Genomic DNA, 54727 nt, shown 5'->3' with positions numbered 1-54727 from the left:
AGATAGCTTCCAAAAGGTAGTGAACTAGGTTGCGCTGAATTGCCCGAGAATAGCGAGGGGTTATTGTTACGAATTCTCAGCCTGGCTCTGCTTTTTATATGGGCGTTGTGGGCACCCAAGCTATCGGTGTCCTTTCCAAACTATATCGACTCGGCTAATCTATAACCTTTCTATTTTGGGGTAAAATTTGATGTCGACTAAAGAGTTACTGTTTTCTTTTCAAGGACGTATAAACCGTAAAACTTACTGGATTTGGAACGTCATTTACTATGTCTCTATTCTAGGTTTTGGTGCTGGAATCAGTAAGCTATTTCCTACTTTCTCCTATTTACTTCTCCCTATTTTCTTGGTGATTTTGTTGATCCCTGATTTGGCGAACACCACCAAGCGTTGGCACGACCGCAACAAATCGATCTATTGGCTAGCACTGAATATTCCGCTGATTATCGGACGAATTGCCACGCCAATGACCAGCCCTGCCGCGCAAGAGCCGTCGACCCCACAGATGTTCGTCGCTTCCATTTCTCTGATTTGTGGTTTATGGATTCTAATTGAATGTGGTTTCTTAAAGGGAACATCAGGACCAAACCAATATGGCCCTGAGCCGGAGTAATTGCTTCAAGTATCGTGCGTGCTGAAAGTAGATTCTTAGTCTCGCTGAGGCACGCTAGAATGACGAACTCTTTTGATTTAGAGGCTGTTAAACTCACCGTCATTCTGAACTGCGAGGGACGAGCGTGATTCAGAATCTATCGTCCGCTTGAGCAGTGTTTAAGCTGAGCGGGAAAGAATAGGAGCTTGATGTTACTAGATTCTTAGTCTCGCTAAGGCTCGCTAGAATGACGATCCTTTTTGGTTTAGAGGCTGATAAAGTCATCGTCATTCTGAACAACGAAGAACGAGGTGATTCAGAGTCTATCATCCGGTTGAGCAGTGGCTAAGCTGAGTGTGAAAGAGTAGGAGCTTGCTGATACCAGATTCTTAGTCTCGCTGAGGCTCGCTAGAATGACGAACTCTTTTGATATAGAGCTTGCTATTGTACCCGTCATTCTGAACAGCGAGGGACGAGCGTGATTCAGAATCTACGCACAGAGCGCTCCGAGTTTGAACTGAGCGAGTGAATTACAATGGAAAAGTAACAGCGAATCATGAAGGAGAATGAATCATCGATAGGACACCTTGCGTTTATATCCTAACGTCAAACAACAACGCCGTTCTTTACATTGGTGTTACCAGTCAGCTGCCTCAAAGAATATGGCAGCATAAAAACGGAGTAGTTGAGGGATTTACCAAGAAATACAACGTTCATAAGCTCGTTTACTTTGAGTTATTCGAAGATATGGCAACTGCCATAAACCGAGAAAAGCAGCTCAAGCAGTGGAAGCGTGAGTGGAAGTTAGCCTTGGTAAGAGAAACGAACCCTAACTTTCTCGATCTATCTACTGAGTATCAGTAAAAATCATCCCTACCTTTAAATGCCTCTAAACTAACCACATCCGCTTTTTGAGTCGGTGCCGTTTCCCCTTGTAGCGCCGCTCTGAACTTCACGACCTGTTTTTGTAATTCGTTCATCAATACCACATTGGTGTGGTGAGGGTTTTTACACGTGCTGATGACCCTATCGATGTGGCTTTGCTGAGCCCACAGTCTTTCTTGCATGTTTTTTGATGCGCTTTCGATCATCTCTTTCGCCATTTCATGACGAAATTGCTCAAAAGCTTCTGGATCTCGCTCTGCCATTCGAACCATTTCATCGAATGGCGGAAGCGTTTGAGAAGGGTAGTGACGTAGAGTAGACATCGATGCTCTCCAAATCCTTATGGAAATTGCCTTTAGTTACTAAAAGCCTATACCACTAGAAAGGGGGGAGAGGATGAATTCTTCAGCCGTCTCACTTATAAGAGAACCTTTCAAGCTTGAGATTGAATAAGTGCGACATGTCGATGTTGGGTTGTGGTGGTTACTGCAGTTGTTGGATGCGGTAAACGCAGCGTCTTTGGCCGCTAATGATGTGTTCGGTACGCTCTACTTTGGTGTCACGTCCAAGTAAAGACTGAAAGACACTTAATTCTGATTGGCACAAGCTTGGGCAGCGAGTTGCGGCTTTACAAATCGGGCAGTGATTTTCGATCAAGATAAATCCGTTCTCATCTTGCTCAAGCTCGGCCATATAGCCTTCTTGTTCTCTGAGTGTCACAAGAGTTTCTAGTTTGCTTTGCAGAGAGTTGCATTGCTCAAGGTGCTGACGATAACTTTGTAACGTGAGTTTTTCTCTTTCCGATGTGACTTTGTCCAGTCCATCTTTGCCAAAAATGTGTTCGACAGCCTCTATAAACTGAATGGTCAACTCACCGTGACGGTCAGCAAATTGCTCATGACCTTTTTGAGTGAGAGACCAATGGCGAGCGGGGCGACCCACTTTGACTTTGACGTCATGAATAGACAGGATGCCATCATCTTCTAAACTCTGAAGGTGCTGACGTGCCCCCATGGTTGTCATACCCAGCTCAGAAGAGAGTTGTTTTGCAGTGACGGAACCATCACGCTTAACGATTTGCAATATCCTATCTACAGTCTTCATATACCCACCATTTATACGTCAGTACATATTATGCGCGATAGGGTTAGTAAAGAAAAGTGTTGACTTAGTTTGAGTGGGGATCTGTTGGGTCTATGTTCATGCGAACCAATATATATCGCCACTCTGAACAGCGAGAAACGAGTGTGCTTCAGAATCTATCGTTCGGTTGTGCAATGGTTATGGTGAGAGGGAGAGAATAGGAGTTTGCTGTTATTAGATTCTTAGTCTCGCTGGAGCTCGCTAGAATGACGAGTTCTTTTGATTTTGAGCTTGCTGTGGTGACCGTCATTCTGAACAGCGAGGAACGAGTGTGATTCAGAATCTATCGTCCGATTGTGCAGTGGTTAAGGCGAGCAGGAAAGAATAGGAGTTTGCTGTTACTAGATTTCTGAGTCTCGCTAGAATGACGAGTTCTTTTGATTTAGAGCTTATTAAAGTCACCGTCATTCTGAACAACGAGGAACGAGTGTGATTCAGAATCTATTGCTTGGTTGTGCGGAAAGAAAGGCTCACACTCAGATTGAGCGAGAGCCTCACACAATGCTTAAAGAATAATATCACGCACTTCTGGATCTTTACGATCTAGGTAGTGAGTCGACTTAATGCGACGAATAGTTCGGCATCGACCGCGTACGAGCAGCGTTTCTGTAGTTGCGATATTGCCTTGGCGAGAGATGCCTTCTAGCAAGTCACCTTTAGTAATGCCTGTTGCTGAGAATACCACGTTGTCGCTGCGTGCCATGTCTTCCATTTTGAGGACAACATTCGCTTTTACGCCCATTTCATCGCAGCGTTTTAGTTCGTCTGCGCCGTAAATGCGGTTTTCTTCAGTATCGCCTTTTACTTCATGACGAGGAAGTAGACGACCGTGCATGTCTCCGTCTAGCGCTCTAATCACCGCGGCTGATACGACCCCTTCTGGCGCGCCGCCAATACAGTACATCATGTCCACTTCACTGTCTGGCATACAAGTCAGAATAGAGGCAGCCACGTCACCATCAGGCACCGCAAAGACACGTACGCCCATTGCTTGCATTTCTGCAATAACGTCATCGTGGCGAGGTTTCGCAAGGGTAATAACGACTAAGGTATCAAGTGGTTTGTTCAGGGCTTTTGCTACGTTCTCTAGGTTCTCTTTTAACGGCTTTTCTAAGTCAATCACGCCTTTTGCACCAGGGCCAACAACCAGTTTTTCCATGTACATATCTGGCGCTTTAAGAAAGCTGCCTTTCTCACCTGCGGCAAGTACGGCTAGTGCGTTAGATTGCCCCATTGCCGTCATACGCGTCCCTTCAATCGGGTCGACTGCAATATCCACTTCATCACCACCAATACCCACTTGCTCACCAATGTATAGCATTGGCGCATCATCGATTTCACCCTCACCAATGACAATTTCACCACTGATATCTGTTTTGTTCAGTAGGGTGCGCATAACTTCAACAGCTGCGCCATCGGCTGCATTTTTATCGCCACGGCCAAGCCATTTGTAACCAGCTAAAGCTGCACCTTCAGTCACACGGGAAAATGCCATTGCTAAATCGCGTTTCATGATGTCTCCAAGTAAGCAAGAGGGAAGAAGAATTTGCGCGGCGATTCTATCACAACGTAGGGTAAACGTTTGCCTTTTTGCGGAGCTTTTACTTTATCTAACTTGAATTTGATCAATACTTAGGGCGATTTTCAGCGTGGCGGGAGGCAAAATCCTTGCTAAAAAATGCTTCGGCGATAAGAAAAGTCAGCGTTTAGTGAGATTGCGCCGATTTTTTGACCGAATGATGCGAAATATCGAATATAGTGAGTGTTTCTCATCGCGACGCTGAGTAGAATGAACCTTATATAGGTTAGGTGTGCATCAATCTCGCACATCGTCCCAACGGAATAACATAGGTAGGCCAAGATGTCTTTTGAAGTACTAGAACAACTAGAATCTAAAATTCAAACTGCAGTTGACACAATCACTCTTCTTCAGATGGAAGTCGAAGAGCTGAAAGAAGATAAAGCAAAACTTGCGGAAGAAGCGAACGAGCTTCGCTCTCAACGAGAAGAGCTAGAGCAAAAAGCACAACAAGCACAGCAAGAGCATGCGCAATGGCAAGAGCGCATTCGTGCACTACTTGGCAAAATGGACGAAGTGGAATAATCCGGCTTCTTCATTCCAAATTAAAAACACCCGCGTTAAGCGGGTGTTTGTGTTTTGGGCAAGTTGAAAATCGTTAGGACAAGCTCGATTCTGATAGCCAAGAGAAGGTCCTATAACTTAGGTACCTAAGACTCGTTATTCTTCTTCATCCAACTCTAAATCAATATTCAATGGCTCAGGCGACAGGATAATTCCGGTGCTATCGGCATAAATATAATCTTCAGGTAAAAAGCTGACGCCGCCAAAGTTGACTGGTACATCTAATTCGCCGATACCCTGGCTGGTCGCTCCAACAGGAATAGAGGCGAGGGCTTGAATGCCTAAGTTCATATCTTCAAGTTCATCTACTTCACGAACACAGCCGTAAACGACAATGCCTTCCCACTCGTTTTCTTCCGCAATGGTTGCGATTTCTGCATCGATAAGGGCTTTACGTAGGGAACCGCCACCGTCAATTAACAAAACGCGACCAAGTCCATCTTGCTCTAATGTCTCGCGGATCAACGAATTATCTTCAAAACACTTGATGGTGGTGATTTGCCCGGCAAATGAAGCGCGACCGCCAAAATTACTGAACATTGGTTCAACCACATCTACCTGATCGAGGTAGATATCACAGAGTGCTGAGGTATTGTATTCCATAGCGTACCTTTCTAAACAGAAATTGGTTGTCTTTGAGTATATCTAGGCATTAAGTCAATGCAATGACAATCCTTTTTTAACTTACTAGAGTTTGAGCTACCACAATTGTTGCAAACAAAACGTTGGTGACTAAAGAGCATTTCACGATGACTGGCATCATTGGTGCTATCTGAGCGGGCTTTTGTGTATGCCAAACCGCTTTACCATGATCGGCCACGAAATAAATACTAAGTAAAAAGGGCAAGCTAATCCAAACGGGTTTGTCTTGAATTAACAAGTAAGCCGCAAAGGCAAGAATAGCACCGCCAAGTAAAACAAAGTGGTACTGCTTGGCTTTGCGTTGACCCAAACGCACTGCGACTGTGCGTTTACCACACTCTCGGTCGTTCTCGATATCACGCATATTGTTGATGTTGAGTACTGCAACAGCGAGTAAACCGCAGCCTAAAGCAGGTAAGAATAGCGTGGTGTCTACGTGACCGGTATGCAAGAAGTAGGTACCGGATACGCCGAGTAAACCAAAAAACAAGAAAACTGAAATATCGCCAAGCCCCACGTAACCGTATGGCTTGCTACCCATGGTGTAAGCAATCGCCGCGAGGATGGCTAAAATTCCCAGCCCGATAAACGTCACGATGCTTTCCAGTGAACTTAGTGAATAGAAAACTAACACCAAGCCAGAAATAGCGGTCAGAACGATGTTAAAGATAATCGCCTGTTTCATCTGTTTCGCACTTACCGCGCCAGATTGCATCGCTCGTAATGGGCCAAGGCGTTTGTCGTTATCTGTACCTTGAACGGCATCGCCATAGTCGTTTGCCAGGTTGGACAGAATTTGCAGCAACGTCGCGGTTACGAAAGCCATGATGGCAATTGTCGGTGAAAAATGACCCGCCGAGTAGGCGAGTACGCTACCCGTTAAGATAGAGACTAACGCCAGAGGTAGTGTTTTTGGGCGAGCGGCTTCAAGCCAGATCTGTAAAGATTGTTTCATGGAAATTTCGTGCTAGTAACCAATGTGCCCAGTATAAGCACAAAGAGGCAGATACGCTATTGACCTAAAACAACTCAACTAAAAGTCAAAGGGTGAAGTAGAAGGAAAGCAGTTTCAATATTTGAGGCGATAAAATAGCCCTCTTTTTGGAAAGTGAAGGATACGGATAACGCCGCTATTAGATTCTTAGTCTCGCTGGAGCTCGCTAGAATGACTAGGTTTTTTGATTTAGATGTTGTCAAAGTCACCGCCATTCTGAACAACGAGGAACGAATGTGATTCAGAATCTATCGTCCGATTGTGCGGTGGTTAAGGTGAGCTGGAAAGAACAGGGTGCGCTGTTACTAGATTCTTAGTCTCGCTTGAGCTCGCTAGCATGACCAGATCTTTTGATTTAGATGTTGTCACAGTAACCGTCATTCTGAACAACGAGGAACGAGTGTGATTCAGAATCTATCGTCCGATTGTGCGGTGGTTAAGGTGAGCTGGAAAGAACAGGGTGCGCTGTTACTAGATTCTTAGTCTCGCTTGAGCTCGCTAGAATGACCAGATCTTTTGATCTAGGTGTTGTCACAGTAACCGTCATTCTAAACAAAAAAGCCCAGAAACAAGGTTCTGGGCTTTGGTAAAATAGATTGCGATTAAAGAATAAAGCGGCTTAGATCTTCATCTTCAATCGTGTCGCCTAGGCGCTCTTTCACATAAGCGGCATCGATAACAAACTTCGCGCCAGATTGCTCTGCTGCATCGTAAGAGATTTCATCCATTAAGCGCTCCATAACGGTATGCAAGCGACGAGCACCGATGTTTTCTGTGCTTTCGTTGACCGTCCATGCCGCTTCCGCGATTTGCGTGATGCCATCTTCTGTGAACTCGATGTCCACATCTTCCGTTTTCATCAACGCAACGTACTGCTCTGTTAGAGAGGCTTTTGGCTCTGTCAGAATGCGTTTGAAGTCGTTGCTGCTTAGTGCTTCTAGCTCAACGCGAATTGGTAGACGACCTTGCAATTCTGGGATCAAGTCAGATGGTTTTGCCACTTGGAATGCACCAGATGCAACAAACAGAATGTGGTCTGTTTTTACCATGCCGTGCTTGGTTGATACCGTGCTGCCTTCAATCAATGGAAGCAGGTCGCGCTGAACACCTTCGCGTGAAACGTCTGGGCCTGAGCTCTCACCGCGTTTACAGATCTTGTCAATCTCATCGATAAATACGATGCCGTTGTTTTCAACGTTGAAAATCGCTGCTTCTTTTAGCTCTTCTTGGTTAACCAATTTCGCTGCTTCTTCTTCCGCTAGCGCTTTCATCGCGTCTTTGATTTTCAGCTTACGCTTTTTCTTAGTATCGCCAGCCAGGTTTTGGAACATGCCTTGCAGCTGATTTGTCATCTCTTCCATACCTGGGGGCGCCATGATCTCTACGCCCATTTGTGGTGCGGCTACGTCGATTTCAATTTCTTTATCGTCTAGTTGGCCTTCACGCAGTTTTTTACGGAAAATCTGGCGAGTGTGAGAAGACTCTTCCGTTTGCTCTGCTTGACCCCAGCTATCACGTGCTGGTGGCAGTAGCGCATCAAGAATGCGTTCTTCCGCTTGCTCTTCAGCGCGGAATTTTACTTTTTCCATCGCTTGTTGATGCGTCATTTTTACCGCGACATCAGTCAGGTCACGGATGATGGTTTCAACTTCTTTACCAACGTAACCCACTTCTGTGAATTTTGTCGCTTCAACTTTGATGAATGGTGCATTTGCCAGTTTTGCTAGGCGGCGTGCGATTTCAGTCTTACCAACACCAGTAGGACCAATCATCAAAATGTTTTTTGGCGTCACTTCGGCACGCAAGCTTTCTTCAAGCTGCATACGGCGCCAGCGGTTACGAAGTGCAATCGCAACCGAACGCTTGGCTTTTTCTTGACCGATAATGTGGCGGTTCAATTCATGAACGATTTCGCGAGGCGTCATTTCAGACATATTCTTTCCTTACTTCGTTACGATTACGCGGTTGGTTTTTCAGGCTCTATTGTTGAGTCTAGCTCTTCTACCGTGTGGTGATGGTTAGTGAAGACACAAATATCACCCGCGATATTGAGGGCTTTTTCCGCGATCTCACGAGCATCTAGATCTGTGTTTTCTAGTAGGGCGGTTGCGGCTGCTTGTGCGTAAGCACCACCAGAGCCAATCGCAATCAGGTCGTGTTCTGGCTGTACGACATCACCATTACCAGTAATGATTAACGATGCGGTTTCGTCGGCAACGGCAAGCAAGGCTTCGAGCTTGCGCAGAGCACGATCGCTACGCCAGTCTTTGGCTAGCTCAACCGCAGCCTTAGTTAGGTGGCCTTGGTGCATTTGCAGCTTGCTTTCGAAGCGCTCAAAAAGGGTGAAGGCATCCGCAGTGCCGCCAGCAAAGCCCGCTAGTACTTGGTTGTTATATAAGCGGCGAACTTTGCGCGCATTACCTTTCATTACGGTATTGCCTAGAGATACTTGGCCATCACCCGCGATGACGACTTTATTATTTCGACGTACAGATACAATGGTAGTCACAGTCGACCTCTTGATTATTTCTCTTTGGATTTAATTCAGTATATGGGGGAGGGGAAATAGGGATTCAAGGGGGCAAAAAGAAAGGCCCTAGGATCTTAGCTCCTAGGGCCTGAGTTTAAAGATTTTCTTTCCAAATCGCACATGGCTCGATTTTCGCGCGTTGCAGTTTATGACGGTCACGTTCTGCATCACGTTTGAACTTATACGGACCTAGCACCACGCGATACCATGAACTGCCTTCTTTCTTACGAATCTTGCTCGACATCCCTTGGAACGCGATTGCAAGCTTACGCTCTTCTGCTTGCGCCTGGGTTTTGTAAGCACCACATTGCATGATGTAAGGAATTTTAGAAACTTCAATTTCTTTGGCCACAACTTCAACTTCACGTTTCGGTAGTGACTCGACATATTCCCACTTTTCTTCTGGTGGTGGCGGCAAATCTTTTTTCGGCTTTGGTTTGCTTACAGTGGTTGTTGGCTGCTTCACGACAGGTGGTTTGGGCTCTGGGTCGCTACTCAAAAGGTAAAGACCATAGCCAAAACCACCCACAAGCAAGATAGCGAGCAGGCCACTACGCCAAGGTTTTTTTCTTCTCGGCGGTTGTTTTTTTGTCGACTTTTTTGGGGCACCTCGCCCCCGTCTTACATAATCTCTATTTGCCACGGTTATTTCTGGTCATCAAGGATTCTTGCAAATATGTTAATCCAGAACGAGTTGAGAAAACACCCTATTGATAGAATCTTGATAGCTAAAGCGCGACAACGCCCGAGTGTAGGAGTGTGTTTCCGTTCTCGCTTATATTTATTCGGGGATATACAAAAAGCAGGAGGGGTAAATAAAAAGCGGCGCCTTAGCACCGCTTTGGGTATGAATACCTAATCTTTAGGTTAAGGGCGCTGTGGTGGCGCTGCACTTCCGCGAATGACGAGATTAGTTTCAAGCAAACGCGAGCCTGAATGCACGTCGTGGCCTTTTAACATCTCAAGCATCATTAGCATCGCTTGTCGACCAATCTCATAGCGAGGCTGAGAGATAGTGGTCAACGGCGGATCGCAGTACTGAGCGAAGTTAATGTCATCAAAGCCCACAACGGAGAGATCTTGCGGTACTCGTAAGCCAAGCTTTTTCGCTTCTTGAATTGCGCCGATGGCCATTGTGTCACAGTGACAGAAAATAGCCGTTGGTGGCTCAGGCAATTCGAGCAGTTTACGAACGGCTTTTGCTCCGCCATCAAATGAGAACTCAGTAATGACACTATATTGTGGATCTTTATTGATGCCGGCACGGCGCAGGGCTTGTTGGTAGCCTTGCTGGCGGAACTGACACAATATTGCTGTATCTGGTCCAGAGATTTGAGCAATGCGTTTATGACCTAATTGGGTTAGGTAATTCACCGCTTCAAATGCTGAGGTCAGGTTATCAATATGTACTGTCGGAAGCTCGAGTTCAGGCGCAAATTCACACGCCATTACCATCGGAGGTAAGTTCTTTTGCTCTGGCTTACTGACATCGAACGGTAGATCTGTGCCAAGCAGTAGCATTCCATCCGCCTGCTTAGTAAATACGAGGTTAACGAAAGAACTTTCGCGTTTCTTCTGTTGTCCGCTATCGCCCAGCAGGACTAGATAGCCATGTTCCATGGCAGCATCTTCAATACCGCGAATAATTTCAGAAAAATAAGGATCACAGATGTCGGGAACGATAGTAACAATGGTTTTTGATTCGTTTCTACGTAAGTTACGCGCTAATGAGTTTGGAGAATAACCCGCTTCAAGTACGGCATCTTCTACTCTTTTTCTCGTTGAAGAAGATACTTTTTCTGGGTTCATTAATGCTCGAGATACCGTAGCCGTAGACACTCCCGCAAGCTGGGCAACATCCTTCATTGTCGCCATAGTTTTTAACCTCTCGTTTATTTTTTTGCCAAGATGACGTTATTCCGGTTTGAAATCATAGTAATCACGCTGAGTTAGAGCAGCGTTTGCTCTTCGCTCAGTTCGTGTTAACAAGTGGAAAAATGGATTCTTCACTGCGACATCAATTTGTGGGAATAGTCATTGTTTTAATCTAAGCCTGTGCAAACAAGTCACTTTAGACTTTTCTAATTTGGATAGTCTATTCATTTCTAAAGTGAAAGTTACGGTCTGTTTAACAAAAATTGTAATCTTGGTGTGATTCTGGTCACATTAAATGGTAATTCATTACATAGTTAAACGTTTGCTAGCTGAGATCTTGTGGTTCTATGTCTAAATTCCAGCGTACTTTCTTAGCATTTGGCAACAACTCAATAGCAGGTTTGGCACTGGTTAATAACTTTTGCATCAATGAACGATGCTGAGTTTGCAGTAATAGTTGCCAGCGGTATTTACCAGCCCGCTTGGCCAAAGGTGAAGGAGTAGGGCCTAACACCATGCAGGAATCATCGAACAAAGGGTGTGACTCTAACGTAAAGCGAACCTGACGCAGGAAGTCTTCAACTATCTCACTTTGGTTCGCCTCTGCTTTAAACAGAGTCAAGAAACTATAAGGCGGAAGCTGAGCCAGTTTGCGTTCTTCCAGAGCAGTCATAGCAAAGTGGCGATAGTCTTTTTGAAGCAGGGCCTGCAGCAAGCTGTGCTCAGGATGGTGGGTTTGTAGGATAACCTCGCCAGGTTTACTTGCGCGGCCGGCACGACCTGCGACTTGAATAAACAACTGCGCTAGTCGCTCGGAAGCGCGGAAGTCACTACTATAGAGAGAGCCATCAACATCCAAAAGAGCAACGAGCGTTACATTTGGAAAATGGTGCCCCTTAGCCAGCATTTGGGTGCCAATCAGAATTTGATGTTCACCTTTACGAATCGATTCAAGGGCATCTTCCAAACTACCTTTGCGACGTGTGCTGTCTCTGTCGATGCGAATGGCGTTGTATTCTGGAAATAACTGAGCCAATTGTTGTTCGAGTTGTTCCGTTCCTACGCCGACGGTAACCAGTTGAGTTGAACCACACCCCTGACACTGATGAATTACCGGTTGTTGTGAGCCGCAGTGATGGCAGCGTATTTCGTTGCTGTAATGGTGGAACGTATAGTACGCATCACAGCGTTTACATTCTGCAATCCAACCGCATTCATGGCACATCAAAGCGGGCGAAAAGCCTCGACGGTTAAGAAACAACATTACTTGATTGCCTGCTTTTAAATGCTTGCGCATTTCGGCAATCAGTTGGGCAGATAAGCCACTTTCTAAATACTGACCTTTTACATCTAACACTTTATTGGTGGTTGGTACGGCAGAGCCAGCTCGTTGGGTTAGTGTTAAATGGTGATACTTGCCTGACAAGGCATTGTGCAATGTCTCCAGTGCAGGTGTGGCTGAGCCCAGAACAATCGGAACTTGTTCTTTATGAGCGCGCATTACAGCAACATCGCGTGCATGATAACGCAAGCTATCTTGCTGTTTGTAAGAGGTGTCATGTTCCTCGTCCACAATGATAATCCCGAGATCAGCAAAAGGCGCGAGTAGGGCAGAGCGTGTGCCGATAATGATTCCGGCCGCTTTGTCGCGTGCAGAAAGCCACGCATTCAGACGCTCCGTCTCGTTTAACCCAGAGTGGATGACGTCAACTGGCACATTAAAACGGCGTTTAAAGCGGTTGATGGTTTGGGGCGTTAAGCCAATCTCTGGTACTAAAACCAAGGCTTGTTTACCTTTCTCTAAGACCGGCTTGATCAGGTTGAGGTACACTTCTGTCTTACCTGAGCCCGTGACGCCTTCTAATAAATAGGAGGCAAAACCTGTTTGGCTATTTACACTCGCAATAGCCAGCGCTTGTTCGTGGTTGAGCTTTGGCTTTTCGACGTCGCATTCAACGTGCTGTCCCCACTGGGTGATTACAGGCTTCTTCTCGATACGTTCAATCCAGCCTTTCTCTTCTAAAGACTTTAGTACTGTTGAGGCTATCTCTTGGTCGACAAATTCCTGGTGAGGCAAAGCGCCGTTAACCAACATTTGCAAGACCTTCTGTTGTTTGACCGCTCGACGATCCAGCCCTTGCATCAGCTTGTCTTTACCGGATTCGGTAATTTGCCACTCTTGTAGCGTCGCAAAATCTGCAGGCTTTCCTTTACGTAGAGCTGCTGGCATCGCATTGTGTAGCGTATCTCCAAGTGGGTATTGGTAGAACTGGCTGCACCAAGTCAGCAACGAATAAAGCTTTTCAGACCATATCGGCTGAGAATCAAGAACTGCTTTGATTGGCTTGAGTTGATCTTTGGGAAAGTCCGAGTGATTAACCATGGCGGTGACGATGCCAACTAACGTTTGGCGTCCAAAAGGTACGGAAACGCGTCCACCAATGATCGGAAACAGGTGCCCCGGAATGGCGTAATCAAATTGTTTGTCGAGCGGAACGGGTAATGCCACTCTAGCAATGGTTGGACGCATAAATTCTTAGCTGTTAAAAAAGAGGGAAAGGAAATGAGAGTCTATTAAAATCGGTATGGAAATTCGAGTAAAGCAATGCGATTCAGCGTGAATCGTGCCTCTATGATTAGTCTGGCTAAAAAAGTGGCGAAAAAGTTGCCAAATGTGTTGATCCGAGCAATGTGATTCTTTACTATATCGCGCCTTGAGATATGGCTTCGGCAATTAGTTGATGCGGTATCCCATTTTATTATTAATTACGTGTGGTGTGCGGCTTAGATTCGTATAGCGACACGGCCTACTATTGAGGTTATCCCATGAAAGCTGGTATCCACCCAGAATACAAAGCAGTAAAAGCGACTTGTTCTTGCGGCAACTCTTTTGAGTTCAACTCTACTCTAGGTAAAGAGTCTATCCACCTAGACGTATGTGACAAGTGTCACCCATTCTACACTGGTAAGCAACGTATCGTTGATACAGGCGGCCGTGTTGATCGCTTCAACAAGCGTTTCGGTGCACTATCAAGCGGTAAGAAATAATAGCAGCCGCTATTACGATTACAGTTTAAAAAAGGACGCTTCGGCGTCCTTTTTGTTTAATGGCTACCAAGCGAAGAGGAATGTATGGGGTTTGGAATATTCCCGATTATTTTTCACTCAGCGCTTGCAACCTAAAGTGTGATCTGTATAATGCAGCGCACTGGTTAAGCCAGTTGTGAACCAATGAGCAGTGAGGAGCGAGCAAATCTAAGGATTTGTGAGGTAATGTATACTCAGCTTATGTTCGCGGTTAATACAATTAGCTATCTTTTCTTCGGAAAAACTATCCTCAAAGGTGACTTTGGCATATAGGGATAGTTAATCGAAAATTAACTGACAATGCGTCCTAATCTTGGATGCTACGGTTTCACATAAATCAATCGGCATTCTCTCGTCTTGACGAGTTTGAGTGGCGATATTGTTTGTGTAATTTATTAAATTTGGAGCTCTGTCTCATGCAGAACCAACGTATCCGTATCCGCCTAAAAGCTTTCGATTACAAACTAATCGATGCTTCTACAGCGGAAATCGTTGAAACAGCTAAGCGCACTGGCGCACAGGTTCGTGGTCCAATCCCACTGCCAACTCGTAAAGAGCGTTTCACAGTTCTTATCTCTCCACACGTTAACAAGAAAGCACGTGACCAGTACGAAATCCGTACTCACAAGCGTCTAATCGACATCGTTGAGCCAACAGACAAGACTGTTGATGCTCTAATGCGTCTAGACCTTGCTGCGGGCGTTGACGTTCAAATTAGCCTAGGTTAAGGGAGATTAGAAGTATGATTGGTCTAATCGGTCGTAAAGTGGGCATGACCCGCGTATTTACTGAAGAAGGCGTTTCTATCCCAGTAACTGTTGTTGAGGTTGAAGCTAACCGTGTTTCTCAAGTGAAAACTCTTGAAACTGACGGCTACGCAGCAATCCAGGTTACAGCTGGTTCTAAGAAAGCTAACCGCGTAAACAAAGCTGAAGCAGGTCACTTTGCTAAAGCTGGCGTTGAAGCTGGTCGCGGTCTTTGGGAATTCCGTTTAGAAAACGGCGAAGAGTTCGAAGTTGGTTCAGAACTAACTGTTGAACTATTCAACGAAACTAAGAAAGTAGACGTTACTGGTACATCTAAGGGTAAAGGTTTCCAAGGCGCTGTTAAGCGTTGGAACTTCCGTACTCAAGATATGACTCACGGTAACTCATTGTCTCACCGTGCTCCTGGTTCTATCGGTCAATGTCAGACTCCAGGTCGCGTATTTAAAGGCAAGAAAATGGCAGGTCACATGGGTGCTGAGCGTGTAACGACTCAAAACCTAGAGATCGTACGTGTTGACGCTGAGCGCAACCTGCTTCTTATTAAAGGTGCAGTCCCAGGCGCAACTGGCGGCAACGTGATCGTTAAACCAGCTGTTAAAGCATAACGTCTCAGGAGTAAGTAATGGAACTAATGGTTAAAGGTGCCGATGCACTAACTGTTTCCGAAACTACTTTCGGACGTGAGTTTAACGAAGCTCTTGTACACCAAGTAGTTGTTGCGTACGCAGCAGGTGCTCGTCAAGGTACTCGTGCTCAAAAAACACGTTCAGAAGTTTCTGGCGGTGGCGCTAAGCCATGGCGTCAAAAAGGTACTGGCCGTGCGCGTGCTGGTACAATCCGTAGCCCAATCTGGCGTACAGGTGGTGTTACTTTTGCTGCGAAACCACAAGATCACAGCCAAAAAGTAAACAAAAAAATGTACCGTGGTGCTATGAAGAGCATTCTTTCTGAGCTTGTTCGTCAAGAGCGTCTAATCGTTGTTGATAACTTCTCAGTTGAAGCACCAAAGACTAAAGAGCTAGTTGCTAAGCTTAAAGAGCTTGAGCTAACTGACGCTCTAATCGTGACTAGCGAAGTAGATGAGAATCTATTCCTAGCTGCTCGTAACCTATACAAAGTTGACGCACGTGATGTTGCTGGTATCGATCCAGTATCTCTAATCGCGTTTGACAAAGTTGTAATGACTGCAGAAGCAGTTAAGCAAGTAGAGGAAATGCTAGCATGATCACTGAAGAGCGTATCCTAAAAGTTCTACGTGCACCGCACATCTCTGAAAAAGCAACTATGGCAGCTGAGAAAGCGAACACTATCGTTTTCAAAGTAGCTAAAGATGCGACTAAAAAAGAGATCAAAGCAGCTGTAGAAAAGCTATTTGAAGTTGAAGTTAAGTCTGTAAATACTCTTATCACTAAGGGTAAGACCAAACGTCAAGGTCTACGCCAAGGTCGCCGCAGCGACGTTAAGAAAGCGTACGTTACTTTGAAAGAAGGTCAAGATCTTGACTTCGTTGGCGGCGCGGAATAACAGGAGTAGTTAAAAATGGCTATTGTTAAATGTAAGCCGACTTCCCCTGGTCGTCGTCACGTTGTTAAAGTTGTTAACGCTGACCTACACAAGGGCAAGCCATACGCACCTCTTCTAGAGAAAAACTCTAAGAACGGTGGTCGTAACAACAAGGGTCGTATCACAGTACGTCACATCGGCGGTGGTCACAAGCACCACTACCGTGTAGTTGACTTCAAACGTACTAAAGATGGTATTCCAGCGACAGTTGAGCGTCTTGAATACGATCCAAACCGTAGCGCAAACATTGCTCTAGTTCTTTACAAAGACGGTGAGCGTCGCTACATCTTAGCACCTAAAGGTGTTGTAGCTGGTGATGTTATTCAGTCTGGTGTTGATGCACCAATCAAAGCTGGTAACACTCTACCAATGCGTAATATCCCAGTAGGTTCAACAGTACATAACGTTGAACTTAAGCCTGGTAAAGGTGGTCAGCTAGCTCGTTCGGCTGGTGCTTACGCTCAAATCGTTGCTCGCGACGGTGCGTACGTAACTATCCGTCTACGTTCTGGCGAGATGCGCAAAGTTCTTTCTGAAGGCCGTGCAACAATCGGTGAAGTTGGTAACTCTGAGCACATGCTACGTGAACTTGGTAAAGCAGGTGCATCACGTCATCGCGGTATCCGTCCAACGGTTCGTGGTGTTGTAATGAACCCGATTGACCACCCACACGGTGGTGGTGAAGGCCGTACTTCTGGTGGTCGTCACCCAGTATCTCCTTGGGGTATGCCTACTAAAGGCTTCAAGACTCGTAAGAACAAACGCACTGACAAGTACATCGTACGTCGTCGTAACAAGTAATCTATATAAAGAGGAATCGCCATGCCACGTTCTCTCAAGAAAGGTCCTTTTATTGACCTACACTTGCTGAAGAAGGTAGAGAAAGCGGTGGAAAGCGGAGACAAAAAGCCTATTAAGACTTGGTCCCGTCGTTCAATGATCATCCCTACGATGATCGGTTTGACCATCGCTGTCCATAATGGTCGTCAGCACGTACCAGTATTTGTAACTGATGAAATGATCGGTCACAAACTGGGTGAATTCGCACCAACACGTACTTACCGCGGTCACGCTGCGGATAAGAAAGCTAAGAAGCGCTAAGGAGTAAATAATGGAAGCAATTGCTAAACATAACTTTGCTCGCATTTCGCCTCAGAAAGCTCGCTTAGTTGCGGATCTAATCCGTGGTAAATCTGTTGACCAAGCTCTAGAAATCCTAACGTTCAGCAACAAAAAAGCTGCTGCACTAGTTAAGAAAGTTCTAGAGTCTGCTATCGCTAACGCGGAGCACAACGAAGGTGCAGATATTGACGATCTGAATGTCGCAAAAATCTTTGTAGATGAAGGCCCAACCATGAAGCGTATTATGCCTCGTGCTAAAGGTCGTGCGGATCGTATCTTGAAGCGTTCAAGCCACATCACTGTTGTTGTAGCAGATCGCTAGAGACTAGGAGAGTAAGCAATGGGTCAAAAAGTACATCCAAATGGTATTCGTCTAGGCATCGTTAAGCCTTGGAATGCTACATGGTTTGCTAACACCAAAGATTTCGCTGACAACCTAGACGGCGACTTCAAGGTACGTCAGTTCCTTACAAGTGAACTGAAAAAAGCGTCTCTATCACGTATCGTTATCGAGCGTCCTGCTAAGAGCATCCGTGTGACTATTCACACTGCTCGTCCAGGCGTTGTTATCGGTAAGAAAGGTGAAGACGTTGAGAAGCTACGCGCAGCTGTAGCTAAAATTGCAGGTGTACCAGCGCAAATTAACATCGCTGAAGTACGTAAGCCTGAACTAGATGCGCAACTTGTTGGTGACAGCATCGCGTCTCAGCTAGAGCGTCGTGTTATGTTCCGTCGTGCTATGAAGCGCGCAGTACAAAACGCAATGCGCCTAGGCGCTAAAGGTATCAAAGTGGAAGTAAGCGGTCGTCTAGGCGGCGCTGAAATCGCACGTTCAGAGTGGTACCGTGAAGGCCGTGTGCCTCTACACACTCTACGTGCTGACATTGATTACGCAACTTCTTCGGCTCACACTCAATACGGTGTGATCGGCATTAAAACTTGGATCTTCAAAGGTGAAATCCTAGGTGGTATGCCAGCAGCTAACGCTGTAGAGCCTAAAGGCGACAAGCCTAAGAAGCAGCGTAAAGGCCGTAAGTAAGGAGTCGACAGATGCTACAACCTAAACGTACTAAGTTCCGTAAGGTTCAGACTGGTCGTAACCGTGGTCTAGCTAAAGGTACTGATGTAAGCTTCGGCGAATTCGGTCTTAAAGCTGTTGGCCGTGGTCGTCTAACTGCTCGTCAAATCGAAGCGGCACGTCGTGCAATGACACGTCACGTTAAGCGTCAAGGTAAAATCTGGATCCGTGTGTTCCCAGACAAACCAATCACAGAAAAACCACTTGAAGTTCGTCAAGGTAAGGGTAAAGGTAACGTTGAGTACTGGGTAGCCCAAATCCAACCTGGTAAGGTTATGTACGAAATGGGTGGTGTACCTGAAGAATTGGCACGTGAAGCGTTCCGTCTTGCGGCACGTAAACTGCCTTTCAAAACTACATTTGTAACTAAGCAGGTGATGTGATGAAAGCACAAGATCTACGCGAGAAAAGCGTTGAAGAGCTTAACGCTGAGCTAATGAATTTGCTACGTGAACAGTTCAACTTGCGCATGCAAGCTGCGACTGGTCAACTACAGCAAACTCATACTCTGAAAGCTGTACGCCGTGATATCGCACGTGTGAAAACTGTTTTGACTGAGAAGGCAGGCGCATAATGAGCGAAGTAAAACGTACTCAACAAGGTCGTGTTGTTAGCGATAAGATGGACAAGTCTATCACTGTTGCTATCGAACGTTTCGTAAAACACCCAATCTACGGTAAATACGTAAAACGTACGACTAAAGTACACGCACATGACGAGAACAACGAGTGTGGCCTAGGCGACACAGTTGAAATCGCAGAGTGTCGTCCACTGTCTAAGACTAAGTCTTGGACTTTGGTAAAAGTTCTAGAAAAGGCGAAGATTTAATCTCGTTAATTCTATGAAACTAAAGCGGCTCCAAAATATTTTTGGAGCCGTTTATTTTTTGACTACCCAATCACAAAAAAGGGTGGTACAATTCGCGTCCCTTTTAAAGAGGCAGCCCGACCCGTGATGGGTCTAGTTATTAATATTTAGCGGAGCACTAACATGATCCAAATGCAAAGTATGCTGGACGCAGCTGATAACTCAGGCGCACGCAGCGTAATGTGTATTAAGGTTCTGGGTGGCTCTCACCGCCGTTATGCACATATCGGTGACGTCATCAAAGTTACTGTGAAGGAAGCAATCCCTCGCGGTAAAGTTAAAAAAGGTGATGTTCTGAAGGCGGTGGTAGTGCGCACCCGTAAAGGCGTACGTCGTCCTGACGGTTCTGTCATTCGCTTCGACCGAAATGCTTGCGTATTGCTAAACGACAATACTGAGCAACCAATCGGTACACGTATCTTTGGTCCTGTGACACGCGAACTTCGTGGCGATAAGTTCATGAAGATCGTTTCACTGGCTCCAGAAGTTCTGTAAGGAGCACGTAGAAATGGCAGCTAAAATCCGTCGTAATGACGAAGTAATCGTTCTTGCTGGTAAAGACAAAGGCAAGAAAGGTAAAGTAACTAAGGTTCTAGCAACTGGTAAAGTTATCGTTGAAGGTATCAACCTAGTTAAGAAACATCAGAAACCTGTTCCAGCTATGGGTATCCAAGGCGGTATCGTAGAGCAAGAAGCAGCAATCGACGTTTCTAACGTGGCGATTTTCAACGCAGCTACTGGTAAAGCTGACCGTATCGGTTTCCGTTTTGAAGACGGCAAAAAAGTTCGTTTCTTCAAGTCTAACGGCGAAACCGTTTCTAACTAATAGAAGTAATTTGGAGTTCTACTATGGCGAAACTGCATGATTACTACAAGTCGTCTGTAGTCGCTGAACTGACCAAACAGTTCGGTTACACAAGCGTCATGCAAGTCCCTAGAATCGAGAAAATCACCCTAAACATGGGTGTTGGTGAAGCAATCAACGATAAGAAACTGCTAGAAAATGCAGCGTCTGATATGGCAACGATCTCTGGTCAAAAGCCACTTATCACAAAAGCGCGCAAATCTGTTGCAGGTTTCAAAATCCGTGAAGGCTACCCTATCGGTTGTAAAGTAACCTTGCGTGGCGAACGTATGTGGGATTTTCTTGAGCGTTTAATTAACATCGCTCTTCCACGTGTACGTGACTTCCGTGGTGTTAGCGCTAAGTCTTTTGACGGTCGCGGTAACTACAGCATGGGCGTTCGCGAGCAAATCATCTTCCCGGAAATCGACTTTGATAAAGTTGATCGTGTACGCGGTTTAGACATCACTATTACGACGTCTGCTGGTACTGATGAGGAAGGCCGTGCTCTGCTGGCTGCCTTTAACTTCCCATTCCGTAAGTAAGGTGAAGGGTTACTGTTATGGCTAAACAATCAATGAAAGCACGTGAAGCTAAACGTGCACAGCTAGTAGCTAAGTTCGCTGAAAAGCGTGCAGCGCTAAAAGCTATCATCAGCGATGTAAACGCATCTGAAGAAGATCGTTGGAACGCGGTTCTTACACTGCAATCTCTTCCACGTGATTCAAGTGCATCACGTCAGCGCAACCGTTGCAACCAAACTGGTCGTCCACACGGTTACCTACGTAAGTTCGGTCTAAGCCGTATTAAGGTTCGTGAAGCTTGCATGAAAGGCGAGATTCCGGGTCTTCGTAAGGCTAGCTGGTAATTGCCACTTAATCATTTGGAGTAAATCATATGAGCATGCAAGATCCGATTTCGGATATGCTGACCCGCGTTCGTAACGGTCAGGCAGCAAACAAAGTTGCTGTAAAAATGCCTTCTTCAAAGCTTAAAGTTGCAATTGCTGCACTACTAAAAGCTGAAGGTTACATCGTTGACTTCGCTGTTGAAGGCGAAGCAAAACCTGAGCTAGAAGTTACACTTAAGTACTTCCAAGCTAAACCAGTAATCGAGCAACTTAAACGTGTTTCTCGTCCAGGTCTACGTGTTTACAAGAAGAAAGATGAACTTCCTTCTGTAATGGGTGGTCTTGGTATTGCTATCGTTTCAACTTCCAAGGGTCTTATGTCAGACCGCGCTGCACGTAAAGCAGGTCTTGGTGGTGAAATCATCGCTTACGTAGCTTAATAAGGAGTAGACTATGTCTCGTGTTGCAAAAGCACCTGTCGCTATTCCAGCTGGCGTAGAGGTGAAACTAAACGGCCAAGAAATCACTGTAAAAGGTGCGAAAGGCGAACTAACTCGCGTTCTTAACGATGCAGTTGTAATCGCTCAGGAAGAAAATAACCTGACTTTCGGTCCTAAAGAAGGTGTTGCTAACGCATGGGCTCAAGCAGGTACTGCTCGCGCTCTAGTTAACAACATGGTTGTTGGTGTTACTGAAGGCTTTACTAAGAAGCTAACTCTTAAAGGTGTAGGTTACCGTGCTGCTATCAAAGGCAACGCTGTAGGTCTAACACTAGGCTTCTCACACCCAGTTGAGCACGAGTTGCCAGCGGGTATTAAAGCTGAATGTCCAAGCCAAACTGAAATCGTGATCACTGGTGCTGACAAGCAACTAGTTGGTCAAGTTGCGGCTGACATTCGTTCTTACCGTGAGCCTGAGCCATACAAAGGCAAAGGTGTTCGTTACGCAGATGAAAATGTGCGTACTAAAGAAGCTAAGAAGAAGTAAGGTAACACTATGGATAAGAAAGCATCTCGCATCCGTCGTGCTACACGTGCACGTCGTAAGATTGCAGAACTGGGTGCGACTCGCCTAGTTGTACACCGTACTCCTCGTCACGTGTACGCACAGGTTATCGCGGCTAACGGCTCTGAGGTTATCGCAGCAGCTTCTACTGTAGAAAAAGCGATCCGTGAGCAAGTGAAATACACTGGTAACGTTGATGCAGCTAAAGCAGTGGGTAAAGCTATTGCTGAGCGCGCTCTTGAGAAGGGCGTAACTGCAGTTGCATTTGATCGTTCTGGTTTCCAATACCACGGTCGAGTAGCGGCGCTAGCAGAATCTGCTCGCGAAGCTGGTCTGAAATTCTAAGGTAGGGTTGGAAGATGGCTAAAGAACAACAAGTTCAAGCGAATGATTTGCAAGAAAAGCTAATCGCAGTTAACCGCGTATCTAAGACGGTTAAAGGCGGTCGAATCATGAGCTTCACTGCACTAACAGTAGTTGGTGACGGTAATGGTCGTGTAGGTTTCGGTTACGGCAAAGCTCGTGAAGTACCTGCAGCGATTCAAAAAGCAATGGAAAAAGCGCGTCGTAACATGACTACGATCGCTCTAAACGAAGGCACTCTTCACCACCCAGTGAAAGGTCGCCATTCGGGCTCTAAAGTTTACATGCAGCCTGCTGCAGAAGGTACTGGTGTTATCGCAGGTGGTGCGATGCGTGCAGTACTAGAAGTTGCTGGTGTACACAACGTACTATCTAAAGCGTACGGTTCTACGAACCCTATCAACATCGTTCGTGCAACGATCGATGCACTAGGTAGCATGAAGTCACCAGAAATGGTTGCTGCTAAACGTGGTCTAACTGTTGAATCTATTTCGGAGTAAGAACACCATGGCAACTATTAAAGTAACTCAAACTAAAAGCTCAATTGGTCGTCTGCCAAAGCACAAAGCTACTTTGCGCGGTCTAGGTCTTCGTAAAATCAACCACACAGTAGAACTTGAAGATACTCCGTGTATTCGCGGTATGATCAACAAGGTTTACTACATGGTTAAAGTTGAGGAGTAATCAGAATGCGTTTGAATACTCTAGCACCGGCTGCTGGCGCGAAAACTTCTGCGAAGCGAGTAGGTCGTGGTATCGGTTCAGGCCTAGGTAAAACTGGTGGCCGTGGTCACAAAGGTCAAAAATCACGTTCTGGCGGCAGTGTTCGTCCAGGTTTCGAAGGCGGTCAGATGCCTCTGAAACAACGTCTACCAAAATTCGGTTTCACTTCTCGTAAGAGCCTAGTGTCTGCTGAAGTTCGTCTAGCTGAGCTAGCGAAAGTTTCTGGTGACGTAGTTGATCTAAACAGTCTTAAAGCTGCTAACATCATCACTAAGAACATCGAATTTGTAAAAGTTGTTCTTTCTGGTGAAATCAACAAAGCAGTGACTGTGAAAGGTCTACGTGTGACTAAAGGCGCTAAAGCTGCAATCGAAGCTGCAGGCGGTAAAATCGAGGAATAATCTCGAGGAACGAGGTACAGATGGCTAAGAAACCAGGACAAGATTTTCGTAGTGCTCAGAGCGGCTTAAGTGAACTGAAGTCGCGCTTGTTATTCGTAATTGGTGCACTTTTAGTATTCCGAGCCGGCTCCTTTGTGCCGATTCCTGGTATTGACGCTGCTGTACTTGCCGATTTGTTCGAACAGCAAAAAGGTACCATCGTTGAAATGTTTAACATGTTCTCCGGTGGTGCTCTTGAGCGTGCATCTATATTAGCATTGGGCATCATGCCGTATATTTCGGCATCTATTGTTGTCCAATTGCTAACTGTAGTTCATCCAGCGTTAGCTGAACTCAAAAAAGAGGGTGAAGCAGGCCGTCGTAAGATCAGCCAATACACACGCTACGGCACGCTTGTACTTGCAACCTTCCAAGCTATAGGTATTGCAACTGGCCTACCAAACATGGTCGACAATCTGGTTGTTATCAACCAAACCATGTTTACGCTAATTGCGACCGTAAGTTTAGTAACCGGTACCATGTTCTTAATGTGGTTAGGTGAACAAATTACAGAGCGAGGAATTGGTAACGGTATTTCGATACTGATTTTTGCAGGTATTGTTGCTGGATTGCCTTCTGCAATCGGTCAAACAATCGAGCAAGCGCGTCAAGGTGAATTGCATGTACTTCTTCTGTTGCTAATCGCGGTATTAGCTTTTGCAGTCATTTACTTCGTTGTTTTCATGGAACGTGGTCAACGCCGAATCGTCGTTAACTACGCGAAGCGTCAACAAGGTCGTAAAGTATTTGCTGCGCAAAGCTCGCATCTGCCTCTTAAAATTAACATGGCAGGTGTAATTCCAGCGATTTTTGCATCAAGCATTATCTTGTTCCCAGGAACATTGGCTCAGTGGTTTGGTCAAAACGGCGAGAGCAGCGCGTTCGGTTGGTTAACTGACGTGTCTTTGGCTCTTAGCCCAGGTCAACCGTTGTATGTAATGCTTTATGCAGCAGCAATTATCTTCTTCTGTTTCTTCTACACGGCGTTGGTTTTCAACCCGCGTGAAACAGCAGATAACTTGAAGAAGTCTGGTGCATTCGTACCCGGTATCCGCCCAGGTGAGCAGACAGCGAAGTACATTGATAAAGTAATGACACGTTTAACCCTTGCTGGTGCACTGTACATTACCTTTATCTGTCTGATTCCCGAGTTCATGATGGTCGCGTGGAACGTACGTTTCTACTTCGGCGGTACATCGCTACTAATCGTAGTTGTTGTAATTATGGACTTTATGGCACAGGTACAGACTCATCTGATGTCTCAACAGTATGATTCTGTGTTGAAGAAAGCGAATCTGAAAGGCTACGGCCGTTAATCCGGCGGTAGACTCAGTTTCATTTACGGAGTTTAGCAATGAAAGTTCGTGCTTCCGTTAAAAAAATCTGCCGTAACTGTAAAGTAATCAAGCGTAACGGTGTCGTTCGCGTGATTTGCAGTGAGCCAAAGCACAAACAGCGCCAAGGCTAATTAGCAGAAATTTTTACTTGAAAATGAAGGTTGGGTCGAGTATATTCCTCGGCCTACCTTTTGCGTGCAAAAGAAGTAGTATTCCGCAGCGTATCCATAACGGGCTTTGCTGCGGCTAATTCTTTTATAGAAACACTTAGGAGTGAATAATGGCCCGTATAGCAGGCATTAACATTCCTGATCAGAAACATGCAGTAATCGCTCTAACAGCGATCTACGGCATCGGTAAAACTCGCTCTCAAGCTATCCTAGCTGAAGTGGGTATTGCTGAAAATGTTAAGATCAGTGAACTAACTGAAGAGCAGATCGATCAACTGCGTGATGGTGTAGCTAAGTACACTGTAGAAGGTGATCTACGTCGTGAAGTATCTATGAACATCAAGCGTCTTATGGACCTTGGCTGTTACCGTGGTCTTCGTCATCGTCGCAGTCTACCACTACGTGGACAGCGTACTAAAACCAACGCTCGCACCCGTAAGGGTCCGCGTAAGCCGATCAAGAAATAATCGGGAAGGTAGAGTACAATGGCTAAACAACCAACTCGCGCTCGTAAGCGCGTACGCAAGCAAGTTGCAGATGGCGTTGCGCACATCCATGCTTCTTTCAATAACACAATCGTAACCATTACTGACCGTCAAGGTAACGCTCTTGCATGGGCTACTGCAGGTGGTTCTGGTTTCCGTGGTTCTCGTAAGTCTACTCCGTTCGCTGCACAGGTTGCTGCTGAGCGTTGTGCTGAAATGGCTAAAGAATACGGCCTAAAGAACTTGGAAGTTATGGTTAAGGGTCCTGGTCCAGGTCGCGAATCTACTGTTCGTGCACTAAACGCCGCTGGTTTCCGCATCACAAACATCGTTGATGCTACACCAATCCCTCATAACGGTTGTCGTCCACCTAAGAAACGTCGCGTATAACGTTTCTAGGACAATTGGAGAAGAATCATGGCAAGATATTTGGGTCCTAAGCTGAAGCTTAGCCGTCGTGAAGGCACTGACTTATTCCTTAAGTCTGGTGTTCGCGCGATCGATACCAAGTGTAAAATTGATAACGCACCAGGTGTACACGGCGCTCGTCGCGGTCGTCTATCTGAGTATGGCGTTCAGCTTCGTGAGAAGCAAAAAGTACGTCGTATGTACGGCGTTCTAGAAAAACAATTCCGTAACTACTACAAAGAAGCTGCTCGCCTAAAAGGCAACACTGGTGAAAACCTACTTCAGCTTCTTGAAGGTCGTCTTGATAACGTAGTTTACCGCATGGGCTTTGGTGCAACTCGCGCAGAAGCACGTCAGCTAGTTAGCCACAAAGCTATCCTAGTAAACGGTAAAGTTGTAAACGTTCCTTCTTTCAAAGTAGCGGCTAATGACGTTGTTTCTATCCGCGAGAAAGCTAAACAGCAAGCTCGTATTAAAGCGGCTCTAGAAGTTGCTGAACAACGTGAAAAACCAACTTGGATTGAAGTAGATGGTGGCAAGATGGAAGGTACATTCAAGCGTATGCCTGAGCGTTCTGATCTATCAGCTGACATCAACGAACAATTGATCGTCGAGCTTTACTCTAAGTAAGGTTTAAACTAAAGAGAGGACACAATGCAGGGTTCTGTAACAGAATTTCTTAAGCCACGTCTAGTTGACATCGAACAAATCAGCTCGACTCACGCAAAAGTAACTCTTGAGCCATTAGAGCGTGGCTTTGGTCATACTCTGGGTAATGCACTTCGCCGCATTCTTCTATCTTCTATGCCTGGTTGTGCAGTGACAGAAGTAGAAATTGAAGGCGTACTTCACGAGTACAGCACTAAAGAAGGTGTACAAGAAGATATTCTTGAAATCCTTCTAAACCTTAAAGGTTTGGCAGTGCGTGTTGCTGAAGGCAAAGATGAAGTGTTCATTACTTTGAACAAATCAGGCTCGGGCCCTGTGGTTGCAGGTGACATCACCCATGATGGTGATGTAGAGATCGCTAACCCTGAACACGTTATTTGTCACCTAACGGATGACAACGCTGAAATCGCAATGCGTATTAAAGTAGAACGTGGTCGTGGTTATGTTCCAGCTTCTGCGCGTATCCATAACGAAGAAGACGAGCGTCCAATCGGTCGCCTACTAGTAGATGCTACTTACAGCCCAGTAGACAAAATTGCCTACGCTGTAGAAGCAGCTCGTGTAGAACAGCGCACTGATCTAGACAAGCTTGTTATCGATATGGAAACAAACGGTACTCTAGAACCTGAGGAAGCAATCCGTCGTGCAGCTACAATCCTAGCTGAACAATTGGATGCATTCGTAGATCTTCGTGATGTACGAGTTCCTGAGGAGAAAGAAGAGAAGCCAGAATTCGATCCGATCCTACTGCGTCCTGTAGACGATCTTGAACTAACAGTTCGCTCTGCTAACTGTCTGAAAGCAGAAGCGATTCACTACATCGGTGATCTAGTACAACGTACTGAGGTTGAGCTACTTAAAACGCCTAACCTTGGTAAAAAATCTCTTACTGAGATTAAAGACGTACTTGCGTCACGTGGTCTGTCTCTGGGCATGCGCCTAGAAAACTGGCCACCTGCATCAATCGCTGAAGATTAATCGATACTAGTTAGAAGGATTAGGTCATGCGCCATCGTAAGAGTGGTCGTCAACTCAACCGCAACAGCTCACATCGCAAAGCGATGTTCAGCAACATGGCTAGCTCTCTAGTACGTCATGAAGTTATCAAGACTACTTTGCCAAAAGCAAAAGAGCTACGTCGCGTAGTTGAGCCTTTGATTACACTAGCTAAGACTGACAGTGTTGCTAACCGTCGTCTAGCATTTGCACGTACTCGTGACAACGAAGTAGTTGCAAAACTATTTAACGAACTAGGTCCGCGTTTTGCTGCTCGTCAGGGCGGTTACACTCGTATCCTAAAAGCTGGCTTCCGTGCTGGTGATAAAGCTCCAATGGCTTACATTGAGCTTGTAGATCGCCCAGCTGCTGAAGAAGCTGCTGAGTAATCAGTTCGTAAGAACGAGAAAGCCGAGCGTTAGCTCGGCTTTTTTGTATCTGCGATTCAGTAAATCTTTATTTTTTCAGTCTGCATATCGTTTTAATATATACAGACTTCTGCTAAAAGTGATTCTCACTTGCGCTTATTTACTAGTATTCCACAACCCGCCCAACGAACTTAGAAGTCCCTCGCTAGCGCCTTGCTTATTTAGGTAATCCAGAATTACTGGAGCAAACTGACTGATCATAGAGGGATCTAAACCCAACGTATCGAATGCACTTTTTACTGCACTAATATTCTCAATATTCCCTAGTAAGCTTTGTGCTCCTTGCAAGTTTGAAAGCCCAGGAATCAAAGACTGTAATTCACTGCTATTTTCTTGTGAAAGCTGGCTTTGAGCCAAAGCGAGTAGTGCGCCACTACCTCCAGCCGCTTGTTCTGTAGATACAGGTAATTGGCTAGTTAGCATGTCTGTCAATGGAGATGATTCAGTGTTCAGGCTACTACCTACCATATCCATTAGGCCACTTTCTTTACTTTTTTGCGTGACGGAATCTAAGAATGCGTGTGCACTACCAATGTTCATTGATAAGAGTGCCAGAGTCAGGAGTGTTTTACGCATAGTACCTCCGAAGGTTGAGCGTTTTTAACGTGATTTTATTGTTTTAAAGGCTATCAGAATGAAAGGTTTAGAGGTGAGAAAGTCTTTTCAGTTTAGACAAAAAAACGGCGCTAATGCGCCGTTTTATTAAATCATAATTGAAAATGGTTTCAATTAAAGAATATCTAGTAGTTCTACTTCGAAAACTAGTGCTGCGAATGGAGGGATAGCTGCACCAGCGCCACGCTCACCGTACGCAAGGTCTTGTGGTACGTATAGTTTCCACTTAGAACCAACAGGCATTAGTTGTAGTGCTTCTACCCAGCCTTTGATTACGCCTGTAACAGGGAATTCAGCTGGTTGACCGCGAGATACAGAGCTATCGAATACAGTACCGTCAGTTAGCTCACCGTGGTAGTGAACGCGAACTGAGCTTTCTGCTGTTGGAACTGCACCAGTACCTTCAGAAATGATTTCGTACTGAAGGCCAGAGTCTAGAACGTTAACTTCAGGGCGTAGTGCGTTGTCTTTTAGGAACGCTTCGCCTTCTGCTGCTGCAATTTTCGCTGCTTCTTGGCGAGCGGTTTCTGCACGAGTGTGAAGTTCTTGTAGTGCTTTGTTGATTTCATCAATTTCGATTGATGGCATGTCACCAGTTAGTGCTGTTGCAATACCCGCTGCGATAGCATCAACGCTAAGACCTTCAAGACCAGAACCTGCAAGTTGCTGACCCATTTGCAGACCAATGCCGTAGCTTGCTTTTTGTTCTGCAGTTTCAAATTTAATTTCAGACATGAATGTCGCTCTTGTTAGGAGTGATAAAGGCAACAGGATATCAGTTTCGAGCTTAGGTTTAAATGATTGCGACTGAATGCTTAATTGAGGCGGCCAGGGTGTGACTTATCTCTTACTCCAAGTGAAATTTCTGCTAATTTAATCCAAATTCCATTTTAGTTTAGTGAAAAACATATACTCTCCGCGTCGGTATTTTTATACTGGCAGTAGAAGTATTAAGGGACTCATTAAAATGAATCGTCGCAGAAAGAAAAAGCAGCAAGTCGACTATGTCGAATTGGTTAAACAAAAATTCGCTGCTATCGACTGGAAGCAGCCGTTCAACAAAGAGCAATGGTTGGAGCGTATACAGCCTGTTAAGCAGTTTTGGCTGCGCCTACCGAAATTCCATCAGCGAGCTTTGATGGTTTTAGTGCCATTGATTCTGGTACTCCTTGTTATTCCTTTGCCGAATAAAACAGAACAATCAGTTGAGCAAGCTGAGGTCGATCATCAGCGCGTAGCGATTCAGCTGAATGCACAGAGTCTAAGCCAGCAAAGAACCTCTCAGAATTCTGGGCCGAAATCCGAAGACTGGAAAGAGTACACGGTTAAAAATGGTGACACGTTAGCGCAGGTTTTCAGAAGTAATAAGCTCTCGATGGCGGATCTTAGCGCTCTAGTAAAAATCGAAGGCAGTGATAAGCCGCTGAGCCAAATTAAACAAGGACAATTGATTCGCTTTAAGCTTAGCGATGAAGGCGAGTTGGATATGCTGCAACTAGAAAAAAGCGGCCGGTCCGTCATGTTTTTCCGCTTATCGGATGGGACCTTTGGGCGCAATAAGTAGATGCTTCAAATGAGCTAAAGACGCGAAGGTATCGCGTCTTTTTAGTTTATCTATCTTTGAATTAGTTAACCTAGCAATGAACGCGTTATATCGCTACGGCTTCTTTTCGCATATCCACATGAGGAATACCATCCTCTAGGTAGCGATCAGAAATAACTTTGAATCCATGACTCGCATAAAACTGGATGAGATGCTCTTGAGCTCCTATATCAATCGTCTGTCCTGGCCACAATATTTCACACTGCGTTAATGCCTCTTCCAGCAACTTATGTCCCAGACCATCACCACGCGCAGTTTGTTTGGTGACGACTCGACCAATGCTCACATTGTCATACGTCGTGCCAGCGGGTAGCAATCGTGCGCAAGCAACAAGTTCATCACCGTGGTAACCTATTAGATGATAAACACCTTCCAGTGTGTCTTTGCCATCCAGTTCAGGATAAGGGCAGGTTTGTTCAACGACGAATACATCCACACGTAATTTCATCATTGTATACAATTGTGTGGTTGTCAGTTGAGCAAAGGGCAAAGTAATCCAAGTGAGCATGTTGTCATCCGTCATGAGAGTAGAGTGACTGACTTTACTTTGTTTTGTACTCATACTCATTAACAAAGGTTAATTATCACTGGTTTTCCCACCAAATCTGGTGATAATGTGCCCTCTTTTCATCTCACCTGAGGATATTCCCGTGAGCAAACAAACTTTTGATCAAGTCGGGCTAAACCCAGCGTTACTCGCCACACTTGATTCCCTGAACTACACCCACATGACGCCAATTCAAGCTTTGAGTTTGCCTGCAATCCTAAAACATCGTGATGTCATCGGGCAGGGTAAAACGGGCTCAGGTAAAACCGCTGCATTTGGCTTGGGTGTTTTATCGAACCTTAACGTCAAACGCTTTCGTGTCCAGTCATTAGTATTGTGTCCAACTCGTGAGCTTGCGGATCAAGTCGCGAAGGAAATTCGTACTTTAGGTCGTGGCATTCATAATATTAAAGTGCTTACTCTCTGCGGTGGGATGCCAATGGGGCCACAAATTGGTTCTCTGGAGCATGGTGCGCATATCCTAGTCGGCACACCTGGCCGTATTTTGGATCACCTTGAGAAAGGCCGAATTAACCTTAGCGAGCTGAATACCTTGGTGCTAGATGAAGCTGATCGCATGTTGGACATGGGTTTCCAAGACGCATTAGATGCGATTATTGATGCAGCGCCAAAGCAGCGTCAAACTCTACTTTTCAGTGCTACTTTCCCAGAGAAAATTGAGCAAATTGCGCAGCGTATCATGCAGACGCCTGAAGTCATTAAGGTGGAATCGACGCACGATACCTCAAGCATTGCTCAGCATTTCTACAAAGTTGAAGGTTCGGAAGCGCGTGATGAAGCGTTGGCGAACTTGCTACTGACTCACCAACCAGAGTCCGCTGTGGTTTTTTGCAATACCAAAAAAGAAGTGCAAAGTGTCGCAGATGAGTTGCATCGCAAAGGGTTCAGCGTTATCGATATCCATGGGGACTTAGAACAGCGTGAACGCGATCAAGCATTGGTGCAGTTTGCTAACAAGAGTGTTTCTATCCTTGTCGCAACAGACGTTGCGGCGCGTGGTTTGGACGTTGATAATCTTGATGCTGTCTTTAACTTTGAGCTATCGCGCGATCCTGAGGTTCATGTGCACCGTATTGGTCGTACAGGTCGTGCGGGTAGTAAAGGTTTAGCGTTCAGCTTTTTTGGTGAGAAAGACGGTTTACGTGTAGCTCGTATTGAAGAATACCTAGAGATGGACGTGGTACCAGCAACATTGCCTGCCAAATCAAATCAGCAGCCATACCAAGCGAAAATGGTGACGATTAACATTGATGGCGGTAAGAAACAGAAAGTACGACCGGGTGATATTTTAGGTTGTCTGACAGGAAAAAATGGTATTCCAGGCTTTCAAGTCGGAAAGATCCATCTGTTCCCTGTGCGCGCTTATGTTGCCGTCGAAAAGTCTGTGGCTAAAAAGGCTCTACAAACCATTAGTAACGGCAAGATGAAAGGGCGCCAGTTCCGGGCGCGAATTCTTAAATAGCTCAAATAGCATAGAAAAAGCTCTTCGTTTGAAGAGCTTTTTTCTTTTTTGAGTTTATTTGAGAGTGTGATCTTTGGTTAAGCGCGCTTTGATTCGACTCAAACTGATTGGCGTAATGCCGAGGTAGGCCGCAATTTGACTATCGGTAATACGTTGCTTTAAATCTGGGTAATGAGCGCAAAATAATTGATATCGTTCTTCTGGAGAGTAGAGCAACATAAAGCGTTCTTTGTTCTCTTTATTAACCAGTTGGTTTTCGAGTAGCTTTAAGTAAATGGCGTGCTTTTCTGCTCGCCAGTGATGCAACGTTTCAATTGGCAAGCAAAATAGCTGACAAGCGCTCAGCGTTTCCAATAAGTAAGGCGAAGGTTGGTCCTTTATTATGCTCTCAAACCCGATAACCCAGTCCTTCTCCCAATAAAATTCTTTACTGAATTCTTTGCCGTGCTCAGTGAGATAGCTTGCGTGGCATAGCCCCTCAATAATGAAGTACAGATGTGAGCTAAACTCCCCTTGGTGATTAAGAATGTGGCGTGTAGGCAGTTCGAGCAACTCACCATTTTCAATAAGTTGGTTTGCTTCTATCTCTAAAAAGCCATGTTTGACTAAGTCTGAAAAAAGATCGCTGTGCATGTGATAACTCAGAAACGGTTTTCTTTATTTTAACGGGTTTTATTGATAACAAAAAAGCGGCTCATGAGAGCCGCTTAGTGTTGTTGTCAAATCAACCTTATTTATTCAGATCGATTTGATAAATTGCGAAACCAATGTCGTCTGTTGACACGCGTTTCATTGGGTATTGTCCTTTCTCTTTGATGAACTGCGCCGCTTTATCGCTAGGGGAGGTTTCGAAACGAATATCTAGCTTGTTATCGGACTTAATCGGTGCGAAAGACCAGTTGTTGTCAGCGCTTGGTGTCACTTCTCCTTTTTCTTCACTCACGCGAGAAATATAAGTGGCGACGACAGAGCGGTTTTCATCTGGTGCGTCAAATGCAATGAAATCTGGGCCTGTACCAGGGAAAGTATTGCTATAAGCACGGTAGTTATTGGTTGCGATGATGAAATCTTGCTTCGGATTGACTGGCTTACCATTAAACGTCAGATTCACAATACGCTGAGAATCTGGATTAATCACTTTACAATCCGCATCGTACTTCGGCGGTTGGGTAACGTCGATTTGGTAGTTAACCCCATCAATAACATCGAAGTTGTAAGTACGGAAATTATCCCAATCAATCAAAGATTGCGGTTTAGGATTGTTGATGTCGATGTGGTTGAATTGACCCGCACTGCACTCTAGCCATTCGCGAACTTCTTTACCTTTCACTTTCATCGCAACCAAGGTGTTTGGGTATAAGTAAAGATCGGCCGCATTACGGAAGGTGAGCTGACCGGATTCGACTTCTGTAAAGTTATTCGGATCGTTTTTACGCCCCCCGACTTTAAATGGTGCTGCGGCACTCAATACTGGAATGTCAGCGAGATCTGGGTCGCCTTGAATAAAGCGTTCCACGTAATCTTTCTGAGCAAGGTTAACGATCTGAATGGTTGGGTCGTCCTGCACTAATGCCAAGAAGCTGTACATGACATCATTTGCTTTGCCGATTGGTTGGTTTACAAATTCGCGAGTGCCTTTGTGATCCTCTTCTAACGCTTTCACAATACCTTCATCGGCTTTAGCTAATGACTTCTTATTTACTTTATCGAAGATAGGGCGTGCTTCTGCTTGGCCTTCAACTACTTGCCATCTGCCGTCTTTCTCTTTCAGCATCAAATCCATCACACCTACGTGACTTCCCCAGCGGCCCGGCATCACTGACGTTACACCACTGATGGTCCCTTTCTCGGTATCAACATCAGATAGGTTTGCGAAGTCTTTCCCTGGGAAGACCGCGTGAGAGTGGCCAAAAGCAATCGCATCAATACCTTCAACTTCTGTGAGGTAGTAAACTGAGTTTTCAGCACCTAGCTTGTATGGGTCAGTAGAAATGCCCGAGTGTGGAATCGCCACAATCACGTCTGCGCCTTCTTTCTTCATTTGAGGAATCAGTTTCTCTGCTGTTTCCTTAATGTCTTTAGCAAAGACTTTGCCTTCTAAGTTCTTCTTATCCCACACCATAATTTGTGGTGGTACAAAGCCGATATAACCCACTTTTATTTGATGCGCTTCGCCGTTTGTATCTTTAAAGGTGTGGGTTTTGATGAGGTAAGGCTTGAAGTAATGCTCACCGGTTTTTTTATCAAATACGTTTGCGTTGATGTAAGGGAAGTTAGCGCCCGCCAACGTCTTTTGTAGAAAATCTAAGCCATAGTTGAACTCATGATTGCCAATGTTGCCCACATCGTAGTCTAGTTGGTTCATCGCCTTGTAGACTGGGTGGACATCGCCAGTGTTAATCCCTTTCGCCGCCATGTAATCGCCCATTGGGCTGCCCTGAATTAAATCGCCGTTATCTACTAATACCGTGTTTTCTGCCTCGGACTTAGCCTGTTTCACTATGGTCGCAGCGCGACTTAAACCGATTTGCTGTGATGGTTGGTCTTTGTAGTAATCGTAATCCATCACGTTGGTATGAATGTCGGTGGTTTCGATGATACGAAGCTTGATGGTATCGGCCATCGCAGGACCAGCAAGCGTTAGCATGCCACTTAACACTGCGAGGGAAATAGGGTGAACTGCCACTTTCATTTGGTGCTCCAATTCAATGGGAGGGGGGAATCGTACCGCGTAATGTATCAAACGCTGGTGCAACTTAATGATAAAGATACAGAAAACTGTGAACAGAAATCAGTTTACTGAACCTTATTCATATTAACCGCCGACTTTTTCACGCTTTTGAATGAGACCAAACAAAAACTTCTTAGCAGATTTTTGAATAAAAAATGAAATTTTAGAATTTCAGGTAATATAAACGCCCCGCCATAATGCTTGCATAACGATATCAATGGACGATGAGCAAGCACATGGCAACGAACGATTCAGTCACTTCTTTTCCTAAACCAAAGCCCCGGTTAGTTTCTGACAACCCAGTAGCTGGTGTTACTCGTTTTGCAAAGCAATCGCTACAGCCTGGTGAAGTCGCCTTAGTGGGGGCGGGGCCGGGTGATCCTGAACTTTTGACAGTGAAAGCACTGAACTGTTTGCAGCAAGCCGATGTGGTTTTGTTCGACTACTTGGTGTCTGAAGAAATCATGGCCTTGATCCCTAGCGATACGATTTTAGTTTGCGTTGGGAAGCGAGCTGGGCATCACAGTGTGCCGCAGGAGAAGACGAATCAGCTTTTGGTGGATTTTGCCAAGCAGGGCTACAAAGTAGTGCGCATTAAAGGTGGTGATCCATTTGTATTCGGTCGTGGTGGTGAAGAGTTAGAAGTGCTTGCTGATGCAGGCGTCCGTTTTCAGGTCGTCCCTGGCATTACCGCGGCAGCTGGCGCAACGGCCTATGCTGGGATTCCACTGACTCATCGCGATTACGCGCAATCGGCCATCTTTGTGACTGGCCACTTGAAAGAAGAAAGCGATGAGATGGATTGGTCAACGTTGGCTCGTGGGAATCAGACTTTAGTGATCTACATGGGGCTGATGAAATCACACTATATTCAGAATCAACTCATTAAGCATGGTCGTTCTGCGTCGACTCCGATTGCCATTATTGAGCGTGGTACGCAGATTCAACAAAAAGTATTTACGGGAGAGCTCTCCCAACTCTCTGATTTATCGAAGGAAGCACAATCGCCATCTTTGATTGTTGTCGGAGAGGTAGTGCGACTGTCTCAAAAGTTAGACTGGTTTTTGTCTAGTACTGAATTCAACAAAAGTGCTATTGCCAACTCCATATAATTTCAGACCAAAGATTAGAGACGTAATGCGCCTTCAAGCTTAAAAAGGAAATACAAAACATGGACCAACAACGTTTAACTCACCTTAAACAACTCGAAGCGGAGAGTATCCATATTATCCGCGAAGTTGCGGCTGAGTTTGATAACCCAGTCATGATGTATTCGATTGGTAAAGACTCATCAGTGATGCTGCACCTAGCGCGTAAAGCGTTTTACCCGGGCAAAATTCCATTCCCACTTTTGCATGTCGATACGGACTGGAAATTCCGCGAGATGATTGAGTTTCGCGATCGCACCGCTGCCAAATACGGCTTTGAGCTCTTGGTACATAAGAACCCAGAAGGTCTAGCAATGGGCTGCAGTCCGTTTGTTCATGGCTCGTCAAAGCATACGGACATCATGAAAACGCAAGGTCTTAAGCAGGCGCTAAACAAATATGGCTTCGATGCTGCTTTTGGTGGCGCTCGTCGTGATGAAGAAAAATCACGCGCAAAAGAACGAGTGTATTCGTTCCGTGACAAGAACCATACCTGGGACCCTAAAAATCAACGTCCAGAGCTGTGGAAGACGTACAACGGTCAGGTTAATAAAGGGGAGAGCATTCGTGTATTTCCACTTTCGAACTGGACGGAGCTTGATATCTGGCAATACATCTATTTAGAAAACATCGAGATCGTACCGCTTTATCTCGCTGACAAACGTCCAGTTGTTGAACGCGACGGCATGCTGATCATGGTTGATGATGATCGTATGGAGCTTCAACCGGGTGAAGTGATCGAAGAGAAGAGTGTGCGTTTCCGTACTCTTGGTTGTTATCCATTAACTGGGGCTATCGAGTCTGAAGCGAACACTTTGACCGGCATTATCGAAGAGATGCTGGTGGCAACGTCGAGTGAGCGCCAAGGTCGAGCGATCGACCACGATCAGTCAGGATCGATGGAGCTTAAAAAACGTCAAGGTTACTTCTAAAGGATCTAAGGAAAGATAATGAACAGTGCAGTTGAAGCTCAATTAGCCGAGCTTGGTATCGAAGGCTATTTAACACAACACCAGTACAAGTCGTTACTTAGATTCTTGACTTGTGGCTCGGTAGATGACGGTAAAAGTACACTAATCGGTCGCTTACTCCATGACTCAAAACAAATTTATGAAGATCAGCTAGCGGCAGTGCACTCAGACAGCCAACGTGTGGGCACCACGGGTGAAAAGCCTGACCTTGCGTTGTTGGTAGATGGCTTACAAGCTGAGCGCGAGCAGGGGATCACGATTGATGTGGCTTACCGCTATTTCTCGACGCAGAAACGTAAGTTCATCATCGCCGATACTCCTGGGCACGAGCAGTACACGCGTAATATGGCAACAGGCGCATCGACGTGTGACTTAGCGGTGATCTTAGTCGACGCACGCAAAGGCATTCTTGATCAAACTCGTCGTCACTCTTTTATTTCCAACCTACTGGGTTTGAAACACTTTGTTGTGGCGATCAACAAGATGGATTTAGTGGATTACTCTCAAGAGCGCTTTGAAGAAATCCGCGATGAGTATCTTAAGTTTTCTGAGAATCTGACCGGGGATATTGATATTCAAATCATCCCGATTTCGGCGCTTGAAGGTGACAATGTGGTGGATAAAGGGCAAAACCTAAGCTGGTTTAAAGGCCCGTCATTGCTTGAACTTCTTGAAACGGTAGATGTGGATCAAGAAAAAGGTGCGGGTGAGTTCCGCTTCCCGGTGCAATACGTTAACCGTCCTAACCTCGATTTCCGTGGTTTTGCGGGGACGATTTCTTCAGGTTCGATCAAAGTCGGTGATGCCATCAAAGCATTGCCATCGGGGAAAACGTCAACTGTTGCACGCATTGTTACGTTTGATGGTGATATTGAGGAAGCTCGTGCTGGGTTAGCGGTCACTCTGACGCTAAGCGATGAGATCGATATTAGCCGTGGCGATTTGATTGTCCTAGACAATGCTCAAGTGGAAACCACAAACCACTTGCTTGCCGATGTGGTATGGATGACAGAGCAACCTCTGCAACCGGGTCGTGACTACGACATCAAAATCGCGGGTAAGAAAACTGTGGGCCATGTTGAAGCGATTCGTCACCAATATGATATCAACAACCTATCAACTCATAGTGCGGCAGAGCTGCCATTGAATGGTATTGGCTTGTGTGAATGGTCTCTCAATGAGTCAGTTGCGCTGGACAATTACCAAGATTGTGCTGATACCGGCGGCTTCATCATTATCGATCGTCTGACGAACGTGACGGTTGGTGCAGGCATGGTCAAAGAAAGCCTCGCGGTGGTTGAGCGCGACTTGACGGACATCTCTGCGTTTGAAGTTGAGCTGAATGCACTTGTGCGTAAACACTTCCCACACTGGGAAGCAAAAGACGTCAGCCAATTGCTGAAAAAGTAATTGGCGCGCTCGAGCACGATAAGCTCTGATTCTATCTGTTGTTGTGCTTGGGGCGTCGCTGCCTAACTGAGTTGCGAAATGCAGTTAGGTTATTCTCCTAATACCAGAATGCTTCGGTGAAGCCCAAGAAAACCGAGCATTCTGATGTTCTTTTCGCTTGCGCTGATTTTGGTCTGTTTACTCGTTTGTCTGGTGTCTCACGGATAAATGAGCCGTTGTTGTGCCCTTTGGGCGATTTGGTAAGGAAAGGCTATGTGGGAACAAGGGTTTGTATTAGCGATTTTGCTTGGCATTATCACTTGTTTGCTTGTCACAAAAATTAAGCCTAGTTATGTCTTTGCGGGTGCCGCTTTTATTGCATTTATGGCGGGAATGATGGATTCAGCCACGATCGCATCCAACTTTACCAACTCTTCGTTATTGACTCTGGTTCTGTTGATTCTTGCATCGTGTGCTTTAGAAAAAACGTTACTGATCAGTTGGGTGAGCCGTAGTATTTCTGAAGGCCAGTTAGGTAGTGTGATCGCTAAGCTCGGTGTATCAACGGCCTTGCTCTCTTCATTCACGAATAATACCGCCGTGGTTGTCTCATTGATTGGGGCGATTAAGCGTAATCAGCAGCATGCGCCTTCGAAATTACTCATCCCGCTGTCTTACGCGGCTATTTTTGGTGGCACATTAACTTTGATAGGTACGTCGACTAACTTAATCATCAACAGCTTTGTTGAAGATGCCGGTTTGCCGAGCCTGAGCTTTTTTACACCCACGATGATTGGCTTGGCGGTGTTGGTGGGAGGAATGCTGATTCTTATCCCGCTCAGTTACTTACTGCCGAACTACGATGATCAAAGCCAAGAAGATTTACCGTATTTTCTTGAGTCTCGCGTAGAGCCTGGTTCACCGTTAGTTGGGCGCACGGTCAGCGAGAATAATTTACGTGCGCTGCGCAAACTGTTTCTTGCGGAGGTTGTACGAGATGGCGTGACGGTTTCCTCTGTAGGACCGGATTTCGTACTCAATGCGAAAGACCGTTTGTTGTTTTGTGGTGATGTTGAGAGCGTCGCGACCCTGCAAGAAATTCCGGGCCTCAAGCTTTTTGGTCAGCAGCACTTGAATGGGCAAAATTTTATTGAAGTTGTGGTGAGCTCATCCGCGACGTTTTGCTATAAAACACTTAAAGAGAGTCGATTCCGTGACCGCTTTGATGCCGTTGTTGTCGCTATTCGTCGTGGCCATGAGCGCCTAGAGGGCGGTTTGGGTAGCATTACCTTAGCGCCAGGTGACACGTTAGTTCTGGTTCCGGGCAAGCGTTTTGAATCGGAGCGCCGAGCTCATCGTAAAGAGTTTGTTTTAGTGCATGATTTGGACTCTAGCGCTCGGCTTGATACGAATAAATCCTCCATCGTGCTACTGGGTTTTGCTGCCGTAATTGGGTGTGCGCTATTAGAACTAGTACCGATTATTAAAGGCCTTGCCGCGTATCTTATTGCACTTATCGCGTTTGGCATTGTACAGATTTCAGAACTGCGCCGCCGTTTCCCAATTGATATCGTTGTGATTGTCGGCTCTGCTTTGTCCATCGCTCAATTGATGATCTCTTCCGGCTTGTCAGAGAGAATGGGAGCGATGTTTATTGAAGCGTTCAATGGCTGGGGCGTGTTTGGAGCCTTGGTCGCAACTTACATCATGACATTAGTTCTTACTGAACTGGTGACGAATAATGCCGCGGCTGCGCTTTCTTTTCCTATTGGCTATAGCATGGCGGTCGGTTATGGCGTTGATCCGATGCCATTCATTATGGCGGTCTTGTTTGGCGCCAGTGCGAGCTTTATTTCTCCCTACGGTTATCAAACCAACTTACTGGTGTACAGCGTAGGAAATTATAAATTGACCGACTATGTGAGAATTGGTGTGCCGATTTCGATTGTGTACTCTGTATTAGTACTTACTTTGATTCCGGTCTTCTTCCCGTTTTAATTCCGATATTTACAAGGATACGTTATGACTGCCGAAACGACGGTAAAAGATGAAAACATTGTTTGGCACCAGCATTCGGTCGATAAACAGTTTCGTGCTGAATTAAAGAAGCAAAAACCTGCCGTATTGTGGTTTACTGGCTTATCTGGAGCGGGTAAATCAACCATAGCAGGGGCGTTGGAAAATCGCCTTGCAACATTGGGTTACCACACCTATTTATTGGATGGTGACAATGTGCGACATGGCCTGTGTAGCGATTTGGGCTTTTCTGAACAGGATCGTCGCGAGAACATTCGTCGTATTGGTGAACTGGCTAAACTGATGGCGGATGCAGGCTTAATTGTGTTGTCGGCGTTCATTTCACCGCATCGTGCAGAGCGACAGCTAGTGCGCGACTTATTGCCAGAAGGTGAGTTTATCGAAGTGTTCGTCAATGCATCTCTAGAAGTCTGCGAAGGTCGCGATCCTAAAGGTTTGTACCGCAAAGCACGTGCGGGAGAAATTCCTAACTTCACTGGTATTGATTCTGAATATCAAGCACCGAAGAATCCGGAAGTCGATTTACCAGCGGGCGAAAAAAGCGTCGATGAGCTGGTGGACTTGTGCTTGGAAGCGCTTAAGTCGCGTGCAGTGATCCGATAAATAAGCATTTGGATCATTGGTGACCTCAAGCTCTTTGAGCGGCTTAAGAAGCATTTAGATCATGGGTGGTCAAATGCTTCTCGAACTGCCTACACGGTATGATGAACCGTACTTTTAGCGTCACTATGGACACTAAATCTATGATTTAAAAGCGCAAGCATTTGGTCGTAGTAGTCGGCATGTGGTTTGTTACCGAGCAAGGTACAGAGCTCATTGCCTGTTGGCGTGAAGCGGTAATATAAAAGGCGGACGCCTTTGCTGTTCACGTTCAGCGACAAGTTTTTACCTTGGTAGGTGAGGATCAATTGCGTCTCGATACCAATTTCGCCAGATTCAAGCTCGGTACTATGCAGTAACCCTAGTTCAATCAACAGCAACAAACTTGAATAGGGCAGCTGAAAACTTCCCATGTTTAAGCTGTTGGCGATGTCTCGTTTGCCGAAGCTAAATATTCCTCCTTGCGCTTTATAACCAATTAACAGCTTGCGACTGTGATCCCCTCCAAAACTGCACGCCAGAGAGGCGGCTCTTTGCAGAGTTTGTGCTTCTTTTGGTGACATATCTTTGAGGACTTTGAGCGCTTTCATAGACGTCGAGCCTGGGTTTGTCACTTCACGCTTCATCACTTGAGCCCATAACTTTTGCATCGCGCTGTTATGGATGTCTTGAGCCATTTCAAAAAAACGATACAACCAGTCTTGGTCGGGCTCTCCGGCAGTTTCATCTCGGCATGAACTGTGTGCTAGCTTTAAAATCTGCTCTAGGTTTTTTTGTCGCTGTTCTTGGCGTCTCTGTTCACGCAGTTGGGCTCTTTCAAGCGCGGATTTGGCTGGTGGATCGGTTTGCAGTAAGGCATCAAGACCGTGTATTTGGGCAATGGTTTTTACCTTGCTGGCACTGTCTTTGATGTAGCCCTGCTTCTTTTCTTGTTGCGTATTTTTTTGTGCGTTTGACTGATGTTCGATGACAACAGGTTGCTTTGTCGGTTCTGCCATTAATTTTCCTACCAAGAACTGCGCTGTTCGCTTGTTTAAATTTACACCTTATCTAACCAGGCGACCAGATAGGAGTTCTCAGTTTTTGAACGAATAGGGCTATCCAAAATGATAATGAGTTGTTAAAATTGTTATCGTTATTTTGGAGGGACAATGAAGTTCTCAGAAGCAGGTAAATTAAAAAAGCACCTGTCGATAGCGTTTCTTTTGGTTATTTATGTTGGCGTATTAACGTATTTGTCTCGTTATATCGTGTAACACAGAACTAAAAAAGGCGCCGATGTGACGCCTTAGGTGTACCGATGCATGTCAACGACTTAAACTACATATCGTCGTAGGCTTCTATTTTCGATCCCTCAATAACGTAAGCCGTTTCAGCCAGCTCGTGGCTTATCGTTTCGGTTTTCAACTCCCCAACCACATATATGACATCCCACAGTTCTTGAACGGGTGCGCCTTTGGGAAACTTCACGTAAATGATTTGGTTTGGTGGCGGTGGTGGTACGTGGATACAAGCTCCAAAGTATGGCACCAACAAAAACTCGGTGACGGTATTCGCGTCACCTTCAAGCGGGATGACAAAACCTGGGATTTTAACTTGGCTTCCATTTAGCTCTGGTCGAACGTTACCAATTTTAGATTGTTGCGCTGCTCCGCCACTGTGATCAGAAGCTGGCATGCCCACACTGTCGAACAGTTTGCGTTCTTTCTCAGGTACTAGATCAATCCAGTCGAGCGTTAATGGCTCCTCGCTTGCGAGTACTGGCGCTATAAATGAGATGATCAGCAAGCAACTTGCGAGTATTTTTCTCCACATTTTATTAAATCCTTATTGTCATTCCGTCACTTAGTGACTGTCGATAGGCGCGAAAAGCCGGGATGAAACCAATTACAATTCCAGCGCATTGTACGAAACCTAATAGCATCCATTCATAGGGCGATAAGAGGCTTAAAGTCAGATGTATTCCATAATGCTGTTGAATGATGGGTTGCACGATGGCGAGAATGGCATACAGCCCTGCCACTCCGGTCACAATTCCGGCAGCAGTAAGTAGACTGGCTTCGCTGATCAACAATGAGAAAACATGACGAGGTCTTGCTCCCATAGCGCGCAAAATCGCCATTTCACGGCGGCGCTCCTGCAAGCTGGTTAATAAGCTGCTTAGCATGCCGAGTAATCCTGCAATCACCACAAAGCCAGACACTGCCATTAAGGCTTGCTCGGCAACAGACATCATTCCCCACAGTTCATGCAACGCAACCCCGGGCATAATCGCGCTAAGCGGTTCTTTGGGATAAGTGTTGATTTGCCTTTGTAGGGCGAAAGTCTGAATACGAGATTTCAAACCGACCAGCATCGCGGTAATTTGCTTGGGCTGAAAGTCTCTGCTTTTGAGGTCTTGTGCCTTGGGTGTTGGGCCTAAACGTGCACCGCTTTCCCATCCGACGTGGATGGCTTCGATGGCTTCTAGCGAGACATGGACGGTTTTGTCGACTGGCGTGCCAGTGGGCGCAAGAATCCCGACAACTTTGAATGGCAGGTTGTCATGTCGGCTAAAGCCTACATCACTAATGCCGTGGGCAATGATGATTTCACTACCGACGTGATACCCCAGCTGTTTTGCGACATCAGAACCGAGCACGGTTTCAAATAAACCATTGAATTCTTGGCCTTCTGAAAAGGTTAGTGATTGCTTACTTCCGAATTTATAGTGTTCAAAATAGCTGTGGTTGGTTCCCATGACTCGGAATCCTTTGTGCGAGTCGCCAAGTGAGATTGGAATCGCCCAATCTACTGCTCGATGATTGGCAAACTCTTGGTAGCTCTTCCAGTCAATGTTGTTGGTGGCATTGCCAATGCGAAACACAGAGTAGAGCAGCAAGTTCACTTGTCCAGAACGGCCGCCAATGATGAGGTCGGTGCCTGAAATTGTATTGGCGAAGCTATCTTTTGCCTGAGTACGAATGCGTTCTACTCCTAAAAGGAGTATGACAGAAATCGCGACTGTCATGATGGTTAATATTGCCGTCGCCTTACGATTGATTAAGCTCTTCCACGCGAGCTTTGCAACAGCGCTCATGATACGGCTCCTAGGTTAGATGCTTGGTTAATATCTGGTAGGTTAAGTGTGCGGTCAAATAAGGGCTCAAGCGTTGGATCGTGACTGACGAAGATCAGCGTAGCGTTGGCTTGATTCGTTTGCTCCATCAGGAGTTCAATAAACGCTTTACGGTTATCGTGGTCTAGAGCGGAGGTTGGCTCGTCAGCAATCACTAACCCCGGATACCCAATGAGTGCTCGTGCAGCCGCAACACGTTGTTGTTGGCCAATGCTCAGTTCCGATACCGGACGAACATGAAGCTCGCTGGGTAGGTGGAGCCTTTCAAGCAGAGCTTGAGCTTGCTCTTCTAACGTTTGAGATGACGTTCTTGAAAGCGCGCGGCCACGTCGTATTTGACTGAATTGGCAAGGCAGTAGTACGTTTTCAAGCACGTTTAAATAAGGCAATAAATTGAACTGCTGAAAGATATAGCCAATGTGATCGGCGCGAAATTTGTCTCTTTGACTTGCACTTAAACTAACAAGGTCAGTATTCAGTACGGATAGAGAGCCTGATGTTAACGTGTTGATGCCAGTTAGTAGGGCAAGCAGCGTAGATTTACCGCAGCCACTGGGACCTTTGATAAATACGTGCTCACCTTGGGCAATATGTAACTGTGGAATATGAATGGTTGCGTGTGTTGAACCGGGCCAGACAAACTGGGCATTATTTAGCTCAACAACATTTGACATGATTTCAGTCATACTAAATCACCAAAGCATTGGCGTGTAAGTGTGTACTTACACGCCACTCGTGTTATTTGATTACGATTTGGGAGTTATCTTTGCTCAGTTTGATGGCTGATTGCATGGTGTCAGTGAATATATTGACGTTGATTGACTCAGTCGTTGGAAATTGATTAAACCAGTCGGTTTGAATGTGACTGAGTTGGTTAACTTGGTCACATCTGAATCGATATTGCACCGAAAACTCACCATGTCCGCCATTTTCATGCTCCTCATGGTGAGCATCGTGACCGTCATGGTGCTCATGTTCATCATGATGTTCATTGTGGTGATCATGGTGTTCGTGCCCTTCATGATCGTGATTTGCATGGTCATCATGGTCGTGCTCGCTATGATCATGGTCTTCATGAGGGTTGCTGAGGTTATGGTTTACGTAAGCTTCTTCAATATCACAATTGGCTTGCGCGTTAATAGCAAACAGTGTGTTGCTGTCTTCTAGGGTGGCAATGGCTTGTTTAAGTGCTTGCTCTTGTTGTTCATTTTCTGGAGCATGCTCGAAACCGACCACATCGGCACCGGGAGCAGTAATCTCCACTAACAGATCCTTTCCATCTTGGGCGATATTAAATTCGACGTGACCATGCACATGAGCACCGTGCTGGCGGTATTCGTCCGCATTTGCTGCTGTCGATAAAGAGAGACCAATGACAAGCGCTAAAACATGTTTCGATGACATTTTGTGTTTCCTAATTTTGCTGGCACTAACCCGAGCAATACCGGATCAGATTTGTATTTACTAAGGTGCGATTCGCTGACACGTTAGGTGCAGGAATACGCACAAATTATGTTGAGTGTGGAATAGTTTGGAAATTAAGCAAAATAAGGCGGGGCACGAGCTGCACCACGAATGTCTTCACTATTAACAAGGCGCTGAAAGACATCATGGTATTGGATGCGCGTAAATGTTGGCGTCGATAGGGTCGGTTGAGCTTTGGCTATGCCGTGCTGAACCCCAGAAAATAGCTGGCAATGATGGTGTGTGTGGTGTTCGGGAGTCAGATCAACTTGATGAAGGATTACCGCAAAGTTCCAAGCGATCAGCAACGCGACACTGAAAAATAAAACAGTGCGATGCCAATGCTTCCGTATCTTTTGCTGGTGGTGGTACATCTGAGCTCCTCTTACCGACTGTTATAATATAACACCCATAATGAGTAAAAGTTCACTCTTTTGTTGGCTAGTGGGAAAATTTACGTCAACACATGCGATGTCGCCGAATATGAGACAGTCTCCTTGGTGGAATCACTGAGCGTTAAACTAGGCTCAAGCTTTAAGTTTGGTCGCATGGCTCCTTATACTGCGTACTACGGATATTAAGGAGCCAAGCAACGAGACTAGATGTTCTGTTTAATTAGCTCGATCACCTTTGCAATTTCATCTTGCTCAAGTGCGCCTTCTTTTACAAACAGCACTTTGCCTGTTTTGTCTTGAACAATAATGGCAGAGCTTTCTTCTTTAAGATCCCAAGTGTTGGCGACTACGCCATTTTCATCCAGAACCATAGATGACCAAGGAAACTCTTTTTTGCTGTCTTGGGCTGAAGATTTCACGAACGAACCTGTCCCCCAGATTGCATCATCTTGGTTAATGATCGTAGTTGTTTGGTAGCTTTCTTGCGGGAATTGCGCGGCGGTTATTGCTGACATCAAAGGGGCGTTCATTTCTTTTGAACTGCTACGACCTGCGATTGCTTGAATAACACGAACCTTACCCTGCATATGCTGGGTTGCCCATGGTTGGTATGCCACGCCCTCACCCTGCAAAACAATCTCGCCATAAGCCGCGACCTTGGCAGAAGGAACGGCCTCACCGACAGATAGGTTGTGTGCAAACGCAAAGCTTGGCGTTATAGCCAATAGTAGAGGTAGGAGAGTCTTAGTTTTCATATTGTTATATTCCGTACGAGTTGGAAGTTTTCCAGTATATATCCAGATCTAGGAAATTTGTAGAACTGTTGATAACATTTATTTAACGTATGGGGTGGTGTAATATTGCGTTATATTTAGAATTTGCTAAAATGAACCTCGTCGCAGATTGCGCATCAAGATTGCAGAGGATAAATAAGCAATCCGTGTTTTCTCAAAGGAATTGAGGTGAGTTATGCTACGTGAGTTTGCTGTATACCGACCATTACAAGTGGCACGTTTCGTTAAAACGTTGTTCAAAGGTCAATTCTTTATTGCTGGGGTTGGATGTTTTCAGTTCGACAATGGCAAAGTTTTGCTCCCTGACGTCAACGATCAGAAAAGACTCACCATCTTTAAAGAAGTCAACCAAGTGATTGCTTCGTTGTCTGTTTAAGAGCCCGTTGGCTTGAATTTAGTTTTCGATTTCAAAAAAGAGCGACCTATTCGGTCGCTCTTTTGGGTTTGAGTTAGTTGTAGGAACTAACTTTGTAAGCTGGGTGGAAAGCAAACACCTGTACCACCGATACCGCAGTAACCGTCAGGGTTTTTAGCCAGGTATTGCTGGTGGTAAGTTTCGGCAAAATAATACGGGCCCGCTGGCTGTATCTCAGTGGTGATATTCGCGCGTAGTTCCTCTTGCAGTGCTTGTTGATACAAGAGCTTCGATTTTTCTGCGCTCTCTTGCTGCTTCGCGGAATAAGTGTAAATCGCCGAACGGTATTGTGTGCCCAGATCGTTACCTTGACGCATCCCCTGGGTTGGGTCATGTCTCTCCCAAAAAACGGCCAGTAGTTTTTCTAAGGAAATCACGCGTTCATCGAAGACGACTCGTACTACCTCTGTATGGCCTGTTTTACCCGTACACACCTCTTCATAAGTAGGATTGGGTGTATATCCACCGGCGTAGCCAACCGAAGTGGAGATAACCCCATCCAGTTGCCAAAATACGCGCTCAGCACCCCAAAAGCAGCCCATTCCCAGCAGAATTTGTTGTTGATGCGGCTCCAATGGTGCCTTTAAGTTAGATTTATTTACAAAATGATGATCTTCAACCTGCATCGGTTGATCTCTACCTGGCAAGGCATCTTCTATACTGATCAATGTTTGTTTGTTGAGCATGGTATTTGTCCTTCAATACGTGTCTTAAATTTGCGAACTTTTTCATTTCGTCTGTATCTGATGCTGTGATGACATAGACCGCGTTAAACCTATTAATATTACAGACTTAGACTTTAATTGGCGTTATCATTATTTACGTTTACTTAACCTCATTCAGCCAAAAAAGCATGATAAAAAAAGCTCTCCTCACCATTGTTGGCCTGTTTGCCTTTTCTCATGGTGCCTCTGCCGATGTTTCTTTGACTTTAAAAGGCATCGATGGCGCTTTAGAAGAGAATGTCAGTGCGTACCTGTCGTCCATTCCAGCGAAGGACTACTCCACTTCCCTGCGCTTTCAAGCGAGATTAGATCAAAGTATCACTGAAGCTCTTAATGCGCTTGGGTATTATCATGCAAAAATTTCATACTCTATTCCGGAAGGGAATGATGAGTTGATCGTCAGCATCAAGCCGGGTTTACCTGTGAAAGTGAAAGTCATGGATGTGGTGATCACAGGTGAAGCAAAAGACGATGAAGAGTTCGCCAAACTTATTGAACGTTCACCGCTTAAAGTCGGCAAAGTATTGAATCAAGGCGAATACGATAGCCTGAAATCGGGTATTCGTAACTTGGCGTTGCAGCGTGGTTATTTCAATGGTGATTACAAGCTCAGCAAACTTGAAGTGATTCCTGACTTCAATGAAGCGAATGTGCGTTTGCATTATGACAGTGGTATTCGTTATCACTTTGGTCCGATTAACATTACTGGCAGTCAGATTTGGGAAAACCGTGTTGAATCAATGCGACCTTTTGAAATTGGTGAACCTTACTTGGTTTCGCAAGTGGGGGAGTACAACCAAAATCTGTCTAATACCGATTGGTTTTCATCGGTTTTTGTGGAGCCTGATTTAAGTAAATTGGATGAGGGACGCGAATTGCCAATTAAGGTCTCGCTCGCGCCAGCGTCAAAAAACCAAATAGAAACCGGTCTTGGTTACTCGACCGATACTGGTGTGCGTGGCACGTTAAAATGGAAAAAACCATGGGTTAGTTCACGTGGCCACAGCTTTAATACGGCGTTATCACTATCAAAGCCAGAACAGACGATCACGGCAGGCTACAAAATCCCGCTTGATGAAGTATTGCGTGAATACTACCAACTGCAATTTGGTTTAAAGCACCTTGATAACCGAGATACGGAGAGTTTGGAATCCAACCTAGCAGTTGAGCGACATTGGCTAACCGATGGCGGCTGGCATAAAACCATTTATGTTCGTCACTTGTACGAAAACTTCTCTCAAGGTCTGCAAGATGATGGGGTGCAATTTGTGTTACCCGGAGCCACTTTTTCACGAACTCGTGTCCGTGGTGGCAACATGCCAATGTGGGGGGATAAGCAAAGTGTAACGATCGAATATGGTGATCCTGCTTTGCTGTCAGAAACGCGAGTATTGCGCCTATTAGGGCGATCATCTTGGATCCGCGGGATCGGTGATAATCATCGTGGTTTGTTCCGTTTAGAAGGTGGTGCGAACATCACTGAGGAATTTGAAAAGCTTTCGCCTTCTCTGCGTTTCTTCGCTGGTGGTGATAACAACATTCGTGGTTATGGATACGAGTCTATTTCACCTGTGGATGAAAGTGGCGCCTTGACGGGTGGTAAATACATCGTCAGCAGCACATTAGAGTATCAATATCGCGTGTATGGAAACTGGTGGGCAGCCACCTTCTACGATATTGGTGATGCATTTAACGAAACACCTGAATGGAAATCGGGTGCTGGTGTGGGTATCCGTTGGGCGTCTCCGGTTGGACCGGTTAGCTTTGATTTTGCGTGGGGACTGGATGAAAAACCAGAAAGAGAGTTCCGCATCCACTTCTCATTGGGGCCTGAGTTATGATCAAAATGATGTTTAAGTGGACCAAATGGCTGTCGCTAAGTTTGATTGGTCTATTGCTGTTGCTCATCATTTTTGTTGCGACAGTGCTATTTACTCACCCTGGTCTTAAGCTCGCGTTGTGGGGAGCAGAAAAGGCTTTACCGCAATTACAAATAGAGAAAGTTCAGGGCTCATTATTTCCTCGTTTTGAGCTACAGAACGTCAGTTTTGTCGACGAATCTTTGAACATCGACGCAAAAGTCGATCGTTTAGCGTTAGCGGTTAACTTCCGTTGTTTCTTTGACCCTAAAGTCTGTGTCGATGAGCTAACCCTGCAAGGTGTTAACTTTCAGATGCCAGAGCTCCCTCCGGCAGGCGAAGAGCCAGAGGAGACTCCGCCATTACGTACAGTCAGTACACCAGTCCCTATTTTTGTTAATAAGGTCAGTTTTGATGACATTAACTTAAACATTTTAGGCAACCAAATTGACTGGCAAGATTTCTCTACCGGGCTTTCTATGCAAGGCGACCGTTTAGTGATTGCGCCGACGGCATTAAAAGACATCAATGTTGCACTGGCTCCAAGTGAAGCTGAACCTGAAGCCGCCACCGACGAGCCGAAAGACGCTGACGTTCCGCCGCAAGATATTGTGTTACCTGAGGTGTGGATTCCACTCACTGTGGAAGTAAGACGCCTCGATGTTCATAACTTCAAGCTTGCAGGTGAGAAGCCGGTGATCGTTCACCACCTTGGTGCTGTAGCGAAAGCGGGGGGCGACCGTGTTGATGTGAAAACATTAGAGCTCGATATGCCTGAAGTGGAAGGTAAGTTAAGCACGCAAGTAACGCTTTCTGCTGACTATCCTCTCAAAGCACAGCTCGATGCGCTGGTGAAGCAAGCGGATGCGAAGGGACAAAAGCTGTCGCTGTCAGCTGCTGGTTCGGTGGGAGACCTTTTTCTCACTGCGACCTTATCTGAACTAGTCGAAGCGGAGATCAAAGGTGAACTTCAGCCCCTGAAAGCGCAGTTACCCTTTGATGTTGCAATCAAAAATGTACAAGCACAATGGCCGTTAATCGGTCAAAGTGATTATCAAGTATCGGTACCAAGTTTATCTGCAAAAGGTTCCCTGGACGGATACGCTGTGGCACTAGAAACACAAGCTTCGGGTAAAGATATTCCTGCTGTAGATGTTGCACTAAACGGCAAAGGCACATTAGAGCAAATCGATCTTGAAAGCCTGGTAGTCAAAACATTGGGCGGTGAGCTATCCGGTCAGGTGATGGCGAATTGGGCTGCGCCAATCAACTGGCAAGCTGACCTTAATTTGCAACATATTCAACCAGGGCTTCAATGGGAAGAAGCGGAAGGCGATATCAGTGGCAGCCTCTCGACTTCAGGTTCTTTAACAGAACAAGGCGGTTGGCAAGTCAGTTTACCTAAGTTAGATATCGATGGCATTTTGCGCGGTTATCCGCTGAATGTGGAAGGCCAACTGGAAGCGTCTGATAAGAATGGCAAAGGTGAAGACATTCAGCTTACCACGCAAGGTTTAGCGCTTTCTCATGGCCCTAACCAATTGAGTGCCAAGGGTAAGATTGATAAGCAGATATTAATGGATGTTGAGGTTAACTTCCCCGATTTTGCGAAAAGTGTTCCGGATCTAGCGGGTAAGATGCAAGGCAACGTGGCGCTGCGTGGTAGCTTGAAAGAGCCTGACATCAAATTAGACCTAGCGCTAAATCAAGTGAGCTGGCAGCAGCAAGCAAACGTCGAAAACATAACTTTGAAGGGGGATGTGACGCCTCTGCCAGCACCGAAAGCGAACTTAAGCCTCATTGCGAACAACATTACCTACGACGACATTAAAGTTGATAGTGCAGACCTTGAAGTTTCTGGGGATGAAAAACTGCACCAACTGACGCTAGATGTGGTGTCTGACATTGTATCAACCAGCTTAGAAATTGAAGGCTCATTCATACAGAAGCCGCAAATGAGCTGGGATGGTGCATTGCGTCGTCTTACTTTGAGCACGCCGCAGGGACCTTGGGCGTTGCAGAAATCGACGGCGGTTAAAGTCAACATTGATAAACAAATCGCTGATGTTCAAGCACATTGTTGGCTGCAAGCCAATTCGAGTGTTTGTTTGACCGAAGATATTAGTGTTGGTCAAAGTGGCGAAGCCAAGTTAGCCGTGAACGACTTTGACTTTGAACAAATCAAGCAGTTCCTGCCGCCAGAGACGAAATTACAAGGGTCGGTCAACGCGCAAGCAACAGCAAAATGGGCACCAGAGATGAAGCCGGAAGTCACGGTGAACGTTGATATGCCTAAAGGTCAAGTAGAGCAAGCACTAGAGCAGCCGATAACACTTGGTTGGGAAAGCTTTAGCTTTAAAGCGGCGCTGGCAAAAGACAAGTTAGATGCTGAGTGGTTATTTGATGTGAGAGACAACGGTGACTTATCTGGTCAGGTTTCTTTGGTCGATGTAACGTCTGAGCAGCCTGAGATTGACGGTAAGGTCTCGCTATCGACATTCCATCTGGATTTCTTAGCGCCGTTGATAGGTGAGTACAGCCTATTCAAAGCGAATATGAATACTGATTTGGCGATATCTGGTGATGTTATGCACCCTAAAGTCAACGGTCAGTTCTTGATTGATCAAATGAAGCTACAAGGTGAAGTCACGCCGATAGACATTAACTCCGGTCAGGTCGCGATCAACTTTAAAGGTCACCAAGCGGATCTTGATGCGGGTATCATGACGCCAGATGGTGAGTTGGAAGTGACCGGTGAGGCCGATTGGCAGGATCTACAAAATTGGCATACCAAAGCGCGCGTATTTGCGAAAGAGCTTCAGGTGGATCTTCCACCAATGGTAAAAATCAAAGTTGAGCCGGACATGACTATTGATGTCACACCGCAGCTTGCTAAGGTCGAAGGTAATATTAATCTGCCTTGGGGACGAGTTGTGGTTGAAGAGCTGCCACCAAGTGCGGTTGGTGTTTCAAGCGACACCGTGATTTTGGACCAGAACTTACAGCCTGTGAGTGATATCGAGCCAATGCCATTTGATGTTGAAACGGATATCAACATTAAAATCGGTGATGACTTCCAACTGGCCGCCTTTGGCTTGAAAGGTGGTCTGAAAGGTAACCTCAATGTGACACAGAAAGATAAAGGTCCGTTCATCGTTGGGGAGGTTAATATCGTCGACGGTTCTTACCGTTCTTTTGGTCAGGATTTGGTGATTGAAGAAGGTAAGATCTTAATGAATGGTCCGGCAGATCAGCCGTACGTTTCTATTAAGGCGATTCGAAACCCAGATAATACCCAAGATGACGTGATTGCTGGTGTGCGTGTAACAGGACCAGCATCGGATCCAAATGTGGAGATATTCTCTGAGCCAGCGATGCCTCAAGCGAATGCGCTCTCTTACCTACTTCGCGGTCAAGACATTGATGGCGAAGCGGGAGGCAATGCTATGACGACCACGTTGATCGGCCTAAGTTTGGCAAAGAGTGGACGCGTGGTTGGTGAAATCGGTGAAGCCTTTGGGGTTCAAGATTTACAATTGGATACGGCGGGTTCGGGCGATGATTCTCAAGTGACCGTCAGTGGTTACATTCTGCCGGGATTACAGGTGAAATACGGCGTCGGCATCTTTAACTCACTAGGCGAGTTCACAGTGCGTTATCGATTGATGCAAGATCTGTATTTAGAGGCGGTTTCTGGTGTAGATAGTGCGGTTGACCTACTCTATCAATTTGAGTTCGATTAGAGCTTGTTCACCTGCGTACATAAAGTTCATGACTAAGGAGTGGTTATGCAGCATTTAGTTTTTGTATATGGGACCTTGCGTAAAGGAGAGTGTAATCATCACTTTCTGAGCTCGGCCCAGTTTCTTGGTCAGCATGAAACGGATGCTCAGTTCGCACTTTATGACTTAGGTCCTTATCCCGCGTTGTCTGTCGGGCAGCGCTCGATACAAGGTGAAGTGTATCTGATTGATGATGAAACCTTATCCGAGCTAGATAAGTTGGAAGATGTGCCAGTAGAGTATCGTCGAGAGAGTATCGTCACGCCGTTTGGCCAAGCTTGGATCTACTTGTATCAAGATACCGAACAACTGACCGAAGAAATCGCTTCCGGAGATTGGTGTCAAAAGGTGTGAGCTATACTGACATTATCAATAGCGACGAGCTGGTCACTAAGGAGTCATGATGAAGGTATTCGTAATTGGATCAATGGCGTTGATTCTTGCCGCATGCGCGCAAACAACCCTGCCGACCTCGAGTAATGCTACCGACTGGCAAGCGTTTGGTAAGCAGTCTGCCTTAGATGGATTAAGAGTTTTATCTGAAGATCGTATCGCTGCACTGGATAGTACTAATCATGCTACGCCTGAACTGATCATGGCCTATCAAACGGGTTATCAGCAAGGGAAGCAAGAGTATTGTGAACAAAGCGCGTATATGCTTGGTGTTATCGGGCGTCCGTATTTTGGTATTTGTGATGACCTAGACCCTTTCTTTCAGCATGACTATGACGCCGGCCGAATGTCTTCTGCAGGCGCGCCTATCTAGTTGACTTACACAAAATTAAAAAGAGCTGCCCTAAAGCAGCTCTTTTTAATTTTGTATCAGCCGTGATGCTTATTTTTTCTGAGCGCGCTCGTAAGATTCTAGGATCTCAGCTTTAGCGGCAGCAACATCTGCCCAACCATCCACTTTCACCCATTTGCCCGCTTCAAGCTCTTTGTAACGCTCAAAGAATTGCGTGATCTGCGCTTTCAGTAGTTCTGGGATATCGTTTACATCTTGGATGTGATCGTACTCTTTCGAGATTTTGGAGTGTGGAACCGC

At 45.7% G+C, this 54727-nt stretch carries 69 protein-coding genes (2 of these 69 running past the window's edge); 45 read left to right on the top strand and 24 right to left on the bottom strand.

Annotated elements, in window-relative coordinates; genetic code table 11:
• From FR741_RS14165 to FR741_RS14155, 3 genes are all read left to right on the top strand, one after another.
• Positions 1 to 28, top strand: the 3' portion of a protein-coding gene (locus FR741_RS14165; RefSeq protein WP_017820736.1) for a 5-carboxymethyl-2-hydroxymuconate Delta-isomerase. The gene continues 320 nt to the left of window position 1, outside the view; only the last 28 of its 348 coding nucleotides appear in the window; its start codon lies off the left edge, out of view; its stop codon occupies positions 26 to 28.
• Positions 29 to 190: 162 nt separating this feature from the next.
• The gene (locus FR741_RS14160; protein WP_167426977.1) at positions 191 to 613 is read left to right on the top strand and encodes a DUF805 domain-containing protein; all 423 of its coding nucleotides are present in this window, start codon (positions 191 to 193) and stop codon (positions 611 to 613) included.
• 549 nt (positions 614 to 1162) lie between these two features.
• The gene (locus FR741_RS14155; protein ID WP_395219149.1) at positions 1163 to 1456 is read left to right on the top strand and encodes a GIY-YIG nuclease family protein; all 294 of its coding nucleotides are present in this window, start codon (positions 1163 to 1165) and stop codon (positions 1454 to 1456) included.
• Here the strand turns inward: FR741_RS14155 and FR741_RS14150 are convergent.
• The 3 genes from FR741_RS14150 to glpX form a co-directional block, all read right to left on the bottom strand.
• Positions 1450 to 1800 carry a DUF3135 domain-containing protein gene (locus FR741_RS14150; protein ID WP_164666532.1) on the bottom strand — a complete coding sequence of 117 codons (351 nt, stop codon included), beginning with the start codon at positions 1798 to 1800 and terminating at the stop codon, positions 1450 to 1452. The genes FR741_RS14155 and FR741_RS14150 overlap by 7 nt on opposite strands.
• A 160-nt stretch (positions 1801 to 1960) precedes the next feature.
• Positions 1961 to 2581: a helix-turn-helix transcriptional regulator gene (locus FR741_RS14145; protein ID WP_053809483.1), complete on the bottom strand. Its 621-nt coding sequence runs from the start codon at positions 2579 to 2581 to the stop codon at positions 1961 to 1963.
• 544 nt (positions 2582 to 3125) lie between these two features.
• A complete protein-coding gene (glpX, locus tag FR741_RS14140; protein ID WP_005383180.1) occupies positions 3126 to 4133 on the bottom strand; it encodes a class II fructose-bisphosphatase in 1008 nt (335 codons plus the stop codon).
• Positions 4134 to 4481: 348 nt separating this feature from the next.
• Here glpX and zapB point away from each other — a divergent pair, with 348 nt between their 5' ends.
• A complete protein-coding gene (zapB, locus tag FR741_RS14135; RefSeq protein ID WP_005379536.1) occupies positions 4482 to 4724 on the top strand; it encodes a cell division protein ZapB in 243 nt (80 codons plus the stop codon).
• Positions 4725 to 4859: 135 nt separating this feature from the next.
• Here zapB and rraA read toward each other — a convergent pair whose 3' ends face one another.
• From rraA to priA, 7 genes are all read right to left on the bottom strand, one after another.
• Positions 4860 to 5366: a ribonuclease E activity regulator RraA gene (gene rraA / locus FR741_RS14130; RefSeq protein WP_005397954.1), complete on the bottom strand. Its 507-nt coding sequence runs from the start codon at positions 5364 to 5366 to the stop codon at positions 4860 to 4862.
• Between the two features lie 76 nt (positions 5367 to 5442).
• Positions 5443 to 6360 carry a 1,4-dihydroxy-2-naphthoate polyprenyltransferase gene (locus FR741_RS14125; protein WP_047009017.1) on the bottom strand — a complete coding sequence of 306 codons (918 nt, stop codon included), beginning with the start codon at positions 6358 to 6360 and terminating at the stop codon, positions 5443 to 5445.
• 641 nt (positions 6361 to 7001) lie between these two features.
• The gene (gene hslU / locus FR741_RS14120) at positions 7002 to 8333 is read right to left on the bottom strand and encodes an HslU--HslV peptidase ATPase subunit (RefSeq protein WP_006742475.1); all 1332 of its coding nucleotides are present in this window, start codon (positions 8331 to 8333) and stop codon (positions 7002 to 7004) included.
• A gap of 23 nt (positions 8334 to 8356) precedes the next feature.
• Positions 8357 to 8908 (bottom strand): ATP-dependent protease subunit HslV, encoded by a 552-nt coding sequence (gene hslV / locus FR741_RS14115; RefSeq protein ID WP_033905999.1) that lies wholly within the window; start codon positions 8906 to 8908, stop codon positions 8357 to 8359.
• Positions 8909 to 9023: 115 nt separating this feature from the next.
• Entirely contained in the window at positions 9024 to 9572 is a 549-nt protein-coding gene (ftsN, locus tag FR741_RS14110; RefSeq protein WP_053809480.1) for a cell division protein FtsN, read from the bottom strand.
• 224 nt (positions 9573 to 9796) lie between these two features.
• Positions 9797 to 10825 (bottom strand): DNA-binding transcriptional regulator CytR, encoded by a 1029-nt coding sequence (gene cytR / locus FR741_RS14105; protein WP_254901949.1) that lies wholly within the window; start codon positions 10823 to 10825, stop codon positions 9797 to 9799.
• A 304-nt stretch (positions 10826 to 11129) separates the two neighbouring features.
• Complete coding sequence (gene priA / locus FR741_RS14100; RefSeq protein WP_025768351.1) at positions 11130 to 13334, bottom strand: primosomal protein N'; 2205 nt, start codon at positions 13332 to 13334, stop codon at positions 11130 to 11132.
• Positions 13335 to 13630: 296 nt separating this feature from the next.
• Between priA and rpmE the strand changes: the two genes are divergently transcribed.
• The 29 genes from rpmE (at position 13631) to rplQ (ending at position 27967) form a co-directional block, all read left to right on the top strand.
• Positions 13631 to 13852, top strand: coding sequence for a 50S ribosomal protein L31 (rpmE, locus tag FR741_RS14095; protein WP_005379546.1), 222 nt, complete (start codon positions 13631 to 13633; stop codon positions 13850 to 13852).
• Positions 13853 to 14307: 455 nt separating this feature from the next.
• A complete protein-coding gene (rpsJ, locus tag FR741_RS14090) occupies positions 14308 to 14619 on the top strand; it encodes a 30S ribosomal protein S10 (protein WP_004410492.1) in 312 nt (103 codons plus the stop codon).
• A 14-nt stretch (positions 14620 to 14633) separates the two neighbouring features.
• Positions 14634 to 15263: a 50S ribosomal protein L3 gene (gene rplC / locus FR741_RS14085; RefSeq protein WP_005379555.1), complete on the top strand. Its 630-nt coding sequence runs from the start codon at positions 14634 to 14636 to the stop codon at positions 15261 to 15263.
• Between the two features lie 17 nt (positions 15264 to 15280).
• A complete protein-coding gene (gene rplD, locus FR741_RS14080; protein ID WP_005379556.1) occupies positions 15281 to 15883 on the top strand; it encodes a 50S ribosomal protein L4 in 603 nt (200 codons plus the stop codon).
• On the top strand, positions 15880 to 16182 hold the full coding sequence (gene rplW / locus FR741_RS14075) for a 50S ribosomal protein L23 (protein WP_004398471.1): 303 nt from the start codon (positions 15880 to 15882) through the stop codon (positions 16180 to 16182). The genes rplD and rplW overlap by 4 nt, the downstream gene beginning before the upstream one ends.
• Positions 16183 to 16197: 15 nt before the next feature.
• Positions 16198 to 17022 (top strand): 50S ribosomal protein L2, encoded by an 825-nt coding sequence (gene rplB / locus FR741_RS14070; RefSeq protein WP_005383168.1) that lies wholly within the window; start codon positions 16198 to 16200, stop codon positions 17020 to 17022.
• A gap of 21 nt (positions 17023 to 17043) precedes the next feature.
• The gene (gene rpsS / locus FR741_RS14065; protein ID WP_004394525.1) at positions 17044 to 17322 is read left to right on the top strand and encodes a 30S ribosomal protein S19; all 279 of its coding nucleotides are present in this window, start codon (positions 17044 to 17046) and stop codon (positions 17320 to 17322) included.
• Positions 17323 to 17332: 10 nt separating this feature from the next.
• Positions 17333 to 17665 (top strand): 50S ribosomal protein L22, encoded by a 333-nt coding sequence (rplV, locus tag FR741_RS14060; protein WP_005383164.1) that lies wholly within the window; start codon positions 17333 to 17335, stop codon positions 17663 to 17665.
• Between the two features lie 18 nt (positions 17666 to 17683).
• Positions 17684 to 18382, top strand: coding sequence for a 30S ribosomal protein S3 (gene rpsC / locus FR741_RS14055; protein ID WP_005383161.1), 699 nt, complete (start codon positions 17684 to 17686; stop codon positions 18380 to 18382).
• 11 nt (positions 18383 to 18393) lie between these two features.
• Positions 18394 to 18804: a 50S ribosomal protein L16 gene (gene rplP, locus FR741_RS14050; RefSeq protein ID WP_005379577.1), complete on the top strand. Its 411-nt coding sequence runs from the start codon at positions 18394 to 18396 to the stop codon at positions 18802 to 18804.
• On the top strand, positions 18804 to 18995 hold the full coding sequence (gene rpmC / locus FR741_RS14045) for a 50S ribosomal protein L29 (RefSeq protein WP_005379576.1): 192 nt from the start codon (positions 18804 to 18806) through the stop codon (positions 18993 to 18995). Before rplP ends, rpmC begins: the two co-directional genes overlap by 1 nt.
• Positions 18995 to 19249, top strand: coding sequence for a 30S ribosomal protein S17 (gene rpsQ / locus FR741_RS14040; RefSeq protein WP_005379575.1), 255 nt, complete (start codon positions 18995 to 18997; stop codon positions 19247 to 19249). Before rpmC ends, rpsQ begins: the two co-directional genes overlap by 1 nt.
• Positions 19250 to 19411: 162 nt before the next feature.
• A complete protein-coding gene (rplN, locus tag FR741_RS14035) occupies positions 19412 to 19783 on the top strand; it encodes a 50S ribosomal protein L14 (protein WP_004410450.1) in 372 nt (123 codons plus the stop codon).
• Positions 19784 to 19796: 13 nt separating this feature from the next.
• Positions 19797 to 20114, top strand: coding sequence for a 50S ribosomal protein L24 (gene rplX, locus FR741_RS14030; protein WP_005379574.1), 318 nt, complete (start codon positions 19797 to 19799; stop codon positions 20112 to 20114).
• Between the two features lie 23 nt (positions 20115 to 20137).
• A complete protein-coding gene (gene rplE, locus FR741_RS14025) occupies positions 20138 to 20677 on the top strand; it encodes a 50S ribosomal protein L5 (protein WP_005379573.1) in 540 nt (179 codons plus the stop codon).
• 17 nt (positions 20678 to 20694) lie between these two features.
• A complete protein-coding gene (gene rpsN / locus FR741_RS14020; RefSeq protein WP_012841173.1) occupies positions 20695 to 21000 on the top strand; it encodes a 30S ribosomal protein S14 in 306 nt (101 codons plus the stop codon).
• A 29-nt stretch (positions 21001 to 21029) separates the two neighbouring features.
• Positions 21030 to 21422 (top strand): 30S ribosomal protein S8, encoded by a 393-nt coding sequence (gene rpsH / locus FR741_RS14015; protein ID WP_005379572.1) that lies wholly within the window; start codon positions 21030 to 21032, stop codon positions 21420 to 21422.
• 13 nt (positions 21423 to 21435) lie between these two features.
• Positions 21436 to 21969 carry a 50S ribosomal protein L6 gene (rplF, locus tag FR741_RS14010; RefSeq protein ID WP_005392377.1) on the top strand — a complete coding sequence of 178 codons (534 nt, stop codon included), beginning with the start codon at positions 21436 to 21438 and terminating at the stop codon, positions 21967 to 21969.
• Between the two features lie 9 nt (positions 21970 to 21978).
• A complete protein-coding gene (rplR, locus tag FR741_RS14005; protein ID WP_005379568.1) occupies positions 21979 to 22332 on the top strand; it encodes a 50S ribosomal protein L18 in 354 nt (117 codons plus the stop codon).
• A 14-nt stretch (positions 22333 to 22346) separates the two neighbouring features.
• Positions 22347 to 22850: a 30S ribosomal protein S5 gene (gene rpsE, locus FR741_RS14000; RefSeq protein WP_004745894.1), complete on the top strand. Its 504-nt coding sequence runs from the start codon at positions 22347 to 22349 to the stop codon at positions 22848 to 22850.
• 7 nt (positions 22851 to 22857) lie between these two features.
• The gene (rpmD, locus tag FR741_RS13995) at positions 22858 to 23034 is read left to right on the top strand and encodes a 50S ribosomal protein L30 (protein ID WP_005379565.1); all 177 of its coding nucleotides are present in this window, start codon (positions 22858 to 22860) and stop codon (positions 23032 to 23034) included.
• 5 nt (positions 23035 to 23039) lie between these two features.
• The gene (gene rplO / locus FR741_RS13990; protein WP_005383155.1) at positions 23040 to 23474 is read left to right on the top strand and encodes a 50S ribosomal protein L15; all 435 of its coding nucleotides are present in this window, start codon (positions 23040 to 23042) and stop codon (positions 23472 to 23474) included.
• Between the two features lie 20 nt (positions 23475 to 23494).
• Complete coding sequence (gene secY / locus FR741_RS13985) at positions 23495 to 24829, top strand: preprotein translocase subunit SecY (protein WP_005379562.1); 1335 nt, start codon at positions 23495 to 23497, stop codon at positions 24827 to 24829.
• A gap of 38 nt (positions 24830 to 24867) precedes the next feature.
• Complete coding sequence (rpmJ, locus tag FR741_RS13980) at positions 24868 to 24981, top strand: 50S ribosomal protein L36 (RefSeq protein ID WP_000868186.1); 114 nt, start codon at positions 24868 to 24870, stop codon at positions 24979 to 24981.
• A 149-nt stretch (positions 24982 to 25130) separates the two neighbouring features.
• Positions 25131 to 25487, top strand: coding sequence for a 30S ribosomal protein S13 (gene rpsM / locus FR741_RS13975; RefSeq protein ID WP_005383154.1), 357 nt, complete (start codon positions 25131 to 25133; stop codon positions 25485 to 25487).
• An 18-nt stretch (positions 25488 to 25505) separates the two neighbouring features.
• A complete protein-coding gene (gene rpsK / locus FR741_RS13970) occupies positions 25506 to 25895 on the top strand; it encodes a 30S ribosomal protein S11 (RefSeq protein WP_001118870.1) in 390 nt (129 codons plus the stop codon).
• A gap of 27 nt (positions 25896 to 25922) precedes the next feature.
• Positions 25923 to 26543 (top strand): 30S ribosomal protein S4, encoded by a 621-nt coding sequence (gene rpsD, locus FR741_RS13965; protein WP_005383146.1) that lies wholly within the window; start codon positions 25923 to 25925, stop codon positions 26541 to 26543.
• Positions 26544 to 26567: 24 nt separating this feature from the next.
• Entirely contained in the window at positions 26568 to 27560 is a 993-nt protein-coding gene (locus FR741_RS13960; RefSeq protein WP_005383143.1) for a DNA-directed RNA polymerase subunit alpha, read from the top strand.
• A 26-nt stretch (positions 27561 to 27586) separates the two neighbouring features.
• Entirely contained in the window at positions 27587 to 27967 is a 381-nt protein-coding gene (rplQ, locus tag FR741_RS13955; RefSeq protein WP_005383141.1) for a 50S ribosomal protein L17, read from the top strand.
• Between the two features lie 135 nt (positions 27968 to 28102).
• Here rplQ and FR741_RS13950 read toward each other — a convergent pair whose 3' ends face one another.
• Entirely contained in the window at positions 28103 to 28582 is a 480-nt protein-coding gene (locus tag FR741_RS13950) for a DUF2780 domain-containing protein (RefSeq protein ID WP_012841172.1), read from the bottom strand.
• A gap of 153 nt (positions 28583 to 28735) precedes the next feature.
• Positions 28736 to 29356 carry an FKBP-type peptidyl-prolyl cis-trans isomerase gene (locus FR741_RS13945; RefSeq protein WP_005392370.1) on the bottom strand — a complete coding sequence of 207 codons (621 nt, stop codon included), beginning with the start codon at positions 29354 to 29356 and terminating at the stop codon, positions 28736 to 28738.
• A 232-nt stretch (positions 29357 to 29588) separates the two neighbouring features.
• Between FR741_RS13945 and FR741_RS13940 the strand changes: the two genes are divergently transcribed.
• The gene (locus tag FR741_RS13940; protein WP_047009022.1) at positions 29589 to 30185 is read left to right on the top strand and encodes a LysM-like peptidoglycan-binding domain-containing protein; all 597 of its coding nucleotides are present in this window, start codon (positions 29589 to 29591) and stop codon (positions 30183 to 30185) included.
• An 85-nt stretch (positions 30186 to 30270) separates the two neighbouring features.
• Here the strand turns inward: FR741_RS13940 and FR741_RS13935 are convergent, their stop codons facing one another.
• On the bottom strand, positions 30271 to 30732 hold the full coding sequence (locus tag FR741_RS13935) for a GNAT family N-acetyltransferase (RefSeq protein WP_031780248.1): 462 nt from the start codon (positions 30730 to 30732) through the stop codon (positions 30271 to 30273).
• A gap of 142 nt (positions 30733 to 30874) precedes the next feature.
• Here FR741_RS13935 and dbpA point away from each other — a divergent pair, with 142 nt between their 5' ends.
• On the top strand, positions 30875 to 32254 hold the full coding sequence (gene dbpA, locus FR741_RS13930; protein ID WP_167426976.1) for an ATP-dependent RNA helicase DbpA: 1380 nt from the start codon (positions 30875 to 30877) through the stop codon (positions 32252 to 32254).
• Between the two features lie 54 nt (positions 32255 to 32308).
• Here dbpA and FR741_RS13925 read toward each other — a convergent pair whose 3' ends face one another.
• Positions 32309 to 32887 (bottom strand): Crp/Fnr family transcriptional regulator, encoded by a 579-nt coding sequence (locus FR741_RS13925; RefSeq protein ID WP_167426975.1) that lies wholly within the window; start codon positions 32885 to 32887, stop codon positions 32309 to 32311.
• Positions 32888 to 32984: 97 nt separating this feature from the next.
• On the bottom strand, positions 32985 to 34946 hold the full coding sequence (locus FR741_RS13920; protein ID WP_167426974.1) for a bifunctional 2',3'-cyclic-nucleotide 2'-phosphodiesterase/3'-nucleotidase: 1962 nt from the start codon (positions 34944 to 34946) through the stop codon (positions 32985 to 32987).
• 275 nt (positions 34947 to 35221) lie between these two features.
• Between FR741_RS13920 and cobA the strand changes: the two genes are divergently transcribed.
• The 5 genes from cobA (at position 35222) to cysC (ending at position 41133) form a co-directional block, all read left to right on the top strand.
• Positions 35222 to 36097 (top strand): uroporphyrinogen-III C-methyltransferase, encoded by an 876-nt coding sequence (gene cobA / locus FR741_RS13915; RefSeq protein ID WP_167426973.1) that lies wholly within the window; start codon positions 35222 to 35224, stop codon positions 36095 to 36097.
• A gap of 59 nt (positions 36098 to 36156) precedes the next feature.
• A complete protein-coding gene (gene cysD, locus FR741_RS13910; protein WP_005379592.1) occupies positions 36157 to 37065 on the top strand; it encodes a sulfate adenylyltransferase subunit CysD in 909 nt (302 codons plus the stop codon).
• Positions 37066 to 37083: 18 nt separating this feature from the next.
• Entirely contained in the window at positions 37084 to 38514 is a 1431-nt protein-coding gene (cysN, locus tag FR741_RS13905; protein WP_046874053.1) for a sulfate adenylyltransferase subunit CysN, read from the top strand.
• Between the two features lie 252 nt (positions 38515 to 38766).
• The gene (locus FR741_RS13900; protein WP_005392351.1) at positions 38767 to 40491 is read left to right on the top strand and encodes an SLC13 family permease; all 1725 of its coding nucleotides are present in this window, start codon (positions 38767 to 38769) and stop codon (positions 40489 to 40491) included.
• 24 nt (positions 40492 to 40515) lie between these two features.
• Positions 40516 to 41133: an adenylyl-sulfate kinase gene (gene cysC, locus FR741_RS13895; RefSeq protein ID WP_139060150.1), complete on the top strand. Its 618-nt coding sequence runs from the start codon at positions 40516 to 40518 to the stop codon at positions 41131 to 41133.
• Positions 41134 to 41222: 89 nt separating this feature from the next.
• On the opposite strand, the gene FR741_RS13890 is transcribed toward cysC, so the two are convergent.
• From FR741_RS13890 to FR741_RS13860, 7 genes are all read right to left on the bottom strand, one after another.
• On the bottom strand, positions 41223 to 42128 hold the full coding sequence (locus tag FR741_RS13890; protein ID WP_167426972.1) for a TIGR03899 family protein: 906 nt from the start codon (positions 42126 to 42128) through the stop codon (positions 41223 to 41225).
• 322 nt (positions 42129 to 42450) lie between these two features.
• Complete coding sequence (locus tag FR741_RS13885; RefSeq protein WP_167426971.1) at positions 42451 to 42945, bottom strand: DUF3299 domain-containing protein; 495 nt, start codon at positions 42943 to 42945, stop codon at positions 42451 to 42453.
• Between the two features lie 4 nt (positions 42946 to 42949).
• Complete coding sequence (locus FR741_RS13880) at positions 42950 to 44209, bottom strand: ABC transporter permease (RefSeq protein WP_048626587.1); 1260 nt, start codon at positions 44207 to 44209, stop codon at positions 42950 to 42952.
• Positions 44206 to 44934: an ABC transporter ATP-binding protein gene (locus FR741_RS13875; RefSeq protein WP_167426970.1), complete on the bottom strand. Its 729-nt coding sequence runs from the start codon at positions 44932 to 44934 to the stop codon at positions 44206 to 44208. Before FR741_RS13875 ends, FR741_RS13880 begins: the two co-directional genes overlap by 4 nt.
• Positions 44935 to 44986: 52 nt before the next feature.
• Entirely contained in the window at positions 44987 to 45652 is a 666-nt protein-coding gene (gene zrgA / locus FR741_RS13870) for a zinc uptake protein ZrgA (RefSeq protein WP_167426969.1), read from the bottom strand.
• A gap of 134 nt (positions 45653 to 45786) precedes the next feature.
• Complete coding sequence (locus FR741_RS13865) at positions 45787 to 46086, bottom strand: DUF2607 family protein (protein WP_005392338.1); 300 nt, start codon at positions 46084 to 46086, stop codon at positions 45787 to 45789.
• Between the two features lie 224 nt (positions 46087 to 46310).
• A complete protein-coding gene (locus FR741_RS13860) occupies positions 46311 to 46862 on the bottom strand; it encodes a YtfJ family protein (protein WP_167426968.1) in 552 nt (183 codons plus the stop codon).
• 214 nt (positions 46863 to 47076) lie between these two features.
• Between FR741_RS13860 and FR741_RS13855 the strand changes: the two genes are divergently transcribed.
• The gene (locus FR741_RS13855; protein WP_012841164.1) at positions 47077 to 47277 is read left to right on the top strand and encodes a DUF1107 domain-containing protein; all 201 of its coding nucleotides are present in this window, start codon (positions 47077 to 47079) and stop codon (positions 47275 to 47277) included.
• 86 nt (positions 47278 to 47363) lie between these two features.
• Here FR741_RS13855 and msrA read toward each other — a convergent pair whose 3' ends face one another.
• Positions 47364 to 48002 carry a peptide-methionine (S)-S-oxide reductase MsrA gene (msrA, locus tag FR741_RS13850; protein ID WP_167426967.1) on the bottom strand — a complete coding sequence of 213 codons (639 nt, stop codon included), beginning with the start codon at positions 48000 to 48002 and terminating at the stop codon, positions 47364 to 47366.
• 167 nt (positions 48003 to 48169) lie between these two features.
• Here msrA and tamA point away from each other — a divergent pair, with 167 nt between their 5' ends.
• Genes tamA through FR741_RS13830 form a run of 4 tightly spaced genes read left to right on the top strand, consistent with a single transcriptional unit; the run spans position 48170 to position 54448 of the window.
• Positions 48170 to 49882, top strand: coding sequence for an autotransporter assembly complex protein TamA (gene tamA / locus FR741_RS13845; protein WP_167426966.1), 1713 nt, complete (start codon positions 48170 to 48172; stop codon positions 49880 to 49882).
• The gene (gene tamB / locus FR741_RS13840) at positions 49879 to 53643 is read left to right on the top strand and encodes an autotransporter assembly complex protein TamB (RefSeq protein ID WP_167426965.1); all 3765 of its coding nucleotides are present in this window, start codon (positions 49879 to 49881) and stop codon (positions 53641 to 53643) included. The genes tamA and tamB overlap by 4 nt, the downstream gene beginning before the upstream one ends.
• Before the next feature lie 45 nt (positions 53644 to 53688).
• Positions 53689 to 54036, top strand: coding sequence for a gamma-glutamylcyclotransferase family protein (locus FR741_RS13835; protein ID WP_012841162.1), 348 nt, complete (start codon positions 53689 to 53691; stop codon positions 54034 to 54036).
• 49 nt (positions 54037 to 54085) lie between these two features.
• On the top strand, positions 54086 to 54448 hold the full coding sequence (locus FR741_RS13830) for a DUF2799 domain-containing protein (protein ID WP_167427117.1): 363 nt from the start codon (positions 54086 to 54088) through the stop codon (positions 54446 to 54448).
• Between the two features lie 69 nt (positions 54449 to 54517).
• On the opposite strand, the gene ppa is transcribed toward FR741_RS13830, so the two are convergent.
• Positions 54518 to 54727: the 3' end of an inorganic diphosphatase gene (ppa, locus tag FR741_RS13825; RefSeq protein ID WP_065644950.1), read on the bottom strand. It continues 321 nt past the right edge of the window; only the last 210 of its 531 coding nucleotides appear in the window; the start codon falls outside the window, past its right edge; it ends in the stop codon at positions 54518 to 54520.

It is taken from the genome of Vibrio diabolicus (assembly GCF_011801455.1).
Classification (GTDB): Bacteria; Pseudomonadota; Gammaproteobacteria; order Enterobacterales; family Vibrionaceae; genus Vibrio; species Vibrio diabolicus.
This window is presented reverse-complemented; position numbering and strand designations above follow the sequence as displayed.

Bases quoted from the DNA above. Each gene is read 5' to 3' on its own strand.
- rpsD (WP_005383146.1), top strand. From the start codon at position 25,923: ATGGCAAGATATTTGGGTCCTAAGCTGAAGCTTAGCCGTCGTGAAGGC.
- rplO (WP_005383155.1), top strand. From the start codon at position 23,040: ATGCGTTTGAATACTCTAGCACCGGCTGCTGGCGCGAAAACTTCTGCG.
- FR741_RS13935 (WP_031780248.1), bottom strand. From the start codon at position 30,732: ATGCTCACTTGGATTACTTTGCCCTTTGCTCAACTGACAACCACACAA.
- FR741_RS13950 (WP_012841172.1), bottom strand. From the start codon at position 28,582: ATGCGTAAAACACTCCTGACTCTGGCACTCTTATCAATGAACATTGGT.
- zrgA (WP_167426969.1), bottom strand. From the start codon at position 45,652: ATGTCATCGAAACATGTTTTAGCGCTTGTCATTGGTCTCTCTTTATCG.
- rpmJ (WP_000868186.1), top strand. From the start codon at position 24,868: ATGAAAGTTCGTGCTTCCGTTAAAAAAATCTGCCGTAACTGTAAAGTA.
- FR741_RS13940 (WP_047009022.1), top strand. From the start codon at position 29,589: ATGAATCGTCGCAGAAAGAAAAAGCAGCAAGTCGACTATGTCGAATTG.
- rpsE (WP_004745894.1), top strand. From the start codon at position 22,347: ATGGCTAAAGAACAACAAGTTCAAGCGAATGATTTGCAAGAAAAGCTA.
- zapB (WP_005379536.1), top strand. From the start codon at position 4,482: ATGTCTTTTGAAGTACTAGAACAACTAGAATCTAAAATTCAAACTGCA.
- FR741_RS13835 (WP_012841162.1), top strand. From the start codon at position 53,689: ATGCAGCATTTAGTTTTTGTATATGGGACCTTGCGTAAAGGAGAGTGT.
- rpmE (WP_005379546.1), top strand. From the start codon at position 13,631: ATGAAAGCTGGTATCCACCCAGAATACAAAGCAGTAAAAGCGACTTGT.
- rplC (WP_005379555.1), top strand. From the start codon at position 14,634: ATGATTGGTCTAATCGGTCGTAAAGTGGGCATGACCCGCGTATTTACT.
- rplX (WP_005379574.1), top strand. From the start codon at position 19,797: ATGGCAGCTAAAATCCGTCGTAATGACGAAGTAATCGTTCTTGCTGGT.
- rraA (WP_005397954.1), bottom strand. From the start codon at position 5,366: ATGGAATACAATACCTCAGCACTCTGTGATATCTACCTCGATCAGGTA.
- FR741_RS13880 (WP_048626587.1), bottom strand. From the start codon at position 44,209: ATGAGCGCTGTTGCAAAGCTCGCGTGGAAGAGCTTAATCAATCGTAAG.
- rpmD (WP_005379565.1), top strand. From the start codon at position 22,858: ATGGCAACTATTAAAGTAACTCAAACTAAAAGCTCAATTGGTCGTCTG.
- rplV (WP_005383164.1), top strand. From the start codon at position 17,333: ATGGAAGCAATTGCTAAACATAACTTTGCTCGCATTTCGCCTCAGAAA.
- rplN (WP_004410450.1), top strand. From the start codon at position 19,412: ATGATCCAAATGCAAAGTATGCTGGACGCAGCTGATAACTCAGGCGCA.
- rplP (WP_005379577.1), top strand. From the start codon at position 18,394: ATGCTACAACCTAAACGTACTAAGTTCCGTAAGGTTCAGACTGGTCGT.
- hslU (WP_006742475.1), bottom strand. From the start codon at position 8,333: ATGTCTGAAATGACGCCTCGCGAAATCGTTCATGAATTGAACCGCCAC.
- secY (WP_005379562.1), top strand. From the start codon at position 23,495: ATGGCTAAGAAACCAGGACAAGATTTTCGTAGTGCTCAGAGCGGCTTA.
- glpX (WP_005383180.1), bottom strand. From the start codon at position 4,133: ATGAAACGCGATTTAGCAATGGCATTTTCCCGTGTGACTGAAGGTGCA.
- FR741_RS13865 (WP_005392338.1), bottom strand. From the start codon at position 46,086: ATGTACCACCACCAGCAAAAGATACGGAAGCATTGGCATCGCACTGTT.
- rplE (WP_005379573.1), top strand. From the start codon at position 20,138: ATGGCGAAACTGCATGATTACTACAAGTCGTCTGTAGTCGCTGAACTG.
- rpsS (WP_004394525.1), top strand. From the start codon at position 17,044: ATGCCACGTTCTCTCAAGAAAGGTCCTTTTATTGACCTACACTTGCTG.
- FR741_RS13900 (WP_005392351.1), top strand. From the start codon at position 38,767: ATGTGGGAACAAGGGTTTGTATTAGCGATTTTGCTTGGCATTATCACT.
- FR741_RS14160 (WP_167426977.1), top strand. From the start codon at position 191: ATGTCGACTAAAGAGTTACTGTTTTCTTTTCAAGGACGTATAAACCGT.
- msrA (WP_167426967.1), bottom strand. From the start codon at position 48,002: ATGCTCAACAAACAAACATTGATCAGTATAGAAGATGCCTTGCCAGGT.
- rplB (WP_005383168.1), top strand. From the start codon at position 16,198: ATGGCTATTGTTAAATGTAAGCCGACTTCCCCTGGTCGTCGTCACGTT.
- rplQ (WP_005383141.1), top strand. From the start codon at position 27,587: ATGCGCCATCGTAAGAGTGGTCGTCAACTCAACCGCAACAGCTCACAT.
- FR741_RS14145 (WP_053809483.1), bottom strand. From the start codon at position 2,581: ATGAAGACTGTAGATAGGATATTGCAAATCGTTAAGCGTGATGGTTCC.
- rpsH (WP_005379572.1), top strand. From the start codon at position 21,030: ATGAGCATGCAAGATCCGATTTCGGATATGCTGACCCGCGTTCGTAAC.
- FR741_RS13855 (WP_012841164.1), top strand. From the start codon at position 47,077: ATGCTACGTGAGTTTGCTGTATACCGACCATTACAAGTGGCACGTTTC.
- tamA (WP_167426966.1), top strand. From the start codon at position 48,170: ATGATAAAAAAAGCTCTCCTCACCATTGTTGGCCTGTTTGCCTTTTCT.
- rpsM (WP_005383154.1), top strand. From the start codon at position 25,131: ATGGCCCGTATAGCAGGCATTAACATTCCTGATCAGAAACATGCAGTA.
- cysD (WP_005379592.1), top strand. From the start codon at position 36,157: ATGGACCAACAACGTTTAACTCACCTTAAACAACTCGAAGCGGAGAGT.
- rplW (WP_004398471.1), top strand. From the start codon at position 15,880: ATGATCACTGAAGAGCGTATCCTAAAAGTTCTACGTGCACCGCACATC.
- tamB (WP_167426965.1), top strand. From the start codon at position 49,879: ATGATCAAAATGATGTTTAAGTGGACCAAATGGCTGTCGCTAAGTTTG.
- FR741_RS13830 (WP_167427117.1), top strand. From the start codon at position 54,086: ATGAAGGTATTCGTAATTGGATCAATGGCGTTGATTCTTGCCGCATGC.
- priA (WP_025768351.1), bottom strand. From the start codon at position 13,334: ATGCGTCCAACCATTGCTAGAGTGGCATTACCCGTTCCGCTCGACAAA.
- rpsQ (WP_005379575.1), top strand. From the start codon at position 18,995: ATGAGCGAAGTAAAACGTACTCAACAAGGTCGTGTTGTTAGCGATAAG.
- FR741_RS13860 (WP_167426968.1), bottom strand. From the start codon at position 46,862: ATGAAAACTAAGACTCTCCTACCTCTACTATTGGCTATAACGCCAAGC.
- rplF (WP_005392377.1), top strand. From the start codon at position 21,436: ATGTCTCGTGTTGCAAAAGCACCTGTCGCTATTCCAGCTGGCGTAGAG.
- rplR (WP_005379568.1), top strand. From the start codon at position 21,979: ATGGATAAGAAAGCATCTCGCATCCGTCGTGCTACACGTGCACGTCGT.
- FR741_RS14125 (WP_047009017.1), bottom strand. From the start codon at position 6,360: ATGAAACAATCTTTACAGATCTGGCTTGAAGCCGCTCGCCCAAAAACA.
- cysN (WP_046874053.1), top strand. From the start codon at position 37,084: ATGAACAGTGCAGTTGAAGCTCAATTAGCCGAGCTTGGTATCGAAGGC.
- FR741_RS13925 (WP_167426975.1), bottom strand. From the start codon at position 32,887: ATGCACAGCGATCTTTTTTCAGACTTAGTCAAACATGGCTTTTTAGAG.
- rpsJ (WP_004410492.1), top strand. From the start codon at position 14,308: ATGCAGAACCAACGTATCCGTATCCGCCTAAAAGCTTTCGATTACAAA.
- rpsN (WP_012841173.1), top strand. From the start codon at position 20,695: ATGGCTAAACAATCAATGAAAGCACGTGAAGCTAAACGTGCACAGCTA.
- FR741_RS13875 (WP_167426970.1), bottom strand. From the start codon at position 44,934: ATGACTGAAATCATGTCAAATGTTGTTGAGCTAAATAATGCCCAGTTT.
- cysC (WP_139060150.1), top strand. From the start codon at position 40,516: ATGACTGCCGAAACGACGGTAAAAGATGAAAACATTGTTTGGCACCAG.
- FR741_RS14150 (WP_164666532.1), bottom strand. From the start codon at position 1,800: ATGTCTACTCTACGTCACTACCCTTCTCAAACGCTTCCGCCATTCGAT.
- rpmC (WP_005379576.1), top strand. From the start codon at position 18,804: ATGAAAGCACAAGATCTACGCGAGAAAAGCGTTGAAGAGCTTAACGCT.
- FR741_RS13960 (WP_005383143.1), top strand. From the start codon at position 26,568: ATGCAGGGTTCTGTAACAGAATTTCTTAAGCCACGTCTAGTTGACATC.
- FR741_RS13945 (WP_005392370.1), bottom strand. From the start codon at position 29,356: ATGTCTGAAATTAAATTTGAAACTGCAGAACAAAAAGCAAGCTACGGC.
- FR741_RS13885 (WP_167426971.1), bottom strand. From the start codon at position 42,945: ATGTGGAGAAAAATACTCGCAAGTTGCTTGCTGATCATCTCATTTATA.
- rpsK (WP_001118870.1), top strand. From the start codon at position 25,506: ATGGCTAAACAACCAACTCGCGCTCGTAAGCGCGTACGCAAGCAAGTT.
- FR741_RS13920 (WP_167426974.1), bottom strand. From the start codon at position 34,946: ATGAAAGTGGCAGTTCACCCTATTTCCCTCGCAGTGTTAAGTGGCATG.
- rplD (WP_005379556.1), top strand. From the start codon at position 15,281: ATGGAACTAATGGTTAAAGGTGCCGATGCACTAACTGTTTCCGAAACT.
- rpsC (WP_005383161.1), top strand. From the start codon at position 17,684: ATGGGTCAAAAAGTACATCCAAATGGTATTCGTCTAGGCATCGTTAAG.
- cobA (WP_167426973.1), top strand. From the start codon at position 35,222: ATGGCAACGAACGATTCAGTCACTTCTTTTCCTAAACCAAAGCCCCGG.
- FR741_RS13890 (WP_167426972.1), bottom strand. From the start codon at position 42,128: ATGGCAGAACCGACAAAGCAACCTGTTGTCATCGAACATCAGTCAAAC.